Raw genomic sequence first — 56,443 nt, 5'->3', positions numbered from 1 at the left:
CTATGCCAAGGTGATTCAAAAACTGCGTCCCGGTGCTGCCGAGCCAGGCAATATTGTTCATGCGGACGGACGTATTTTGGGCACCCATGAAGGGGTCATCCACTACACCATTGGTCAGCGACGCGGCCTTGGAATTGGGGGGCTATCAGAGCCGCTTTACGTGGTGAAACTGGATGTGGATACAAAGGAAGTCGTGGTCGGTCCAAAGGACATGCTGGCGACGCGCAACATTCCAATCAAAGAGATCAACTGGCTTGGCGATAATGCGTTTGAGGCCGTTGCGGAACGCGAAATTTTGGTAAAAGTGCGATCAACTCGCCCGCCAGGGCCCGCAATTTTGCGCGCAAAACCGGGGGGATTCGCGGAAGTTGAACTGCTGAGCGCGGAAGAAGGTGTCTCACCCGGACAGGCTTGCGTATTTTATGAAGAAGGCAGCACCCGCATTTTGGGCGGCGGTTGGATTTGGCGCGGAGCCTGAGAGATTAACAGATCTTGAACAGCCCTAGCCTACCGGCTTGTTGATACCGCCCAAAATGGCACGTGCGGCGCGCAGCCCTGCCCGCTCTTTCCCGCGCCCCAGACGATCCATCGTGATGTCTAAGGCAGCCGATTGTGTCACCGGTTTCGCAAGAAGTGTAGATAGACCCTGCGACACGGCCTCGGCTGTGCAGTTTTCCATCAAAAATTCGGGCACATTTCGCGTTTCAGACACCAGATTAACCAGCGTGACTGTATCGACCCGCATCAACCGGCGCATAATGGCCGCTGTGAGCCAGTTCATTTTGTAAGCAATGACCATCGGCGTTTGTGCGGCGGCAAGCTCTAACGAAACAGTCCCTGACGCAGCCAGCGCAATATCAGCCGCGCCAAACGCGGACAGCTTCTCGGGATGATTAGCGCTGTCGATCAGGATCGGTTTGACCGACCAATTCGCAGTTAACTCACCTACAAGGCCCCTCACAGAGGGCGCTACGGGCAACACAAACCGCGCATTGCTGTGTGTTTGCTGAAAACGGGCAAGCGCTTGCCCAAACACATCTGACAGGCGGCGCACTTCCCCGCCGCGAGATCCCGGAAGGACCAAAACCAAAGGCACGTCTTCTGCAATTTGATGGCGCATACGAAATGCCGCGCAGTCTTGTCTGCTCGCCTGAGCAGTGTTGGCCACGGGATGGCCTACAAAATCGCATTGCATCCCTGCTGCCTGCATAAAGGGCGGCTCAAACGGTAACAGAGCCAAGACCTGATCTACGTGGCGGGCCATCTTCTGTGCGCGTTTCGGACGCCAAGCCCACACACTGGGCGCGACGTAATGAACGACGCGAATATCGCGCCGCGCTTTGACAAGTTTTGCAACCCTAAGACAAAAATCAGGGCTATCAATTGTCAAGATTACATCAGGTGCCGCGGCGATGGCGGCTTGGGCAGTTTGTGAAATGCGCTGTTTCAAATGGCGGTATTTCGGCAGTATCTCGGCCAAGCCCATCACGGACAGCTCTGACATATCGAACAGGCTTTCCAGACCTTGTTGCTGCATATTTGGACCACCAACGCCCTCAAATGTGATGTTTGGACAAAGCTCTTTCAGCCCCGCCATAACATCACCACCAAGTGCGTCGCCCGAAGGCTCACCCGCGATGATGAACACTTTCAAAGGATCAGACATCGCCACACGGCCGCCTATGCCAGCACGTGTAAAAACAGCCCACCATTGGATGCGGCGGCGATGGTTTTATCAAGTTCCAGAACTTGCGTGTTGGGGCCGATCGCGATGCCGTTCAGACCAAGCGCGATGGCACCACGAATGGTTTCCGGCCCAATTGTAGGCAGGTCAATTCGTAAATCCTGCCCCGCCTTCGGTGCCTTATAAAGCACGCCGCCTTCTGGCAACCGAGGGTTCCGGCGAGGGGCATCTTGGATTGGTCCGGCCAAAACATCCGTAGCAAAACCCAACGGATCAGAAAACACATCTGCCACGTCTTGCGCAGGTGCTGCTTGTAACAAAGACTGCATCATCCAATCGGTGCCCAAAAGCGCCTCAACCGCCAAAACCTGACCATGGCCGACGATCACCGCTTGCCCAACGTCTGCAGCGGCCAGAGCACCATGCACGTCACGGGCGCGTGCAATATCTTTTAAATCGCGCTCAGATGGCTTTTGCGCTGTCAAATCTCCTTGGGGAGGCAGCAGGCCGTCGACAAGTTGCGGGGCAGCTATGACTTGAAAACCGGCGCCCTCAAAGAGCGAAATCGCCACGCGCAAAGTGCTATCATCACCCCCTGCCATTGCTGCCGCAATTTTTGGCACCAACGGCAAAGTGGCCGCGTCTATTTTCGATGGGTCAATCTGTGGGCGAGTGGTAGCGCCGGCAAAACACACCAGGCTCACCCCAAGGTCCGTAAGTGCGGCAAAAAACGTGCCTAATTGTTCCACCCGAAACGGCCGCACATCCGGCAAACAGGGATCGACATCGCCCATTGCCGCAATGACGTGGGCGCGGCCCGCTGTTTTGAGCGCACGATGCACCGCAACAGGCAATTGGCCCTGCCCTGCAATCAGTGCAATCATTTTGGGGTAAGGAAGTGGCGATCCGTGGTGCCCGTAACAAAGCGCACCAAATCCGCCACATAATCACTGTCGCTGTCTTGAACCAAGCGCGCGGCGCGTTCGGCAAAACTGCCCTCGCCTTGCTTCAGCGTTTGAAAAGCCACTCTTAATGCGGTGATATCCGCACGTGCGACGCCTTTGCGTTTCAACCCAACAAGGTTGAGACCGTCCAACTCGCCCCGTGGGCCTTGGACCAATCCATGTGGGATCACATCATTTGTCACCATTGAAAGCGCCCCAACGATAGCGCCCGTACCGATGCGCACAAACTGGTGGATGCCGCACAGCCCGCCGATGATAACGTCGTCCTCGATCACACAGTGACCGGCGATTGCTGTTTGGTTCACGATTACCACACGGTCGCCAATGACTGCGTCATGGGCAACATGACAGCCCGCCATAAACAACCCGTCATCCCCAACGCGTGTCACGCCACCGCCGCCGGACGTGCCGGTGTTCATCGTAACGTGCTCACGAATGCGGTTCCGCGCACCAATGATGAGCTTTGTCTGTTCGCCGGCAAATTTTAGGTCTTGCGGGATTTCACCAATGCTTGAGAACGGAAAAATAACCGTCTCAGGGCCAATCTCGGTATCCCCTGCCACGACCACGTGTGATTTGAGAATGACGCCATCCGCCAGTTTAACGTGCGGCCCAACATGGCAGAATGGCCCAATCTCAACACCATCGCCAATGACAGCACCGTCTTCGATAACCGCTGAGGGGTGAATATTTCCACTCATGCTTTGGACAAATCCATCATTGCTGTGAAATCACATTCAGCGGCCATCTCACCGTCCACTGTTGCAACGCCGCGGAATTTCCAGACTTTTCCGCCGACTTTGCCCCGGGTGGTTTCCACGGCCAAACGCACCACGTCACCGGGCACAACCATGCGCCGGAACTTCGCGTTGTCGATCCCCATAAAGTAAACCAGCAAATCCTTATCAACCATGTCCATCGCAACGCCCACCATCACAGCAGATGTCTGAGCCAGTGCCTCAATGATGGTCACGCCGGGCATGATAGGTTTGGATGGGAAGTGCCCCTGAAAATGTGGCTCATTCATGGTGACGTTTTTGATGCCAACAGCGGATTGATACCCGTCAATATCGATAACTTTATCAACAAGTAGAAACGGATAGCGGTGCGGTATGATCCGTTGGATCAAGCCAATATCTGCTGATTTTAGATCGGTCTGGGCTGCGTCGCTCATGAAAGTCACCTGCGTTATATCTTGTTCCCCTGCCTAGCAAAGCGCAGCGATGGCGGCAAGTTTCATAGGCTGCGGTCGAAGCCACACTGATAACGTCTACCCTATTCAGATTTTGATCCGTCCCCGATGGCAGCATCAGCCAAACGAATAGCCTCATCCGTGATGTCGATCGCATCCGCCGACAAAAAGACGCTGCCACGCTCAAGTACCGCTACTGCGCGACGCTCGGCCAAAATGTTGGCCAGAATCGGAAGCGCCTCATTGATGAACTCGGCCCGTGCGCGTTCATATCGTTGCGACAGCACGCGCCCTGTTTCATCTTGGGACTGTCGCGCACGTTGAACGCGGATATCAAACACATCAACCATCGCCGAAAATTCATCTGCCGGCGTGACATCACGCAACTCAAGCAACCGCTGTTCTTCGGCTTCAAGCTCTGTCTCTAACTCACGTTTGGTTTGCACAAGGCGCATCCGCTCTGCTTCAAGATCGGTTGCGACGCGCTTGCCGTATTCGCTGTTGGTGAAGAAGCGGTCACTATCGATCACAAGGATCGCGCTCATCACCACACCTGTATCAAATCCCGGCCCACGCGTTGTTTGTGCCTGTGCAGCACCCGCGGTGATGCAAAGCACAGCGCAGAAGGCAAAAACGCCCCTAAGCATTAGAAGCTTGTCGAAACGGAAAGATCAAAGGTTTCCGTTTTATCGAAGTCTTCTTTAAATTCGAGCGGTTTTGAGAAGTTGAACCGTAGCGGACCAATCGCGGTGTTCCAAAAGATTGAAAAACCAATGGCAGAACGAAGTGAGAAGCTGTCATCAATCAGATCGTTATCCAAGCCCCAAACAGATCCCGCATCAAAGTACACTCCCCCTGAAATGCCGTACTCTTCAGGCAGCCCGATTGGGAAATCTGCCTCAAGTCGCACAACAGCATAGTAGTTACCGCCAACTGCAAAATCGCCCTCGCGAGGGCCAAAACCATTGGGTTCAAAGCCTCGCAAACGGCCACTTGATGCGAAGCGATCAGTTACTGAGCTATTACTGTCTTTTAGCGAGTTTAATGCCCCACCTTCTAGTACCGCACGAAGCGTAACCTCATCACTCAGGACCTTTGTAGTTGTTCCAGCAAACAAAGTACTACGAAGATATTCTTTATCTCCACCTACACCAGCGAAGTCTTGGGAAAACCTGAAAACGAGTCCTGCATCAGGGTTTAACCCCGTAGTACGCGTGTCAAAACTGTATGTGTAACCTACAGAGCTGACAATTTGCCGCCCTGCATCGTCATCATCGCTAAGCAGCTGTGAACCTACAGCTGCATCAAGCACCTCCTCGAATCCCAGTGAATACCGCAGACTCAACCGGCCGTTTTCACTCACAGGGAAGTTGATGGATGGAGACAGACGTGCGCGTTCTGTGTTGTAGGCCGCGAAATCACTATCGGTGGTGCCATAGCTGCCGGACAGACCGAAGCCCAACTCACGGTCCAGAAACGCAGGCTCGTTGAAACTAAAGCTGAGGGATTCACTACCATCGGTGGTGTTGAAACCAAGCGAAACTGACTGCCCACGGCCCAAGAAGTTACGCTCACTCAGCTCAGCTGTCAGGCCAAAACCGTTTGCGGTGCCAAAGCTAGCCCCGAACGATAGGCTACCGGTAGGTTGTTCTTCCACATCCACGTCAATCACAACTTGGTTGGGGCTTGAACCTTCGCGTGCCTGCACGCCCGCATTACCGAAGTAACCCAAAGCGCGGATACGCTCGGCTGAATTGCGGATTTCACGGGGATTGAACGGATCACCTTCGACCACTTTGAATTGACGGCGAATGACCCGATCAAGCGTTGTTAAGTTGCCTTCAATATCAATGCGCTCAACAAAAATGCGATCACCACGTGTCAGCTCGAACGTCACATCAAAGGTCAGATCGCGATCGTTGCGCGTCGCCCGCGGATCGGCGCGCACAAAGTTCAAACCCAACTCAAGCGCGCGGCGCTCAAGGCGGGCAATGTTGATGTCGATCAGGTTCGGGGAATAGACCGGTGAGCGACCAACTTTTAGCGCATCTTCGAATTCAGCGGCGTCCACATCATCCAAAAGGCTTACAACATTGACCTCTCCAAGGCGGAACTGCTGGCCTTCTTCGACATCAAATGTGATCAGGAACGCGTCGCGCTCGCGGGTCAGCTCGGATGAGACACCTTGGATATTGAAATCCACATAACCGCGAGAGGCGTAAAAGTCGCTTAGAACTTGGCGGTCAAAATTCACGCGGTCTTCGATAAACGTGTCACGGCTAACGACTTGGCGAAAGATACCCGCTTGTTTGGTTTGCAGAACACCGCGCAAACGGCGGTCCGAATAAGCGCGGTTGCCCGTAAACGACAAGCGCTCAACTTCGACAACGCGGCCTTCGGTTACTTCGAACACAAGATCGACGCGGTTGTCAGAACGGCGAATGATGCTTGGCTTAACAGTTGCGGCCAAACGCCCCTGCTCCGCGTAGGCTTGCGCGATCAGTTCGGCATCCTGTTCGGCCACGCTTGGGCTGTAGACGCGGCGCGGTTGCGAGGCGATTAGGCTTTGTACAACCTCATCTTTGAGCCGGCGGTTACCTTCAACGTTGATCTGGTTAATTGTGGGGAATTCAGCGACTTCAATCACAAGTGTGCTCCCGCGTGGCGTCAGAACTACGTCCTCAAAAAGGCCCGAACTTAGCACCCGTTGAAATGCGTCGTTCAATTGCCCTGCACTGATCGTCTCACCCCGGCTAATGCCCGCAAACGACAGGATGGTAGCCGCTTCAACGCGGGCGTTCCCTTCAATTTCAACGTTATCAAATGTAAAAGACTGCGCGTGGACAGCGCCGGACATAAAGCCGGCAGTCACTGCTGCTAGGCCCGCTCGTTTTATCGTACCTGTTCCGGCACGACATACACCCAAAAGCAAACCCATTAGCTATCCCCAGCAAACCTAAAATCTGATGCCAGAAATATCCTTTCTAAAGCATGATGTCAAAACGATCTGACAGCCCGCAAAAGGTGATCATGTGGGCCGTGATCACTACTGTGAAACGCTTCCAATCACACTGCCTGCCCAAAGGGCAGCAGCGATTGTTGCAAGATAGAGCGCACGGTCCCAATGCAGGTCCAAAACCAGGCGCATGCTGCAATATGATTGATGAATTGTTTGCATAGATGCCCCCTGAAATCATGAACATACACACGCGCGCTCTTGATGTTATTATAAGCTAAATAAGGCCGAAATTAAGCGAGATGAACCAAGAGCCATCTTCGCCTATGTCAAATATCCGTCCACGCAATGCCGAACGGCGCGCATCAAACGGCAAGCATCAGGTGCAAAAAATATCATGCCCCAAGGCAAACACCATCAGACCCAACAACAACGTCAGTCCTGCGGCCATGAATATCTCGAGCGCCCGCGCTGACGGCTGCCGTCCAGTGATCGCCTCATACGCGTGGAATACCAAATGCCCGCCATCCAGAACTGGGATCGGAAACAGGTTCAAAAGCCCGACGGCCGTAGATAGAAATGCGATAAACCAAATAAAGCTCTGCCCCCCTTGGCTGGCCATCGCGCCGGATGTTTGGGCAATACCAACGGGGCCGTTCAAGTTACACGTGCTGATCGCACCAGTGATAACTTGTTTAAGTCCGTTCAAACTGCCGGTGATCACACCCCATGTTAGCCGCACGCCATCAGTCACCGCTTCCCCTATTCCTACGGGTTCTGTTTTTGGCTCAAAAAACCAGCCCATCCCGATGCCAATCATCCAACGGCGCTCGAACGTTCCGTCTGCAAGCGGCGTGTCGCGCGGCCGTGGGACCAGCGTAAATTGCATTGACTGGCCATCACGCCAGACGTCCAACAGCAATGGCGCGCCTTCGGACGCCACAACAGCCGCCATCACCTGATCCGAGGCAAAAACAGGAGACCCGTTTATCGCCGTGATCACGTCATCGATTTTCATGTTCACAGACAGCGCCGCTGACTTCGGCGCCAGACTGGTCACGATTGGGACCGATGGATATGGCCCTGAAACCTCAATTTGGACGCCGTCCCGCTCAACCACATAGTCGAGGGTCGGCTCGTTGGGGAGCGAGCGGAATGTAGCCGCGAACTTTTCTGTTGTCGTCACATCAGAGCCGTTTATTTCAATCAACGCATCACCGTCCTGAAGCCCCTGCTGCATTTTGGGCGGCAACGAGGGCAGTTCAGCGATGGTCAACGGATCCGCAGCTTTGCCATCCCATAAAATCACACCAGCAAAAATCAGGATCGACAGCGCAAAGTTGAAAAACGGCCCTGCGGCGACGGTGGCAGAGCGTGCCCACAAAGGCGCGCCCGCCATTGTGTTGCGCGCAGGGGCTGCCTCACCATCAGCGCTTCCAACGGAAGCAGCGTTTGCATCACCAAGAAACTTGACGTACCCGCCAAACGGCAGTGCCGCGATCTGCCATTTAGTGCCGCGCCGATCCACCCGTGAATAGAGCACCGGCCCAAAGCCAAGGCTAAATACCTCTGCATGAATGCCTGACCAACGGCCCACAATATAATGGCCGTACTCGTGGATCGCGACAATCACGGAAAGCGCCACAACAAATGCCAATAGCGTATAGGCGATGCCGCCAAACTCACTGATAAGACTTGCTAAATCCATGATGTTATTCGCCCGATCTGCACGCTTTTTATTGGTGCGTTAGATAAATTACGCGGCTGCAGCTTTGCTTTTGATATCCGCGATCTGCCTTGCCATTTGGTCTGCGGACTGCACCGTATCAAGGGTGATATCGGCATTTCTGAGGCGATTGTCTGCGTCCATTTGGCTCAGCACTTGTTCAACGACCTGCGCCATATCCAAAAAGCCGATGTTACCAGCAATAAAATGATCAAGTGCGCGCTCTTTGGCGCCGTTGAACACGGCGCCTGACAGCCCACCAAGCTCCATCACCTCGCGGGCAAGCCTTAGGGCGGGATATCGTGCTTCGTCTGGGGCGCGAAATGTGAATGATCCAATCTTGGCCAGATCGAGCCGCTCAACAGGCAGCTTGCGCCGTTCAGGCCAGTGAAGCGCAAACCCGATCGCATGACGCATATCAGGCGGACCCACATGGGCCATCAGCGCCCCATCATTAAAACCAACGAGCGCATGGATCATGCTCTCAGGGTGGACAAGTGTCTCAATTTGCGACGGCGAAACGCCAAAAAACTCTTTGGCTTCAATAAGTTCTAAAGACTTATTAAACATTGAAGCGCTATCAATGGTGATCCGCTGCCCCATGTCCCAATTTGGATGACTTGACGCATCTACAACAGTCGCTGTCCTAATTTTATCGATAGGCCAATCGCGAAAAGCGCCCCCGCTAGCAGTGATTATAACACGCTCAACAGCAGACACCTCCTCACCAATCAACGCCTGAAAAACACCTGAGTGTTCGCTATCAACAGGCAGAATGATCGCATTATTTTCGCGCGCCAATCGCATCAGTAACGGGCCCGCAGCGACAAGGGATTCTTTGTTTGCCAACGCCAGCGTAGCGCCTTGTTTTACGGCCTCAAGGCTTGGAACAAGGCCAGCAACACCAACAATTGCCGACATAATCCAATCTGCAGGGCGCGCTGCCGCCTCTTTGATCGCGTTTGAGCCTGCCTGCGCCTCAACGCCGCTTCCGGCAAGCGCGCTGCGCAATTCATCAAGGCGCGCGTCATAACATGTGACTGCTACCTCTGCCCCAAGCTCAATAGCATCTTGAGCCAGCTGCTTTATGTTTGCGCCACCCGACAGCGCAACAACCTGATATTCGTCATGAGCGCGGCGGATCAAATCAATCGTGTTTTGGCCGATACTTCCGGTCGCACCGAAGATGCTCACCCGTTTCAAAATGCAACTCCCGGCACATCAAGCACCATCGCGACCAATAGCATTACAAGGGATGCACCCAACAGCGCATCGAACCGGTCAAACAGACCCCCATGGCCGGGAATAAGCGTGGAACTGTCTTTTACATCCATCCGCCGTTTAAGTGCACTTTCGGCGACATCACCCATCTGGCCTGCAAAACTAAGCGCTACAGAAATGATGGGAAGAGCCGCACCTGCGTCGGTATTAACCGCAAAAACATAGCCCATCAGCGCCGACAGGCCCCAGCCCGCAACAGTTCCTGACCATGTCTTTTTCGGACTAACGCTTGGCCAAAATTTAGGCCCGCCAAACGTGCGGCCAGCAAAATATCCACCAATGTCTGTGACGATCACAACACTGACCAACCAAAGGGTCCACACGGTGCCATAAGTCTCGCGGAAATGAACAAGGCCCCATCCTGCAAGCAGAATTCCCAAAGCAAAACAAAAACCAGCGAGCCGCTCGGTTTTCAGCGACAACGCCAAAAAGACCGGTGGGATCAGCAAAAGCGGTAAAAACACGTGGTAGTCACTGGCAAGCAACCCCGACAAAACGGATGCCGTTAAAGCCGCCGCTAACATGCCAGAGGTTGGCCGGTCAGGTTGGATCATCATTGCAACTTCCCAAACCATCACGGCCGTCACAAACACCGTGAGCATCTGATACCAGACGCCACCTGCAACAATTCCCGCCACACCAACAACGGCCATTCCAATGCCAGAAAGTGTACGGGTCTTTAAATCATCCCATTTGGCGGCATCAGTTTTGGTCGGCATCATTGCAGGCTAGGTCTCGGTTAGGGCTTTGGTCAGGGGTGTTGATGCCTTATTTGGTTCCGAAACACCGCCAAATCGGCGAGACCGGCCACCATACGAGGCCACCACATCCGCAAAGATATTTTTGGTGAAGTCCGGCCACAAGGTATCGATAAATTCGTATTCCGAGTATGCGGACTGCCACAACAGAAAATTAGAAATGCGGGCTTCACCACTTGTGCGGATCACAAGATCAGGGTCCGGCAAGAAACGTGTATCAAGGTAGCGCGGCAGCGTTTCTTCATCCACATCACCGGGCAGCAAAGCACCAGCCTGCACATCTGCAGCCAGCCGCTTCGTCGCGCGTGCAACCTCATCGCGACCACCATAGTTCAACGCAATCGTGAGGTGCACTTTGCTGTTGGCGCTTGTTAACAGCTCAAGCTGATCCATCATCTTTACAAGTTTTGTGTCAAGACGTGCTCGATCACCGATAAAGCGAACACGGACACCTTCTGCTAACAAATCATTCGCTTCGCGCAAAATATAGCGCCGAAAAAGCTTCATCAGCCCCGAAACTTCAGTCTGCGTACGCTTCCAATTCTCCGTGGAGAACGCAAAAATGGTAAGGTATTTCACGCCAACATCTGGACATGCCCGCACAATTTCCTTGACCCGTTTTGCGCCTGCATGATGACCAAAAAGCCGCGGACGACCACGCATGGTCGCCCATCTACCGTTACCGTCCATAATGACGGCAACGTGCTTGGGCCCTTGTTGTGCGTTTTCAGACATCCCTGAAATCTCCTCAGATATTCGCTACGTAGCGCAACCCATTGATAATACTAAACTTGCATGATCTCTGCTTGTTTTACTTCAAGCGCTTCATCGACCGCCTTGATAAACTTATCGGTCATTTCCTGCACCTCGGATTCCCAAAGCTTTTGATCATCTTCAGACATGCCGTCGTTCTTGGCCTTTTTGATTTGGTCCATACCGTCACGTCGAATGTTGCGTACACTGACACGGGCGTTCTCGGCGTAAGAGCCCGCAACTTTGGTAAGCTCGCGGCGTCGCTCTTCGTTCAGCTCGGGGATCGGCAGCATGATGATCGTGCCGTTCAGCTGAGGGTTGATCCCAAGGCCACTTTCACGGATCGCCTTTTCGACTTTACCTACAAGGCCTTTGTCCCAAACGTTAATCGTAACCATGCGCGGCTCGGGCACATTGACCGTTCCCACTTGGTTAATCGGCGTCATGGAGCCGTAGGCGTCTACCATGACCGGCTCAAGCATTGAGCCAGAGGCACGGCCCGTGCGCAAAGATGCAAATTCAACCCGCAAATTTGCGATTGCACCGTCCATCCGGCGCTCAAGGTCATCAGTATCAAGAAGAAAATCGTCGGACATGTGTTTGCTCGTTTATTAACGGTTTGTTTTCTAAGCTATACCTTGGAAGGGCATTGCAATCCAGTGTTGTGATTAAGGCGCCTGCAGCGCGTCACGATCCAGCGCGCAATTAGTCCCAGTGAGACGTTATTGATGGACCCGCGTATAAGTCCCCTCACCCGCCAGAATGCCGCGGAAGCCACCGGGTTCATCAAGGCTGAAGACAATAATGGGCAGGCTGTTGTCGCGCGCCAAAGCAATCGCACTGGCGTCCATAACATTCAGGCGTTTGGCGAGAACATCATCATATGTGACATTGTCGTAGCGCACTGCATCATCGTGTTTTGCGGGATCTTTGTCATAGACGCCATCAACTTTGGTGCCCTTAAAGATCGCCTCGCAAGACATCTCGTTTGCGCGCAAAGTCGCAGCCGTATCTGTTGTGAAATAGGGGTTGCCCGTGCCGGCTGCAAAAATACAAACGCGCTTTTTCTCGAGGTGGCGAACGGCGCGGCGGCGGATGTAAGGCTCCGCCACTTCGTTCATCGTGATCGCCGAAATAACCCGAGTATGGATGCCGTGCCCCTCAAGAGCAGATTGCATCGCAAGAGCATTCATTACAGTCGCCAGCATCCCCATATAGTCGGCCGTTGTCCGCTCCATCCCTTGGGCAGAGCCTTGTAGACCGCGAAAAATATTGCCCCCACCGATCACCATGCAAATCTCGACGCCCATCTCATGAACGGTCTGCACCTCGCGAGCGATACGCTCCACCGTCGGCGGATGCAGCCCAAATCCCTGGTCGCCCATCAGCGCCTCGCCTGAGATTTTTAGCATAACCCGCTTAAACGTGGTTCCATCGGCCATGTGCTTTCTCCCGCGATCGCTTGCACTTTGTCTTTGCGCCAAAATGGAGTAAACCGCCCGCCGGTTCAATGACCAAAAGGCGCGCATTTTCATGTTTGACACGATCAAGACACTTTCAACGGAACTGCCTGTTTTGATCGCAGGGGCAACAGCATCTGGAAAGTCCGCCTTAGCAATGGAAATTGCGGCGCAAAAAGGCGGGATCATTGTTAACGCAGATGCACTACAAGTGTTCGAAAACTGGCGTGTGTTAACCGCCCGCCCCAGCGTTAAGGATGAGGCACAAACATCGCACGCTCTATATGGGCATGTAGCGGGGAATGGCACGTATTCGGTGGGTAAATGGCTACGTGATGTGAAGGCGTTGATGGGGGATGAACGTCTGATAATTGTCGGCGGCACCGGTTTAAACTTTCGCGCGCTGACAGAAGGCTTGGCCGAAATTCCACCGACACCACCGGCAGTTCGTGCGCTTGCGAATGAACGCCTTGAAACTGATGGGATTGACGCGCTTTTGGCTGAACTCGACGATAGAACCAGAAGCCGCATTGATCCTGCGAACCCGATGCGCGTGACGCGAGCGTGGGAAGTTGCTCAAAGCACAGGCCGCCCACTAAGCGACTGGCAAGACAGCACCCCACCGCCGATTGTTCCGCTGACCAACTGCCATCCAATGTTGATCGATGTCCCAAAAGACTGGGTCAACGAACGGATTGAACGGCGTTTTGACATCATGCTTGCGCAAGGGGCACTGGACGAGGCACAGCGAAATCTCGCCACTTGGAACCCCGCCGATCAGTCCGCCAGAGCCATCGGTGCACCGGAGTTAATAGGCCATTTGCAAGGTGGGTTAAGCTTAGAGGAAGCGCGCACGTTGGCGGTTACCGCTTCGCGGCAATACGCAAAACGTCAGCGGACTTGGTTTCGCGCACGTATGGGGAAATGGATACCGCTCGACCCTACTGGTTAAGGTGGGATAGTCACAAATCGAACGACTGTTGATTATTATTGGATCAAAAGCCTTGCTAGAAATATAGTTTTCGAACATCGTAGCAGTGTAGTTAGTTTTTAGTTCTCGGTTGTTTATGTCACTGACATCCCTCGCACAGACCGTCCCCGACCCCGCCATGACACCTGCATTTCACGTAGGGCCACGGACGTTTGCCCAGATTACGCAGGGCGGACAATGGCGGTTGTCACTTCCTCACTCAGTTCCTTGGCCGCAATTCATTCGGATCACGAAAGGTGCAGGGTCATTCATGATCGGAGGGCGTAAACGCCTAATTTCAGGCGCGGCTATGGCATTCGTGCCTGCAAACACCCTCATTGCTCTCGATCTTGGCGCCGCCACATTCGGCTCAATCATGGCCCTGCCAAGTGCCGTTGAGGCAAACCTGGCAACTCTCAGTGCATATGTCCGCGTCTCGGACGTCAAACTACAATCAGTGCTAAACGGCTTGTGGGATAATCTTGTGAATGAAGTTGAGCGGCCAACAAAGTACGTCTTGGATCAAACCTTATACGCCGCCAACGAAGCTGCATTAGCGGCCCAAGCAGCGTTACTTGGCGTTTGGTTGGTGCGCAACAAAATGCCAAACGACCAAGTAAAGCCGACCGCCGCCGCAACACTGTTGGCAGGTTTCACTACGCAGCTCGCAGACAAATTTTGCACATCGGACACGGTCAGTAATTATGCCAAGGCCCTTGGTGTGACCGCCACACATCTATCTCGCGTTTGCAATTCAGAATTCGGTGTCCCCGCAACGCGCCTTTTGCAACTAACAAAACTATACGAAGCGCACCGTTTGTTTGCTGACACAAACATCAGCATACAAGAGGCCGCAGGACGCGTGGGCTTTGAAAGCGCGGCTTACTTCACACGCGTTTTCCCACAACAAACGGGTCAAAACCCAACAAGTTTTCGCGCTCAAACACGCGCTGCACCCAAACCGCCACGCTCTGCCGCGACAGGCCCGGCATTAACTGTGAAATTTGGCCGCGCATTGCCAAAGCCCATACACCAACGTGGTTAACTTCCGTAGATTTTACGAACGTAGTTTTGTGTTTCACGAAAGGGAGGCACGCCGCCATGTTTGCGCACGGCACCCGGCCCTGCGTTGTAAGCCGCAAGCGCCAGACGCCACGACCGAAACGCGCGGTACTGCTCTGCGAGATAGCGCGCACCACCTTCAAGGTTTTGTTTTGGGTCCTTTGGATCAACCCGCAAATCGCGCGCCGTTGCAGGCATGAGTTGAGCCAGACCAATTGCACCTTTGCTCGACCGCGCCTTGCTGTTCCAAGCAGATTCCTGCTGAATAAGCCGCAAAAATAGCCCCTCTGGGATCCGATGCTTGCGCGCAGCTGCCTTGGCAAGCTTCAAATACGGACCGTCATAAGTTCCGAAATAACGCAAATCACGTGCTGTCCGCGCTGGAATACTGGCTGATTTGGGCTGTAGCCTGACTGAGTTAGCGTATTGTTTCGATGACCGCCCATCCAGAACATCCGTCTGCGAAGCAAAAAGTGAAGCACGTGATTTAGACGAAAAACCTTTATCAGACGCCGTACTTGCCAATGCAGAGCTGGCAATAAACAAAGTACTTAACAAAGATGCCTTCAATAAACTCATGATGATGCTGTGGCCATCCGCGTCGGTTCGACTGACATTAAATATAGTTAATTTAGATATGATGACCACCCACAGCCCAAATGGGAACCACAGGGGCACCCAATTGGGTGTTTCTGAAGCCCGCGATAAAGCCTAAAGTGGCGCGAAATGCAGGAATCAATAAGGACATCGACATGGCAGGATCAGTGAACAAGGTCATTCTGATTGGCAACTTGGGGCGCGACCCCGAAGTACGCACGTTTCAGAACGGCGGCAAGGTCTGCAACTTGCGGATTGCGACTTCTGAAACATGGAAAGACCGCAACACAGGTGAGCGCAAAGAACGCACCGAATGGCACTCAGTAGCGATCTTCAGCGAGCCGCTGGCAAAAGTAGCCGAGCAATATCTGCGCAAAGGATCAAAAGTATACCTTGAGGGTCAGCTTGAAACACGCAAATGGCAGGATCAAAGCGGCCAAGACAAGTATTCCACAGAAGTAGTTCTTCGTCCTTATACAAGCACCCTGACAATGCTTGACGGACGCGGTGACAACAACGGCGGTGGCAGCATGGGCGGCGGAGGTGGCGGCGATTATATGGCCGACGATCGCAGCGGTGGTGGATACGATAGCGGTCCATCATACGGCGGCGGAATGGGTGGCGGTGCACCTAGCCCCTCAAATGATCTAGATGATGAAATTCCATTCTAATCAAATGTTTGTAGATTAAAATTCATGTAAGGCGCTCAGTAATTTGGGCGCCTTCTTTATTAGACCACTTTACTTATCGGGCATCCTCAAGAACACCCCGCACCACATCCACAGGCACGTCAGTCGTAACAAACGCGTCGCCGATACCCCGCGCCATAATAAACCGTAACTGTCCATCGATGACCTTTTTGTCTTGTGACATCAGTTCAATGAGAGCGTCAGTTGACGGAAGTTCCCCATCTATATCACGCAGATCGACTTTCATGCCCATTGCCCGCAAATGAGCGCGCACACGGCTTGGCGCTTCTTGAGCGCACAGCCCCAACCGCATTGAAGCCTCAAAAGCCAACGCGCAGCCAATCGCGACACCTTCACCGTGCAAAAGGCGACTAGACGCATAATCTGTCGCGGTTTCAAGCGCATGGCAAAACGTGTGCCCAAGGTTTAGCAGAGCACGATCCCCCTGCTCTGTCTCGTCCCGCACCACAATATCAGCTTTCATCTGAACAGAGCGGCGAACGGCCTCAATGCGTAAATCAACATCTCCTGCAGCCATTGCCGGTGCATTTTCTTCAAGCCATTCAAAAAACGCGGCACTCCCCAGAAGCCCATATTTCACAACTTCACCGTAACCTGCCAAAAAATCACGGGTTTGTAATGTTGCAAGTACGTCCACATCGGCCAGTACCAAACTCGGTTGATGAAATGCGCCAATCAGATTTTTACCATGGGGCGCGTTAATGCCTGTTTTACCACCAACGGAGCTGTCGACCTGCGCCAAAAGTGACGTTGGGATCTGCACAAACCGAACACCGCGCCGTAAAATCGCAGCGGCAAAGCCTACCAAGTCACCAATCACGCCGCCGCCAAAAGCAACAACGACGTCACCGCGTTCAACTTTTTGGTCCAAAAGCCACTCAACAGTTTTGCTTAAATGTGGCCAACTTTTTGTACTCTCACCTGCAGGTAGTTTAAGTGATGTCATTTCGACACCATCTGCAGCAAGACCCGCGCGCAGTGCATCCAAGTGCAGCGAGGCCACGTTTTCATCGGTGACCACAGCAACTTTTGGCCGCCGCAGCAAAGGTAAAATTTGCGCTCCGGCTGATGCGATTAGACCAGTGCCAATCTGCACGTCATAAGCTCTGGTATCAAGCGGAACGTGAACCGTCGCCTGAGTTGCGCCACCATTGGGAGAGGTTTTTGTCATCGAAATTAGTCCTTCAAAAACGCAAATAAGGCGCGTTGCACGGCCGTGGTCGTCTCAGCGATGCTTCCCTGCCCACATTCCACCTGAATGTTAGCACAGCGGTAGTGAGCTACCCGCGCATCGAAAAGCGCATTCAGGGTAGCGCGTGGGTTTTCAGTCCGTAAAAGCGGCCGAGTATCTTTATGACGGACCCGCTCCCAAAGCACATCAAGAGGTACGTCAAGCCATACGGAAACGCCTTTGCTCGCAATTAGATCACGATTGATAGGCGCCAAAAAAGCGCCACCGCCAGTACTCAAAATACACGGTGGGCCAGACAGCAAACGGTCTATCACCTCGGTCTCGCGCTGGCGGAAAAAGTCTTCGCCGTCCCGTTCGAAAATCTCTGCGATGGTACGTCGGGCGGCGGCTTCAATCTCAGCATCACTATCAACAAACGGCACGTCGAGAGAGTGGGCCAATGCACGACCAATCGCCGTTTTACCAGCCCCCATCATGCCAACCATCACAACCGTTTTTGAAAGGTTCTGCGCCATGGTGTACGTCACCCCGAACATTGTTTGTAGCGCTTGTAGCTTACCTATTTGATAAGCGCCCGCCCGCCGTTTTCCGTCTCACCCCGCGTGAATGCCGTGAGTTTTGCAAAAAGACCATATACAACTGCAATAATTCGCTCAATTATGGGGCAAAATCACGGCAATGTACCGCCGCATCAGCTTGAGTACAGCGTGGAAACCTGTAGCTAAGCTGAGGAATCGAGGCAGAAAAGGAAGGTCGACGCTATGATAGGACGACTTTTTAAATTTATTGGGTATCTCGCAGTTTTGGCGATCATCGGGCTGGTGGCCTTTGCGTATCTTGGGCCGATGGTGATGCCTGATGCGTTCGCGGCACCTCAAACTTCAGTCACAAAACCCATCACTTTGAGTGTTGAGTGATGCCAGCCAAGCACGTGGGTCTAGCGGGTTTTGCGTGCTGCCTATGGGCCTGTATGGCAGCGGCGCAAGAAGAGCCGCTATCTACGATTGATTGGCTTAGCGAGACTCTACGCGGCCCACAAACAGTGCCTCCAGCAAGTGCGCTACCACCGATCGACCTTGATGCAACTGTGCGCAGTTTGACCCTTCGCCCTGGCGTTAATTTACCCGAGAAAATCACAATACCAAACGTCACCGTCGAGCCACTTGGTGCGCCAAAAACACGTGCTGTTGGTCTCAGCCCGCCAAGTGCTACTGGCCTGCCCCATACCCTTTGGACAGCGAGCGATCCTGAAACTCTTGCGCCTTTACTTAGAGCAATCGGCGCGCCCACAATTCCTGCAATGCAGCAGCTTTTACGCCGACTGCTGATTGCGGAGGCAAACACGCCAGTTACACGTGACCCAGAGGCTGATATCTTAGTCGCACGCGTCGACGCTTTGTTGGCAATGGGGGACGTAGAGACCAGTCTTGCACTTCTCGATCAGGCAGGTGCGATGACCCCACAACTGTTTGCGCGTTGGTTTGATCTGTCACTGCTGACGGGTACGGAGGATGCCGCATGCACAGCGCTTATGGCAAACGCAGCCCTACGTGCAGCACTACCAACCCGTGTCTTTTGCCTGTCACGAACAGGGGACTGGAACGCGGCAGCTTTGACGCTTAGAACAGGCGAGGCCTTGGGAGAAATTCCAGCGGATAAAGCAGCCCTTTTAGCACAGTTTCTTGATCCAGAGCTTGCGGAAGAAAGTATTGATCTGGCACCACCGCGCGTAATTACACCGCTGGAATTTACCTTGCGCCGTGCGATTGGAACGCCACTGCCTACCACCATGCTTCCCCTTGCTTATGCCACCACAGCGCTGACACCAGACAATGGCTGGAAAACACAAATTGACGCTGCCATCCGCCTTGCGCGTGCGGGAAGTTTGTCATCAAACCGACTGCTCGATGTGATGACAGCCAACATTCCGTCCGCATCAGGGGGCGTTTGGGAATTGGCCGAAACATGGCAACGCCTTGATATCTGGGTGACCGGTAGAAACCCTTCGGCCATCAGCCGTGCACTCCCTGCAGCTTGGGTCGAGGCGCGAAAGGCTGGTGTGCAAACGGCAATGGCCGACCTGTATAGTGAGCCTCTAAAGGACTTGCCGCTAACCGGTCCAGCACAAATTACGCGCGCTGAAACGATGTTTTTATCGCCCCTTTATGAAAGCGTCTTGGCCGAAGACACCGCCACCACTGACCTAGCTTTTGCACACTCGGTCGCCGTAGGGACCCCAATTGCATCCCTTGCGGGCAGCTTGATTGAAAGGATTATTGTAGACGGATTTGCGACAAACACCCTGCCCCCACAAAATGCAGAGTTGCTCCGCCAAGGAAAATTGGGCGAGACACTTGTCCGCGCGATCGTGACCGCAGAACAGGCGGCAATGGGCGATTTGCGTGACATCGCACAGGTCATCACGCTTCTGCGCCAAACGGGTCTGGAAAGCACTGCCCGCCAATTGGCCCTGAACTTGCTTTTGATCGATAGGCTACGCACATGACTGCGGTTAATTCTGACGCTCATCTGATCAAAGCGTTTCTTGAGGCACAAGCCGCTGAGCTGAATGCCGCCACGAATACACAGCTAGCCTATGCCCGCGATCTGACCGATGTGAGTGGCTATTTGAACCACAACGATGAAAACTTCGCCTCTGCCACACGCCAGCACGTGGAGGATTATCTAGTGCATTGCGACGCCCAAGGTTTCGCAAAATCGACCCGCGCGCGGCGATTATCGGCCATGAAACAGCTTTTTCGATTTATGTTTGAAGAAGGATTGCGAGCCGATAACCCCGCCATCCAGATCAAAGGCCCCGGCCGCAGCAAAGCACTGCCAAAAACGCTATCCATGGATGAAGTTGAACAGCTGCTTCAGATGGCGCGTACGATCGGCAGGACTGAAACTGACAAATTGCGAAACGCCTGCCTGATGGAGCTTTTATACGCTACGGGAATGCGTGTGACAGAACTTGTCAGTCTTCCCGTAAGTGCTGCACGCGGTGATCCGCGTATGCTGTTGGTTCGCGGCAAAGGCGGTAAAGAACGGATGGTTCCCCTGTCTGCTCCTGCTCGTGACGCGCTTTCGGCGTGGCTTACTGCATGGGACACCAAAGATACCACAAGCAGAGCCAATGGGGTACCAAGCTCGAAGTATCTGTTTCCATCGTCATCCAAAGACGGACATCTGACGCGCCATGGATTTTACATTTTTATCAAGGATTTATCGATAAAAGCTGAAGTTGATCCCGCAAAAGTAACACCGCACACAATGCGCCATGCTTTTGCCACGCATCTTCTTGAGAACGGCGCTGATCTGAGGTCCATTCAGGTGCTTCTTGGGCATGCTGATGTCGCCACAACAGAGATTTACACACATGTTTTGGACGAGCGTCTCAAAGCACTTGTGCTTGAACATCATCCCCTGTCCACCGCTCCCGATCGCAACAGCTAAGGGCAAAACGCCTGCCAAGCTCTTGATTTTCACGGCAAACACCCTTCATATCTAGTACGGGGTTATTTAAGGACTTAAAACCAGTGGACACAGCCTTTTGGGTTACGTCGGGCGGAATTGTACTTTTGCTTGTCCTATCGGGCTTCTTTTCAGGCTCGGAAACTGCACTAACAGCAGCATCACGTGGCAAACTGCGCGCACAGGCTGACAAAGGGAGCAAAGGGGCCGAGCGCGCACTGGCCATCACCGAAGACAACGAACGGCTGATCGGTTCAGTCCTTCTAGGCAACAACCTCGTCAACATTCTAGCAACCTCGCTCGCGACAGCCTTGCTAACGCGCGTGTTTGGCGAAAGCGGTGTTGCGCTTGCCACCCTGATCATGACGCTGCTTGTTTTGATCTTTGCAGAGGTGCTGCCCAAAACATACGCCATCACAAATGCCGAGACCGCCGCCGCCGCAGTTTCAGGCCCCATTTCCGTTGTCGTCAAAGTGTTCTCGCCAATTGTGGCCACCATACGGGTTTTGGTCCGTGCCGTGCTTAGCGTTTTTGGTGTTCAGACCGATCCCGACGACCATATTTTGGCCGTGCGCGAAGAAATTGCCGGTGCGCTTAATCTTGGGCACTCAGAAGGTGTTGTGGAGAAAGAAGACCGCGACCGCATTCTTGGCGCACTTGATCTGAGCGACCGGACGGTAGAGGAAATCATGCTTCACCGTTCGGGCATTGAAATGATCAATGCCGACGATGATCCCGAAACTGTATTGTCGCAATGTCTTGCCTCAAGCCACACCCGCCTACCCGTTTACCGTGATGAACCGGAGAATATCATCGGCGTTGTGCACGCAAAGGACTTGCTGCGCGCCATTGATAAATTGGTCCGTGGCCCAGATGCGGATCCTGCGGGTCTGTCGCGGTTCCAGGTAGGCGATGTGGCAATGGCTCCCTATTTTGTGCCTGAAACCACGACGCTTGATGATCAAATGCGTGAGTTTTTGCGTCGCCATACGCACTTTGCGCTGGTGGTTGATGAATACGGTGCCCTGCAAGGGTTGATCACGCTTGAGGATATTCTGGAAGAAATCGTTGGCGAAATCGCGGACGAATTTGACGAGGCAAAAGAGCCAGAGTTTATCGCTGACATCGATGGAACGTACACACTGGATGGTGCCATGACGATCCGCGATGTGAACCGCGCACTTGATTGGTCGTTGCCAGATGACGAAGCCGTAACCCTTGCGGGCCTTGTCATTCACGAAGCGCAAACGATCCCTGCCGAGGGACAGGTCTTCTCATTTCACGGCTTCCGATTTGAAGTAGCAAGCCGCGAAGCAAACCGTTTAGCAGAGTTGAAAGTGCGCAAAATCGTCTGAGCGCAAAGAAACTAAATTAAGGGGGCGATCTAACGCCCCCGAAATAGCCCACCCAAAATACCGCGCACAATACGCCGCCCAGTTGTGCCTTTCAGCTCTTTCAGAACAACCTTGCCAATCTCAGCACCAAGTGAGGTGCTGCTGCGCCGCGATGCACGCGCTGTTGAGCGGCCAACTTTCGTACCACTGTACCGCCTGTTCGACAGGTACTCGCGCTCTGCCACTTGCAGTTCTTCTTCTTTCTGCTCAGCGGCAAGCGCAGCATCGGCCGCCTGCTCTGCCCGCTTGCTAAGCGTTTCAAAAGCTGACTGCCGATCGATAAGCGTCTCGTACTTCCCTGCAATAGCGGAGTTCGCGATACATGTCGCCCGCTCGCTGACCGAGATCGGACCAAGTTGTGAGGAAGGTGGTCTGATCAACATCTGCTCGGCCACCCCCGGCAAACCTTTGTCCTCTAGAAAAGATGTCACCGCTTCTCCGACACCGACTTCGATGATGGCTCGTTCAATATTAAACGCAGGATTTTCGCGGTATGTCTCGGCTGCCAATCTAAGGGCCTTTTTATCCCGTGCCATAAACGCACGCACAGCATGCTGCACACGGTTACCAAGCTGGCCCGGAATGTCTTCTGGCACATCTGCTGGGTTTTGCGTGATGAAGTACACACCAACACCTTTGGACCGTATTCAGCGGGCAACCTGCTCGACCTTGTCGACCAACACTTTGGGTGCATCGTCGAAAAGCAAATGCGCCTCATCAAAGAAAAAGACGAGTTTCGGCTTTTCCGGATTACCCACCTCGGGCAGCTCCTCAAACAGCTCAGAGAGGAGCCACAACAAAAAAGTCGCATAAAGCTTTGGCGCATTCATCAACTTATCAGAAGCTAAAATGTTGACACGCCCACGGGGGCCATTGGGGGTGACGTCAACGGCCATCAAGTCACTGAGTGCGAGTGCCGATTCACCAAAAAGATGCGCCGCACCTTGGTTTTCCAGCACCAGCAACCGCCGCTGGATCGCACCAACGGACTGGCTGCTTACGTGACCATATCGTAGGCCAAGTTCTTTGCCGTTTTGCCCCACCCAAACCAAAAGCGCTTGAAGATCTTTGAGGTCCAACAGGGCCAGTCCTTGTTCATCGGCGACGCGAAATGCGATGTTAAGAACGCCTTCCTGCGCCTCTGATAGCTCAAGAATACGCGACAACAACAGCGGGCCCATTTCAGCAACGGTCGTTCGCACAGGATGGCCTTGCTCACCGTAAAGGTCCCAAAAACACACAGGGAAAGCCTCATGCAACTTGTGATTGGCATCACCGGCTTTGGCCAAGCCAGACAAATCCCCTTTCACATCGGACATAAAGACAGGGACACCTGCGCGGCTAAAACCTTCTGCCAAAATCTGAAGTGTCACAGTTTTGCCTGTTCCCGTTGCTCCCGCAATCAACCCGTGACCGTTGGCATACTCAAGCTTCAAATGCTGCTGCTGTGCATAGTCCGGCCCACCGCCGCCAACTATCAATGTTTTTTGCGCCAATGTTCGTGACCCCACCTAACTCGTAAACAAAATTGCCTTAATTCAAAAATATAGCGTTAACGATTGTATGTCACACTAAACCTATGCGTCGTAGTCGTTTTTCAGCGGTGCATTCCTCCCTGAAGGACTGGCCGCGGCGCTTGTTTAGTCGCGGTCCTTTTTTGTGCACTTTATACTGATCGTGCCCAATTGCTGTGCTTTGAGAAAACCCACCAACCTTTTCACTATTAAATGTTGACGAAGGCGTCGGCTTTTCCTAGCGTCAACTTATAAGTCGGCTAGTCTGACAGGGAAAAATAAAATAGGGGTTGCTAGTATTAGCAGCTCCTTTTTTCTTGGCATACCTATTGGGGCGAAATTAGCCTTAGATTATTCCATACTAAATAATTAAATAAATGGGCCGGAGCCGGCAAAATTCCGCTTTGCGCAATGACACGTCAAATCAGGCATGATAAGTCGCTGGCAGCTTTAAAAATACGGGAAAAGCCATGACCAACCTCTTAAAATTCTGTGCAATTCTCGCAGTTTGTGCCGCACCAGCTTGGGCGCAAAGCACAGCATCAGACACGGATCAGACCGCCCCCGCGGGAACTGTTAGTACCGATGGAGATGCAGGCATCCCGTTGCAACTGGGCGAAGAAGAAGCGCCTAGCGGACCACAGCCAGGCCAGACTTATGTTCTCGAAGAAGCGGGCGCGTGGGAAATTCGCTGTGTTAAACGCCCCGAAGGAGCAGCGCAGCCGGATCCGTGCCAGCTGTATCAGCTGCTGAAAGATCAAGAAGGCAATTCTGTTGCTGAAATTAACATGCTCGCCCTGCCCACCGGAAGTGTTGCAGCGGCGGGTGCCAATGTTGTTGTACCCCTTGAAACATTGCTTACCGAGCGGCTGACGATGGCGGTTGATGGCGGACCTGCTCGCAAATACCCATTTGCTTTTTGCAGCCAAGTGGGTTGTTTGGCCCGTCTCGGATTTGCAGACGCTGATGTGGCCAATTTCAAGCGCGGTAACGTGGCTAAGCTAACAATTGTACCAGCTGTTGCACCGGATCAAAAAGTTGAACTGGATGTATCACTAACCGGTTTCACCGCCGGTTTTGCGCGCCTTCAGAAACTATCGGCCCAGTAAATCGGCCTGATGAAAGACAAAAAGGTCGCTCGGCTTATCAAGCTTGGCGGTCTTTTTTATGGAGCACTCCGCAACGCGATAACTGCGTTCAAACCACCAAATGCAAATGCATTCGACAGTGCCACATCAATTTTTACGCCGCGCGCAACATTCGGCACCACATCAAAAGCGCACTCTGGATCGGTCTCTTGGTAATTGATCGTCGGGGCAATAATCCCTTCTCTAAGGGCCATCAAACAGGCCAGTAGTTCTACTGCCCCAGTCCCGCCGATTAAATGTCCATGCATCGACTTGGTTGAACTCATCATCAATTGGTCAGCATGGGGTCCAAACACTTCGGCTACCGCGGCGCATTCTGTCTTGTCATTAGCCGCTGTTCCCGTGCCATGGGCGTTGATATAGCCAACTTCAGATCTATCAATTTGTGCATCCCGCAAGGCACCCGCAATGGCACGCGCGGCCCCTGCCTTAGACGGCATAACGATATCAGAGGCATCAGAACTCATCGAAAACCCAATCACCTCCGCCAGAATGTCCGCGCCACGTGCTTTGGCATGCTCAAACTCTTCGAACACAAACACGCCAGCACCCTCGCCCTGCACCATACCGTTACGGGTTGCACAAAATGGGCGACAGCCGTCTTTCGACATAACCCGCAGCCCTTCCCAGGCTTTGATGCCGCCAAAACAGAGCATGGCTTCTGACCCCCCTGTGATCATAGCCATCGCGCTTCCGCTGCGGATCATGGTAAATGCCTGCCCCATCGCGTGATTTGATGACGCGCAGGCTGTGGCAACCGTAAAGGATGGACCGCGCAAATTATGTTCCATGCTGACATGAGCCGTTGCGGCGTTGTTCATCAGTTTGGGCACAATAAACGGATGAACACGGTTCTTGCCGTCCTCATAAACCGTACGATAATTGTCGTCTTGGGTGGTCAACCCGCCCCCAGAAGTGCCCAGAATAACACCCGCCTGATCCGCTAATTCGCCAGTAAAGACCAATCCGGATTGGGCAATCGCCTCGCGGGTAGCAAGTAGGGTAAATTGCGTAAACCGGTCATAAAGCGCGATCTGCTGACGGTTAAAGTGATCCGCTTCGTTATAGCTGTGAATTTGCCCCCCAATGGTGACAGAAAGCCGCTCAACGTCACGCATATTCAGCGGGGAAATACCACAGGCGCCTTCCGCCATAGCGGCTTGCGTAGAAGCGACATCGCGACCAAGCGCATTGATTGTGCCAGCCCCCGTAATGACAACGCGGGCCATTAGGCCGCCTCGTTCACAAGCTTTTCGATCGCTTTTGTGATGGAGCCAACGGTCGATATATCAAAGTCGCTTTGAGACGGCTCATTGGCATTGAAGGGTACGGAAATGTCGAAGGTTTCCTCGATCGCAAAAATACACTCAACCACGCCCATACTGTCTACGCCCAACTCGGCCAAGCTGCTTTCAAGTGTAATCTCAGCCGGATCAAGCATAGCTTGATCTGCTATTATATCAATGACTTGCGATGCAATGCTCATGGGGCTTTTGGTCCTGTATGATCGCTGACGTTTAGCTGTTGTCGATATCAGAAGTAGGTGTTTTTTTCAGGGCTGCAACATCTTTGGCAAGACGCGGCAGACGGCGCAGCGCCTTGTACTGCTCAATCCCCGACTTCATTGGAATTGCGGGGTCTCCCATTAGAACCCTGCCCGCTGGTTGGTTGGTCCTGATCTTGCCACTACCGCTAAGAATAACGTCATCACCAACAGTGACATTATCAACCACGCCAGACTGCCCCGCCAACACGACGCGGTCGCCAAGCGTACTGCTGCCCGCCACGCCGGACGCACCGCAGAGCAAGCAGTCCTCACCCACGGCAGCGTTATGTGCCAGTTGCACAAAGTTATCGATTTTCGTGCGATTGCCAATTTTCGTGTCACGGATTGTGCCGCGATCAATACAAGTGTTCGCGCCAATATCGACTTGATCGCCAATCGTCACACTGCCCAACGAATGGATGCGAGTCCAATGTTGGCCCGCTGTCTCGCCGCGTTCACCCAAAGTTTCGCGAATTTGCTCTGTTGGGGCCTTATCTGGTGTTACAAAGCTAAATCCGTCCGACCCGATTACAGTCCCAGACTGGCACGTAAAGTCATCGCCAATGGTAACGTTATGCCCGATGTTCACGCCTGGGTGGATCAACGCCTGTGCGCCGATTTTCGTACCGTATCCAATCGTGGTGTGTGCGCCGATTTGCGTGTTATCGCCAATAACCACATCTGCACTGATCACAACAAACGGGCCGACGGATGCGGCTTTCCCGATTACGGCAGACGGATCAATGACCGCCGAAGGGTGAACACCCGCACCAATCTTAGGGCCTTCATCGAACATCTTGGAAAGCGGTCCAAGGCTAAACCGTGGTCGCGGCACACAGATAGCACCTTTCAGACCAAGCGCCTTCCAATCCGCATCAGACCAGAGCAAAGCAGCCTCTGCCGCAGCGCTTAAACCTGCCGCAGCAGCTTCTGAATACGCCAATGCAAGTTGATCGTGCGCTGCATCCTGAGGCTCGGACAGTCCACGCAAGACAAGTGTCTCATCCCCAAGCGCCTCAGCGCCCAAAGCCTGTGCAATTTCAGCCAATGTATAGGTTGTCATGTCCACGCCCCTTTACGCATGTGGGTGTTGGCGCAATACTTAGCCGCTGACGCTGCGCAGGGCCACCCCTTCCCGTGCCAAGGCGCGCCAAATCCGCGCATCGCGGCCGTAAACGTCGCGTCGGAACTGAAGTGGCCCATCAGGCGAAGTGATCGCTGTGCGGTACATGATATGCACGGGCACCGGCTGTTTTAGGTTCACGGTCGCTTCTTCGCCCGTTGCCAGCAATGCCTGGAAGAACGCCTTTGGGTTGCTCTCTTGCTTTGCCAAAAGCGCGTAGGCAAAATCAAATGGGTCGTTCAAACGGATGCACCCGTGACTGAACGCGCGAACATTACGGCTGAACAAGCTTTTGGCGGGCGTGTCGTGAAGATAGATGTTGTAGCGGTTGGGAAACATAAACTTAACCAACCCCAAGGCGTTCCCCTTTGACGGGGGCTGGCGCATGTTAAATGGGAAGGTCTGTTCATCAAACTGACTGAAATCGACTGCGCCGCGGTTAATCTTGCGGCCGGAGCTGTCAGTGATTTCAAGTTGGCTCACCGCGTTGCGGTTTTCCTTCAAAAGCGGCAGGTACTCCTTCGTGGCGATCGAGCGCGGCACATACCAGCTTGGATTGATAACCATAAATTCCATCACATCTGAAAACTCAGGGCTGCGCTGGTCCAAGACGTTCTTGCCCACCACACTGCGGGTTTGGAATGTCACAGTACTGCCATCCATAATTTTGGCGGTAAAATCTGCCAGATTGACCTCGATATGACGTTTTCCGCGTGGACGGTTCATCCAACGCTCGCGCTCCATTGCAACGATCACGTTGCGCAGGCGCCGCTCCATCGGCACGTTGATTTCCTTCAGCGTCACGGCTCCGGCAACACCGTCTGCTGGCAGCCCGTTACCAAGCTGAAATTGCTGCACCGTTTTTTGCAGATCGGCATCATATGTTGCTGACGCGCTGCGGCTCATGTAGCCCATCGCCACCAACCGGTCGCGCAGCTCAACAACACCTTTACCGCTTTGACCGGGCTTTAGCGATTTACTAGATACCGTCGGCCCCCAACCGCCTTTTGCGATTTGACGTTCCATATCCAGCTTGGCTTTCATTAGGCGCGTATATTCGGGGTTCTTTGGCGGTAGGCTTTTCATAAAGCCAACGGGATTTGAGTTTGCAAACGCATCAAGGGTGGCCAACCGGTTGCGGTACGGGACTTTGCGTACGATTTCCTCGTCCACCCGTGACGGCGTTAAAATACCGGTCTGAATATCGCGTGCATACGACAGAAACTGACGAGACAACTCAACTTCCAGCTTTCCGCGTGCTGTGGCGCCCTTCGCTGCCCCGATCAATTTCCGTAGCTTGGCATCGTCGTATTTGGCTGATGGCAATCCATGATCTGCTGCACCTGCAAACGCCGCAACCAATGCACGGCGGCGCGCGCGATCTTTGCTGCCCGATCCAACCCACAAGGGTTCATAGCCCGTTGCTTTGTAATACGAAGCAATGTCGCGATCTTTGGCTGCTGCGGTGGCAATTGCTTGTTTTAATTGCGCATCTTGAGCGAAAGACGGCGACGCAAAAGCCAACATCAAAACAACAAAACTCAACCCAAAAAACGCCAGCGCGTTGCGCCGTACAATCAGGCCACGATCAACCGCTGCAGCGCTGACACGACGCTCAGCGCACGCATTCAGGTGGTTGTTGAATTGGCGTCCGGAAATAGCTTGTTTACGCAACATGTCTTTTGTCCCCCACACATTTAACTGTGTTTACTACTTGGCGAATACGCGCCGCACGCCTGCAAGATCGATGATCCACGATGCCGCTTTGAGTGTCTATTCACAAATTCCTCATCTATTCGTTCTAAGACCCATTTGTGGCATAGCAGCCAGCTTTCAGCGCGCACATCTGTGCGCTGCACTACTGTAACGATTAACGAAGACCCAGATACGCAAAAATATGCCCAAATTCTCGGTAAATCGTGGGTCTGACAAATCTATACTTGGTTGCTGATTCCCTTTGTGCCATAAGTTCCGCACATCTGGGGAGATGTAATAGCGGTGAGCTTGTCTGAGGGCTCTACGCAAAAAAGCAGGACGACGAGGCACGATGAGCACGGTATCTTCCACTTGCATCACACGGCGTGGGCTTTTGACGGCGTTTGCCGCAAGCGCGATCACGGCCGCCCCAACCTATTCAAACGCCGCAGGTTTTCTGCGCGGCGCTGGCGACATTCGCAAACTCAAAGCTTACTCCGGACGGACCGGTGAGAGCATTGAGATGATCTACTGGGTTGAGGGCGAATACCTGCGTGACAGCCTAAAAGAGATTAATTGGTTCATGCGCGACTGGCGTCAGGACAAAGCAATCAAAATTGACACACGCACGATCGATGTGATGGCCGCGGCCCATAACTTGATGGATACACCCAAGCCCTATTTGCTGCTTTCTGGCTACCGGACACCCCAAACAAACTCGATGCTGCGGTCGCGGACCGGTGGTGTTGCGAAGAAGTCTCTACATATGAAGGGTCAGGCAGCGGATCTTAGGGTCAGTGGCCGGTCCGTAAACCAAATGGCCCGCGCAGCGCAGGCTTGCGGCGGCGGCGGCGTTGGCCGCTACACCAAGTCAAACTTCGTGCATATGGATTGCGGCATCGTAAGAACTTGGGGCCGTTAATTCGGCTCAGCCGACCACTCCACGTTTCTGTAAAGATTTCACGGGCATTTGAACAAAATGGCCCAAGGGATCTTATTCAATGTACAAAATCAGGCTAACATTTTGGTATGTCTGATTTGCAAACGATCAAAAATATCGGCCCCGCCTTTGAAGAGCAGCTTATTGCGGCAGGTATCGCTGATGCCCAAACTCTGCGGAGCCTAGGGCCGGACGCGGCTTACGCCATGTTATTAGCAGCAGGCAACAAACCCCATTTCATCGGGTACTACGTTCTGGTCATGGCACTGCAAGGGCGTCCTTGGAATGATTGTAAACGCGCAGAGAAAGAAGCGCTGCGGATCAAATTTGATGCCCTAAAGGCAAACCGCACACAAAACGACACTGGCATCGAACGCGAACTAGATGCCATTGGGACGGGCCTGATCAGATAAGCTCAACAGTCGGGCAACAAAAAAGGGCGCAAAGGTTTCCCTCCACGCCCTTTCAAATTCAAGTCACAAGTGACTTAGCCAACAAGCTCAAGGCCAGCGAAGAAATACGCGATTTCTTCGGCAGCAGTTTCTGGAGCGTCAGAACCGTGAACAGAGTTTTCGCCAACTGACTCAGCAAACTCAGCGCGGATTGTGCCTGCAGCCGCATCGCTTGGGTTTGTAGCGCCCATAACTTCGCGGTTTTTCGCAATCGCATCTTCGCCTTCCAGAACCTGCGCAACGATTGGCGCAGACGCCATGAATTCACACAGCTCACCGTAGAAAGGACGCTCTGCGTGCACTTTGTAGAACTCGCCTGCTTGTGCAGCTGTCAGGTGAATGCGCTTTTGTGCAACGATGCGCAGACCAGCAGCTTCAAATTTTGCGTTGATCGCGCCAGTCAAGTTGCGGCGTGTTGCGTCTGGTTTGATGATTGAGAATGTACGTTGGATAGCCATGATAGACCCCTTACAGGTTTTGAGTTGCGGTAATGATTTGGCGGCCACTTAGCACCCTTTCCCGCCTATGAAAAGCCTGCGTTGACGGGGGCCACGTAAACGGGCATGGACCGTGCATGTTACGCATTTCAGACATCTCATTCGCCATCGAAGGCCGTCCGCTTTTTGAAGGCGCATCCGCCACCATTCCTACAGGGCATAAGGTCGGTTTGGTTGGGCCAAACGGCGCCGGCAAAACCACATTGTTCCGCATCATCCGTGGCGAATTTGCCCTTGAAGGCGGGTCAATTTCGGTGCAGGAACGAGCCAAGATTGGCGGCGTAGCCCAAGAGGTCCCCTCCTCCGAGACCTCATTGCTTGACACAGTTTTGGCCGCTGACACCGAGCGCAGCGCATTATTAGCCGAGGCTGAAACCGCAACAGATCCCGCCCGCATTGCCGATGTTCAGATGCGTTTGGCCGATATCGATGCATGGTCTGCCGAAGGCCGTGCATCGTCTATTCTCAAGGGTTTGGGTTTCGATGCGGCCGAGCAATTGATGCCCTGCTCTGCGTTCTCTGGCGGCTGGCGAATGCGTGTGGCTCTTGCTGGAGTGCTCTTTGCACAGCCCGATATTTTGTTGCTAGACGAGCCGACAAACTATTTGGACCTTGAAGGCGCGCTTTGGCTCGAAACCTATCTGGCCAAATACCCCCACACCGTTGTCATCATCAGCCACGATCGCGGCCTTTTGAACCGCGCCGTCGGGCACATCCTGCACCTTGAGGGACGCAAACTAACGCTCTGGGCCGGTGGTTATGATCAATTCGCCAAGGCCCGCGCCGAGCAGCGCGCCATTCAAACTGCCGCTGCGAAAAAGCAAGATCTGCGCCGCGCGCACCTGCAAAGCTTTGTGGACCGTTTCAAGGCAAAAGCATCAAAAGCTAAGCAAGCCCAATCGCGGGTGAAAATGCTGGAGAAAATGGAGACAATCACGCCGCCCGAAGAAGCTGCCAAGCGCGTTTTCACCTTCCCCGAACCCGAGGAAATGTCCCCGCCCATCGTTAATGTTGAAGGTGCGGACGTCGGATATGACGGCACGCCGGTTCTTCGAAAGCTGAACCTGCGCATTGATCAAGACGACCGCATCGCGCTTTTGGGTAAGAATGGTCAGGGTAAGTCGACGTTGTCGAAACTGCTATCAGGCCGCCTTGATGCGATGGCTGGCCGTGTGGTCATGTCATCCAAGTTACGCATTGGGTATTTTGCACAGCACCAAGTGGATGAACTGTTTATCGACGAGACCCCGCTTGATCACATCAAACGGCTTCGTCCCGACGAAGGACAGGCGCGTTTGCGGGCGCGTCTGGCTGGCTTTGGCCTTGGCGCAGATCAGGCCGACACGCTTGTGGCAAAACTCTCTGGGGGGCAAAAGGCACGCCTGTCGCTACTACTTGCCACCCTTGATGCGCCGCATATGCTGATCCTTGATGAGCCGACCAACCACCTTGATATTGAAAGCCGCGAAGCCCTTGTTGAGGCCCTAACGGCCTACTCAGGCGCGGTCATTCTGGTCAGTCACGATATGCACCTGCTCTCAATGGTTTCTGACCGCCTTTGGTTGGTCAAAGACGGCGGCGTTTCGCCGTACAACGATGACCTTGACGCCTACCGCAAACTGCTTTTGACCAATGACGCACCGCTGAAAAACAAAGATAAAGCCGCTGCCAAGCCCGCCAAGCCGAAAGTCACGAAAGACCAGCTCACGGCCATGAAAACAGAGGTCCGCAAATGCGAAGAGCGCCTAGAAAAGCTAAACGTCATGGGCGACAAGCTAGCCAAGAAACTGGCGGACTCAACTCTTTACGAAGACGGCAAAGCAGGCGAAGCTGAAGTATGGCAGAAAAAATACGCCGAAGTACGCACGGCGCTTGACCGTGCTGAGGCGCTTTGGGTCGCCGCGTCAGAAAAACTCGAGGCTGCAAGCAAACGGGTTTAAGGCCCCGAATAGGAGACCGGAATGGATATCGCGTTTCTCATAACTGCATTCGCAACGCTTTTCGTGATCATCGACCCGATTGGCCTTACCCCCATTTTCGTGGCCCTTACGACGGGAATGTCCCCGCAGCAGCGCCGCCAAGTTGCGCTGCGGTGTTGTCTCATTGCGGTTGGTATTTTATTGGCATTCGGCCTTTTTGGAGAGGCGCTGTTGGGCTTTGTGGGCATTGGAATGCCCGCATTCCGCATTTCAGGCGGTGTGTTGTTGTTCATCACCGCTCTCGACATGCTTTTTGAACGGCGCCAATCGCGGCGTGAAGATCAAGCTGAAGAAGAGCCTGTAGACGACCCCTCTGTCTTTCCTATGGCTATTCCGCTTATTGCGGGCCCCGGCTCTATCGCGACGATCATTCTGTTGACGGGCGATCAAGACTGGATGGGATTTGTCGCAGTCACACTGGTCATGATCAGCGTTATCATCTGTGCGTTTTGCCTGTTCCTGTTCGCCGGCGTCATTGAGCGCGGGTTGGGCAAAACGGGCGTCAACATCGTCACACGCCTTCTTGGGATGCTTCTTGCGGCCCTATCGGTTCAATTCATCCTTGATGGATTGCGCGACTTTGGCATCGGTTTGATCTAATGGACAGCGGCGACACCGCGCAACTGCTCTACATGGGTTTGCTCATTGTTGCGATCGGCGGCAGCTATTTGGTGAGCCAGCGGCGTAATCTGGGCAAAACACTGCAACAAGCCGCGCTTTGGGTCCTTATCATACTTGGTTCGATCGCCGGTGTCGGGCTTTGGGAAAACATAAGCGGCACAGTTACTCAGGCCCAAAACACCAACGCCGCCGGTCAAATTGAGGTGCCGCGACGGGCCGACGGGCATTTTCATCTAACGCTACGGGTGAACGGTGTGGGCGTGCCTTTCTTGGTGGATACTGGTGCAAGCGAGATTGTTTTAACCCAGAACGACGCACGCCGTGTTGGTTTTGACACGGCGACTTTGGATTACTTCGGGCGTGCAAACACGGCCAATGGCACAGTCAGCATTGCATTTGTGCGTCTTGAAACTGTGCAGCTTGGCGAGATTATCGACAGTGGCGTGCGCGCGACGGTTAACAGCGCACCGATGGAAGGCAGCCTTCTGGGGATGAGCTATTTGCAGCGCTTTGCTGAAGTTTCAATCCGCGGGAACACTTTGATCCTGACGCGGTGAAATCTTTAGCCAAATCCCGTCTTTGGCACGTACGGTCAGGTGCGCCACTGGCACCGGAACCCGATCTTGGACCAACTCAAACCGGGGCGCGCGCACCAGATCCGCCAACATCAAGACCCCTTCCAGCATTGCAAGACCCGCCCCTGTGCAAACCCGTGGGCCACTACTGAACGGCATGTACGCATGTCTGACGGCTTGCTTAGCCTCAGGATTTTGAAAACGGGTTGGATCAAACTGATCTGGATCATCCCACAGGCGAGTATGGCGATGTAGATGCCAAGGGCTCATCACAATTTGCGCACCCCGCTTCACATCGCGGCGCCGAAGTTCAACATTTTCTGTGGCCTCGCGCACCATCATGGGAACTGGCGGATAAAGCCGCAGCCCCTCGCGAAACACATCGCGCGTCACGCGCAGTTTCGATAAATCAGAAAACTCCAGTTCACCGTCTGGCACTTCCTCGGCAATCTTGTCCTGCCATTCAGGGTACAGCGCCAGCAAATAAAACGTCCACGCCAAAGCAGAGGCGGACGTTTCATGACCCGCCAAAAAGAAGATCGCGACCTGATCGACCATTTCATCAGCGCTAAAAATCTTGCCCGTTTCGGGATCAGGGGTCGTCATAATTTTTGTAGCTAAATCATCGGGCGCGCGTCCCTGCGATATCTCTTCCAACCGCGTCTCAGTGATCTCTGTAATCAAGTCGCGAATGGTTCTCACCGTTTCAGATGTTTGGCGCCGAAAGACACGGGGCATCCATTTCGGGAGCCGAACAAACGCAGCTAAGTTCAAAAGCGGCTGACTGCGTTGGTAATCTCTGAACTGTGAAAAAACCGATTGCGCGATTGGCATATCAATCGGTATCGAAAACAGGGTCCGAAAAATTACGTCAGCCGCCGCATGGCTGGTCATCGGCTCAATATCACGCGCGGTTCCATCAGCCAAAGGTGCGATGCGGGAGACAGTTGCAGCGCTTGCTGCTTTCATCGATGGAAACACCTCGCGCAGCCGTCCGCCTTCGAACGCGGGATCAATGATGCGGCGCTGTCTATTCCATGCCTCGCCGTTCGTCAAAAATACGCTGTCTCCCAACAAAGGGCGCAGGCCTTCGCTGATCCAGTTTGATTTGGGAAAACTATCTGGCTCAGTTTTCAGGACACGCTCAATCACCTGAGGATCATTCACCAGGTAGCTGCGGAAAAGCGGCGTCCGAAATTCGGCCATCCAAGCGCCGTAAAGTTTGGCAGGTTGCGCGGAAAAAATATCTGCCCGAAAAAAACTTCATATACCGTCAGAGCGATACACGCTCGGGCCGCGATGCGGGTTTGGGGGGGCGTATGTCGTTACTACTCATGGGGCGGTCTTTGTGAATTTTGAAACCGCCCTGACGATCCGTGACTTTGACGGTGCACGTCCTTTGAACCGCTCTGCGAGAGACACAGGGCCGGCACTGATCTGAAAATAATCGTAGTCGGCTGGACGATCGAATGCCCAGAGGTACTGAAAATGAAGGCGGAAAAACCGCCAACGCAGTGCCTTCCAACGCGCTGCACTTAGTGTTTGGGAAAACGCTGCAGAAATTACCAAAGGCCACCGTTGTGTGGACCGCGCAACGCCAGACACAGCAACAGGATCACAAAGCGCAAAAGCACAGCCATCACGAGGCGCAGTCACATCCACCCAGGTCAGCGGCACAGCCTCACTGAGGTAGTGCAGATCACGGCGCAACTCATCTGCGTCGGGAAGAAAACTGACCATTGGCACAACTTGTCCGACTGATAAAAATGCCAGCGCAGGTTGATGTGTGCGCAGATTGCCATCACGCAGAACATCGACCAACGCCGACACTGCCAGATGCGCACCAGAGGAGTGCCCAACAACCAAAACCTCATCCACATCGCCGTGTAGCGCGTCAAAAATTGCACCAGAAAACTCCGCAATTCGCTGTTTTAATGCAGGGGAATAGGCGCCGTAGGTCGCAGCCGAGTAGCTATAATCATGGATCAAATAATAGGCGAAAGACTTGTTATCGTTGGTTTTGAACCAGCGCAGCACACACCATGAAGCGACAACAGCGGCCGTCATTGATATTGGCCAAATACTAAGCCCCACGCCCGCTTGCATTGCCCAATTCAACAACCGATAGACCACCGTCCCCAGCCAAAATGCAAAGCCCGGCTGCCCCAGCAAAAACACCACTGGATAAAGCGCCGCAATCACAGGGCCTTTTCGCAGCTTCATCAGCCGCCACAAAACGCCTATTGATATGTGAATCCATGCGGTCTTGATCAATTGCGCGTAGGTCGCCGCACTCGTATTCGACATGCTGTCACGTACAATGTCGGACCAAACCAGAACTTCAAAATCGCTTTCCGTTACATGCCCGTCGATATCTGCGTTCACATGCCAGCCGTACCGCGCGCCTGTGTGTTTGGCAGATAATTCAATATCATAGCCACTGATCCGCCCCTGATCCTTACTTTCGGTTCGGTAAAGCTCGCGATATCTGCGCGGGTGGATCGGATCATATCCGGGAATATAAAAAACCTTTCGGCGCTTAACGCGCAACGCTGTCGCTTCTTCCGAATGTGAATGGATAGATTTCATACCCAAGCGTTAGACGCATTTTTGGGCAAAATGAGGGCAAAAAGGTTAACCGAAATTTGCTAAAGCAGGAAAAGTCTGAAGCAGCCAAAAGCTGAATTCCGTGAATTGCCCTGTCAGCATCATCAAACCAACTGTCCAGAGCAGAAGACCCATCATCCGCTCAATCTGCTGCATGTGCCGTTTCATCCATGCCATCACGCCACTCAAAGAAGGAAAAAACGCCGCAACAAGCAAGAACGGAATACCTAATCCGATTGCATAGACCGCCAACAGCGCGGTACCCCGAACAGCACTTGCCTCAGATGCGGCAAGCGACAAAATCGCCCCCAATTGTGGCCCAATGCACGGCGTCCAGCCAAAGGCAAACGCTAGCCCGAGAACATAGGCACCAAACGCAGAGCCGCCCTGATCACCTGCATCCATGCGTATCTCACGGTCCATAAACCCGATGCGGTACACACCAACAAAATGCGCGCCAAAGACCATGATAACCAAGCCCGAAGCCACGACTAACCATTGCTGATTTTGTAGAAAAAACGCCCCCATCAAAGAGGTCGTAAAGCCCAAGATCAAGAACACCGTCGAAAGCCCCAAAACGAAAAACAGTGCGGTCCCTAACGCTTTAGCCCGCGCAGATTTTTCGTTGTTCATATCACTAACGCTCACACCGCTCATATAGGCTAAATAAGGTGGCACGATCGGCAGTACGCAGGGGCTCAGGAAAGAGATAATGCCTGCGACAAGGGCGATCCCCATTGCAGGCAGCAGCGTTACGTCAAGGACGGAAAAATCTAACATGCTTCCCTGATACGGGTTTTTTCGCGGGTGGGCAAATAGCAAGGGCGTTACAAAATGTGGACAAAATGTAACATCGCGGCTAGCTCATCAGACATGGAACACGATGATACCCTTGATGCGGTTGGTCTGCTTTGCCCGCTGCCTGTTTTGAAAGCGCGCAAACGGCTTCAAAGCCTGCAAACTGGCCAGGTTCTTCGCATGATTGCCAGCGATCCTGCGGCACAAATTGATGTTCCACATTTTTGTACCGAGGCTGGTCATACGTTTTTGGGTACGGATGAAAGCGGTGAAAACACCGCTTATTACATCCAAAAGAAGTAGCCTGATCCTAGAACTTTTACCGACCAAAAAAGCCGCGCAACTTATGCTACGTGGCTTAATTTTAAAGTTTCTTGAACCCAAGAGCTATTTCGAACCAAGGCTCCACCAGCCGCGGCGTTTGGGCTTTGGTGCAGCTTCTTCCACCACCGGTTCGGCAGCAGGTTCTGCTGCTGGCGCAGGTGTTGGTGCCGGTTCTGGCTTCTCAATAGGGGCTTCTGCCGCTTTAGCAGCCTCTGCTTCTGCTGCTTTTTGAGCTGCGGTTTTACGTGGCTTTCGAACGCGCTTGGGCTTGTCAGCAGGTACTTCTTCAGCCGTTTCTGCCTTTGTATCTGCCGATGCCTCAGCAGAGCTTGCTGCTTTGGCAGCCTCTGCCTCTGCCTCCGCCGCTTCCGCAGCTTTTTGAGCCGCAGTTTTGCGTGGCTTACGAACCCGCTTCGGCTTTTCAGCAGGCGCGTCTGCAACAAGCTCTACAGCCGCTTCAGTTGTTTCAGGTCCAGTTTGTGTTTCCACTTCCCCAGCAGACGCAGTGTCTGCTAACGTCTCAGTAGGCGCTTCTGAACTTTCAGCAGATTTACGACCACGGCCACGACCACCACGGCTGCGGGTCCGGCGTGGCTTTTCTTTCGGTTCAGCCTCATCAGAAGGGGCATCAGCAGCAGTTGTCTCAGTCGCCTCTACTGCCTCACCTTCGCCGCCTTCAGACGTTTGTGGCGCTGTATTTTCTTCTGAACGCGCCTCATCCGAATTACTACTCCGGCGGCGGCGACGGCGACGACGGCGTTTTTTGGGCTGCGCTTCACCATCTACTTCTGCTTCTGGCGCGGTGCCCGCCTCAGACGCATCATCAGAAATCTCTGCTTCGTCTTCAGCGTCGTCAATATCAGCCATGATCGAGGCATCCACAGACACGACAGCCGGTGCAATTTTCGTCACAACACGCGACGCTGTCTTGAATTTCTCAATGCTAAAATCGGGGCTTACCAAAGTTGGATCGCCCTCGATGCGCACGGACATGCCGTAACGCGCTTCGATCTGTGCAATATGTTCGCGCTTCATATTCATTAAGAAGTTGGCAATGCCAACGGGACACTTCACCAGCACTTCTTTTGTACGGCCGCGAACACCCTCTTCCTCGAGCTGGCGCAAGATCGACAGACCCGTGCTGTCATCAGAACGGATCAGGCCGGTGCCGTGGCATGACGCACATGGCTGCGTGGTGGCTTCAAGCATTCCGGGGCGCAGACGCTGACGGGACATTTCCATCAAGCCAAAGCCAGAAATGCGGCCCACTTGAATGCGCGCACGATCCGTTTTCAGCTTGTCTTTCATCCGTTTTTCAACGGCGATGTTATTGCGGCGCTCGTCCATATCGATGAAATCAATAACGATAAGGCCCGCAAGGTCGCGCAACCGAAGTTGACGGGCAACTTCATCAGCCGCTTCAAGGTTGGTTTTGAGCGCGGTTTGCTCAATGCTGCTTTCTTTGGTCGCGCGGCCAGAGTTTACGTCTACCGCAACAAGCGCCTCGGTCACACCGATCACGATATACCCACCCGACGGCAGCTGAACTGTCGGATTAAACATGCCTGCCAGATAGGTCTCAACCTGATGGCGCGCAAACAGCGGAAGGCTGTCTTCGTAGCGCTTCACGTTCTTGGCGTGGCTCGGCATAATCATTTTCATGAAGTCTTTGGCCGTGCGGTAACCGCCCTCACCCTCAACAAGTACTTCATCGATGTCGCGGTTATAGAGATCGCGGATCGAACGTTTGATCAGGTTGCCTTCCTCATAAATCGCGGCGGGCGCCATAGATTTTAGAGTGAGCGCGCGAATTTGTTCCCACAGGCGCTGCAAATATTCATAATCGCGCTTGATCTCGGATTTGGTCCGCTTGGCACCCGCAGTGCGCACGATCAGACCAGCACCCTCTGGTACCAGAATCTCGTTCGCAATCTCTTTGAGTTTCTTGCGATCAGGCGCGTTGGTAATTTTGCGGCTGATCCCACCCCCGCGAGCCGTGTTTGGCATCAAGACGCAATAGCGACCCGCAAGCGACAAATACGTGGTCAGAGCAGCACCCTTGTTGCCGCGCTCTTCTTTTACAACCTGCACCAAAAGAATTTGGCGAACATTCACAACTTCTTGGATTTTGTACCGGCGCGGGCGAGGTTTGCGCACGGGACGTACATCTTCGCTGTCGTCTTCTTCTGCAACAGATTCGATGCCATCATCTTTGGCCGTTGCATCAACTTCCGCATCGTCGCTGTCGTCAGCCGCTTCAGCTTCTTCGGAAGCATGAACCGCGTCGCTGGCATCATCTTCAGCAGCAGACGCGTCATCGGCGTTGTTTTCTGCGTCGGTAGCAACTTCTGCATCACCCGCGGCTTGCGCGGGCATTTCAACCTGCTCGGCCTCTGGCGTTGCTGTATCTGTAGCGACTGCATCTGTTTCTATTGGCGCATCAGACGACACTGCATCATCGACTTCACTAGCTAATTCAGCCGTAACGACTGCATCATCGGACTTCACATCAGCTGCCCTTGACCGGCCACGGCCGCCGCGCCTGCGGCCCCGTTTGGGCTTGCTCTCTTCTTCCTCTTCCTGTGCTTTCAGGCTGTCTGTGTATGCTTTTTCTTCAGCAATCAGCGCTTCGCGGTCAGCGACAGGAATTTGGTAGTAATCTGGGTGAATTTCGCTGAACGCGAGGAAGCCGTGACGGTTCCCGCCGTAATCAACGAACGCCGCCTGCAAGGACGGCTCAACGCGTGTTACTTTTGCAAGGTAGATGTTGCCAGCGAGCTGGCGTTTGTTTTCAGATTCAAAGTCGAATTCCTCAACTTTGTTTCCATCAACCACAACAACACGGGTTTCTTCCGCGTGGGTGGCGTCAATAAGCATTTTCTTAGGCATTTTATCCGTTCGCACCGTCCCAAACGCCGATCGCGCCTGTCAGGCGGAGACCTGAGGCGAGATGAAGTGGAAGGGGTTGGGTGTCTATCTATGGCGAAACGCGGCCGATCAAGCGGGAGAGCAGATGCACGAACAGGCAAACCGTAATGGTCTGTCAACTGCTGTGCTCGGCCTTTTTGCCCGTCTCTGGCGCGCGTCATCGCGTTTCTTCTCCGACACGTAACGTCGCCACAAATCGCAGGGAACGCGGTGCCAATTATCTCACGCGGCGCTGCTTTTGGCGGCAATCGCGTGCGTTCTAGTGGATCAATGACCCGCAATCAGTCTGTCAGGTTGGTCGCGAGATTTCTCAGGGACAAGTCAGACAGCGAAACTCATATCGCAGCACCCGAGCTGTCTGCTTTGGCCTGCGTATCTTAATAGTAGGTATGAAGCGCCATAATTACAATGCTAAACCGACGCACCGCCCTGCAGTTTAGGTGTCAGCCCAAATATTCAGACCTTTGCAGTCCGTATTTGGCCATTTTTTCATTCAAAGTTCGGCGCGGCAGACACAACTCATCCATTACGGACACGATGCTCCCCTTATGGCGGCGCATGGTGTTGTCGATCAACATACGCTCAAACGCCTCTACGTATTCCTTAAGCGGCTTTCCTTCGATGGTCATCACTGGCGCCATTTCCTCGGCATCGCTCATCAGAAGTGACGTAATGCTACTGTTTTCACGCCGATTTTGCAGCACTGCGCGTTCAGCCACGTTGATCAACTGACGTACGTTCCCGGGCCATGGGGCTTGCAGCAATTGTGCGGCCTCTTGCGCGCTGACTTTGGGCGCGTCACAGCCGTATTCATCAGCATATTCTTCCGCCAAACGCGTGAATAGCGTCAGGATGTCTTCACCACGTTTACGCAGTGGTGGAACGGTAATACGCAAAGCGGTGAGCCTGTAAAACAAATCTGGCCTCAGAGCGTCCTCGACAGTTCGCCCCTGCTCTTGAAGATTACAAATGGCTACGATCCGTGTCTCCGCGGGTGTGCCTTGCTCGTTGATAACACTCAACAAACGGGCCTGTGCCGCATCACTAAGGGCCTCAATATCCTCAAGCACCAGCGTGCCACCGCGGGCCTCTTCAACCGCGCAAATACGGCCGTCCTCGGAGGCATCAAAAAGGCGCTTCATCAACGCATCTTCATCAACACCGCCGCAGCTGACCAACACAAACTTTTTCGACGCGCGCGCACCAACCGCATGAAGCGCATGGGCCACAAGCGTTTTACCAGTACCCGTTTCACCGTCGATCAGCACATGACCGTCCGCCTGGCCCAGATCTAAAATATCTTCTTTCAGCCGCGCCATCACCGGCGATGCACCGATCAACTTTTTCATCAGCGCGCCACCGTCAGACAGCTCGCGACGCAATGCGCGGTTATCAAGCGTTAAGCGCCGCGCCCGCGCAGCGCGCTTGGCTAAGTCGGACATCGTTTCAGGATTGAACGGCTTTTCAAGGAAATCAAACGCCCCTACCCGCATCGCCTCAACGGCCATGGGCACATCCCCGTGGCCCGTGATCATGATGACAGGAAGCGCACTATCGGTGCCCATCAAGCGCTTAAGAAACTGCATACCGTCCATGCCGGGCATCCGAATGTCGCTGACCACAATACCGGGATAATCAGGCGCAATGCCTTTCAACGCGTCTTCTGCACTGGCGAATGTTTCAGTTTCATATCCCGATAATGCCAACCATTGGCTTATGGACTGACGCATGTCCTTTTCATCATCAACAATCGCGATCTTCATCGGCTTAGCCATGGGGCATCCTTATTGGGTCTGACGCGCGCCCTACTCGGCGGCGTTCTCTTTTTCGCCCTCTGTGCGGTAAATGGGAAGGACCACCTCGAAAACAGCCCCCCCATTGGCGGCATTCCGCGCGGTCAGCCGCCCGCCAAGGTCTGTGACAATCCCCGAACTAATCGCTAGTCCCAAACCAACACCATCGCCCGGCTGTTTTGTGGTGTAAAACGGCTCAAAAACATCATCGAGGTTTTCAATCCCCTGACCGTTATCACGCACAGCCAAAAGTACCTGTTCCCCCGATGTAAGCAGAATATCCACGGCCGCCGTGTCAGACGCGTTTGTTGCATCAAACGCGTTACGAAGCAGGTTGATGATGACTTGCTCAAGGCGCAGCCGATCCCCAAGCACAATGGCGGGCGACTGGGGCAATGTCTTCGTGATACGAATTTTGCGTGCTTTAAGTTGTGGCTCCATGATCGCCAAAGCAGACGTTACCGCGTCGCGCATATCAACGGGCGCAAGACTGTCCCCTGCTTTGCGGGCATAGGATTTCAGCTGGCGCGTGATCGCGCCCATCCGTTCGATCAAGTCATCGATACGCCGAAAACTGACAATCGCCTCCTCGGCGCGTTTACGTTCAAGCAATAGCTTGGCACCTGCCAGATATGTTTTCATGGCAGCCAACGGCTGGTTCAACTCGTGGCTCACGGCGGCAGACATCTCACCCAAAGCCGCCAATTTTGAGGACTGGGCCAAGGTCTGCTCTGCACTTTTTAGGTCAGCTTGCACGCGCTGACGCTCTGCGATCTCTTGCTGAAGTCGTGTGTTCAAGCTCCGCAGTTCAGCCGATTCTTGCTGAAACCCCCGGGCCTGAGCCACAGAGCGGCGGTTCAACAAATAGAACGCCAGCGCTAGCAGCATGGCGAATCCCATAATCTCAAGGGCCAAGACGCCGTTCACTTGTTCACGGACAGAAGTGTAGCCCGTAAAGCTGATCAAGCGCCAACCGCGAAACGGAATGCGCGCCTCTTGGCGCATAACACCCTGCCCACTTAATAATGCCCGTGATGCAGGCCCCCACTGGCTGGTCCCTTCAATGGCCCGTTCGATCGCAGAAGTTGCAGGCACAAGTTCAAGCGCCGATTGCTCAGATTTACCCCGCCACCGCGGCTCAGTCGACAAAATGACCTGCCCCGTGCTGTCTGCCAAAAATACCGCGTCAAAAATGCCAGCCCATGAACGTTCAAATTTACTGAGATCAACCTCAACCGAGATCACCCCAAGCCGCTCATTTCCGACAGTCACACTGCGGGTGTAGCGAAACTCAAACCCAACACCGTCTTGGGGCGTAACGGTAAAGACTGTTTCCGTTGACCGCAGGGCATCCACAAAATACGGCTCGGATCGGTGATTTGAGCCAAGTTTGACCCGTTCTGTCGTCGCAACAGTGCGGCCTTCACGGTCCAAAAGGCTGAGCGACGCCGCACCGATTTCATCCACGAACGACAACAGTCGCTGCGTTGTTTGCGTATAATCCGCAGAATTCAGCGCCGAAATAAGCGTGGGATCGCGCGCCAAAAGCTGTGGCACGATCGAATTGCGCTGCAGTTCTGACAGAATATTGGCAGAATAAAGCGCCAGCCGAAGTTCCGCGCGGTTGCGCGTGGTTTCGGTAAACCGTTGTGTCAGCGTAACATTTGTAAACCAGATCGTAGCGCCCGCAAAAACAAAAAGTGCCAACAGCAACAGCCGCACACGCCACCCTACAGAGCCGGCCGCAGCCGCCGCCCGGGCAGCCGCAATACCGCGCTGCGGTCTGATTTCAGAGGTCGGAGTACTCACCATGACCGTAACTTACCAAAGCCACGGGCCCTGCCAAGTCATGCAGCGACTGTGGCCTCAACCAACGCACGGAACATCGCCTGCCCGTCTGTACCGCCATGCAATGCATCAATGGCCCGCTCAGGATGCGGCATCATGCCCAAAACACGGCGATTTTCAGACAGAACGCCCGCGATGTTATCAACACTGCCATTCAGAGGCGCACTGTAGCGAAACGCGACGCGATCTTCATCAACCAGACGCGCTGCAAGCGATGCATCCGCCACATAGTTGCCGTCATGATGAGCCACTGGGATGCGCAATGTATCACCCAAACGGTAGCCGCTTGTGAATACTGAATTTTCAGTTTCCACTGTTAAATCAATGGTTTTCGATACGAACTTAAGGCCCGAGTTACGCATCAACGCGCCCGGCAGCAGACCCGTTTCAGTAAGCACCTGAAAACCGTTGCACACGCCCAAAACGTAACCACCGACCTCGGCGTGGCGCACCACAGCTTGGCAAATGGGTGACTGCGCCGCGATTGCACCGCACCGCAAATAGTCACCAAACGAGAAACCGCCCGGCACAGCAACCAGATCAACCCCTTTGGGCAGATCGGCGTCTTTGTGCCAAACCATGTGAACATCGGCGCCCGCCTGCTCAAGCGCGACTTTCATGTCGCGGTCACAGTTGGACCCGGGGAAAACAATGACAGCCGCCCGCATAACTTACAGAACCTCGATGGTGTAGGATTCGATAACCGTGTTCGCCAACAGCTTTTCACACATCTGGCCGATAGTTGCCTCGTCTGTACCATCCGCCAGATCCAGCTCAATCACTTTACCCTGACGCACACCGTCAACACCCGCAAAACCAATCGCTCCAAGCGCATGCTTTACGGCCTCACCCTGTGGGTCAAGAACGCCGTTCTTCAACATAACATGAACACGTGCTTTCATTTTCGAGGTCTCTTTTCTTGTAAATCAGGTTCTTGAGTTTGACAGGGCCACCAAGGGCCCCGCTTGAATAGCAGATCAGTTAACCAATGTTGGCTTTGATGCAGGGCTTACATTTGCCGGCAACACACCAAGGCGACGGGCCACTTCGGTATAGGCATCAGCCAAGTTACCAAGGTCACGACGGAAAACGTCTTTGTCGAGTTTTTGACCTGTCTTTTGGTCCCACAGACGACAGCTGTCAGGACTGATCTCATCAGCGACTACAAGACGTTGGAATTCATTATCCCAAACGCGGCCAATCTCGATCTTGAAGTCCACAAGCGTGATACCAACGCCGTGCATCAGACCTGACATAAAGTCGTTCACGCGCAATGCCAAAGCAACCATATCGTCCAAGTCCTGCTGGCTCGCCCAGCCAAAGGCGATGATGTGCTCTTCAGCCACAAGCGGGTCACCAAGCGAGTCGTCTTTGTAGCAAAACTCAATAATCGGGCGCGGCAGTGTTGCCCCCTCTTCCAGACCGAGGCGCTTGCAAATCGATCCCGCAGCACGGTTGCGCACAATCACTTCAAGCGGGATAATCTCGCATTGTCGAATGAGCTGTTCGCGCATATTAAGGCGTTTCAAAAAGTGGGTGGGCACACCGACGCTGGCAAGGCCTACCATGAAGTATTCGGATAGGCGGTTATTCAACACACCCTTCCCTTCAATCACGTCTTTTTTCTCGGCGTTGAACGCAGTTGCGTCATCTTTGAAGTACTGCACAAATGTGCCCGGCTCGGGGCCTTCATAAAGAATTTTGGCTTTGCCTTCGTAGATCAGTTTGCGACGCGCCATCGTGCGGGGTCTCCGTTCCGATCGGGTCTTTTGGGACATCATCGCCCATACCCCGATATTTGCGCTCCTCATACGCCAACTGCTGCGTCCTCGCAAGCACCACGAAACATGGCCAAATGGCAAACGGGACAATTTGAGGCATTTTATCTTCTGGGCGATTGAAGTCTTTATCATGTTGTTTAGACAAGACGCCCTAAGGTCGGCCGGATGCAGCCGACACCGGTTACGCCTGTGGCCAAAATACTTTGGAGAAATATGTGAGCACGACCCTGCCCAACACCCAACCAGCGCCGCAACGCTGGCGGCTGCAAGCCATTGCCCGCCGAATTGCGCCGCTCGGGGTTACGGGGCTTTGTATTTGGTGGATCAGTCAATCTGCGGGCCTTCCCACGTGGGATGAACTTACGCGAGCCTTCTCGGAAATCGGCCTGCTCAAATGGATTATTGCGTACGCTTTGACGGCTTTAAGTCTGTCCGCGGTGGCGGGCTATGATGCGGTCTGGCACCGTGTTTTACGCACGGGCACCAGCCGGCAACTTGCGCGGCGAAGCGGGTTCATGGCCGTTGCACTTGGTCAAGCCTTGGGCGCCAGCGCGTTCATCGGTGCGTTTATACGTTGGCAAGCCGTAGCGCCAATGACTGTGCGCACAACGGGCATGCTTACGGCATGCGTCGCACTTAGCTTCATTATGATGTGGGGCATTCTTACTGCGATTGCCTCTGCTATTTTTGCGCATAACGCATATGTTTTGGTGGCAGGATTAGGCGCCATTGCCGTTATGGCCGGCGCTTGGGCGCTTTGGCGGATGGACGTTATTCCAGCGCGGTTAACCGATAAGCTATCAGATTTAGCCGTGCCCCAAAACCGTGACTGGGCATGGTTGATGATCTGCGCAGCCGTTGACACACTAGCGGCCGCGGTCGCTTTGTGGGTGTTTTTGCCAGACAGCGTTACGATTGGGCTTTGGCACCTTTACCCGCTCTATATGGCCGCACTTGGCGCGGCACTTTTGTCAAACACCCCATCGGGTTTGGGGCCGTTTGATCTTACGATTTTGGCCGCTTTTGCAACAGCCAATGCGCCAGAAATCATGGTCAGTCTTATAGCATTCCGCGTGGTCTATTACGCAACCCCAGCCACAATCGCCGCAGTGCTGTTCGGAATTATTAAGGGCTTTGCGCCCACCAACAGCTTTTACGCCAAACGTCCAAACAACGACGCCTTGCACGCGGCCCATGCTGCGAAACGCAGCGAAAGCCTGTTAATGCGCCACCCTGAAAGCGAAGCCGTTTATACAACAGCGAACCACCGCCCCAAATGGCTGGTGCGCCGTCTTACATCCGCGTTGGTCGCTCTGTTTGATCCCCTGTCAGGTCCAGCACGGCCCATCGACTTTGAGGCGCTGCGAAAAGCGGCGCTGCAAACAGGCCACCACGCAGTAATCTACAAATGTAACGCGCAGACCGCGCAGCGGGCACGCAACAATGGCTGGCAAGTCCTGCATATGTCCGATGATGCGGTTGTGGACACCCGTACCCCGTTCAACACGGCTGGTTCCAATTTCCGTCAATTGCGCCGCAAGCTGAAGTCCGCCACCCAAGAAAACGTGGTCATTACCAAAGTCAATTCCGCCCTGCCAGCCGAGCAAATGGAGGCTCTCAACGCAGCGTGGGTCGCCCAAAATGCCCGTGAATACGGCTTTTCTATGGGGACCTTTTGCACCGAATGGATGGCCGAACAGATCGTGTTTCTGGCCCATCACAATGATAAACTTGTCGGATTCATCAGCTTTCACGCCGGTGATATTGACCCAAATAGCGGCAAAAGCCGTCACTGGACCCTAGACCTTCTTCGGGCACATCCAAACGCACCAACCGGTACGGCCCATGCAATGATCACCCAAGCACTGCGCAACGCCCATGAAAGCGGCGTTTATGCAGTTTCACTTGCCTCAGCGCCCCCTCCTAAGGCCGAGCAAACATGGCTGCACCGCATCCTGAGACCTTTAAAAAACCAAGGCCTGCGGCAATTCAAATCATGTTTTGGCCCCTCGTGGAAACCGCTCTATCTCTGTGCGCCATCCAGACGTGCACTCGCCATAGGTGGGGCCGAAGTTTTGCGAGCCATTCGGTCTGCCAGTTAAGCGCGCACCTCATAATCAACATGAGAATTATGAACTTCATTAAAGCAGGGTAACGTGGCACTAGCAGGAGACACCCAGTCACGAGGCGCATCTTGATGAGCAATCCCTTAACAACCCTTCTTCAAAATCGCGATTGGCTGCTTGCCGATGGCGCAACGGGAACAAACCTTTTCAACATGGGGCTCAGCGCTGGTGATCCGCCAGAACTGTGGAACGTCGAACACCCCGACCGCATCAGGGCGCTCTATGCCAGTGCGGTCAACGCAGGGAGCGATCTATTTTTAACCAATACGTTCGGTGGCAACGCCAGCAGGCTCAAATTGCACAACTCCCAATCGCGGGTATTCGAGCTCAATAAACTCGGCGCAGAACTTGGTCGCGAGGTTGCTGATAAAGTGACGGATCGAAAAGTCATCGTAGCTGGCTCGGTCGGTCCTACCGGCGACATCATGGCGCCCATGGGCACGTTGACCTTTGACCTAGCTGTGGAGATGTTTCATGAGCAAGCGGAAGGGCTGAAAGCTGGCGGCGCAGACGTAGCTTGGGTCGAAACCATTAGTGCATTTGAAGAATTTGCCGCGGCCTCAAAAGCCTTTGCTTTGGCAGAGCTGCCGTGGTGCGGCACGATGAGCTTTGACACCGCCGGTCGCACAATGATGGGGATCACGACCAAAGACATGGTCCGCAAAACGCTTAAACTTGAAAACCCGCCTGTTGCCTTCGGGGCGAACTGCGGCGTGGGGGCGTCGGATTTGTTGCGCACAGTCCAAGGCTTGTCAGCAGAACAGCCGCAGCATCCCCTTATCGCCAAAGGCAATGCAGGTATTCCAAAGTATCACGATGGACATATCCACTATGACGGCACGCCTGAACTTATGGCCGACTACGCCTGTCTTGCACGCGATAGCGGCGCCAAAATCGTTGGCGGATGTTGCGGCACAACACCTGAGCATCTCAAAGCAATGCGGGCCGCCCTTGAAGAACGTCCTCGCAGCGATGCGCCGAGCCATGAGGCAATCGCCGCGGCATTGGGCGGGTTTTCATCAGCCTCGGACGGCACAGACGGCAACGCGCCCAAAGCACGCAGCACAAAGCGCCGCAGACGCCCCGCCGCATAGCGCAAGATCGACCCTAGATGACAATCGGTCGCACCGGATGCAACTCATGTCGCAATTGTGCCAACGGTTTTTGAAAGCTTGTTGGAATACTAATGAAAAATCCCCGCTGCGCTTTTTTCGTTTTGCGCCTCAACAAAGGATCACGCGGATGTCCGAAGAAGACGATATCATCCTGTCAGAATTAAATGACGAAGACCTTGTCGCACAAATGTTCGACGATCTTTACGACGGCCTCAAAGAAGAGATCGAGGAAGCCGTCAACATTTTGTTGTCACGCGATTGGCCACCTTACCGCATCCTGACCGAAGCCCTCGTGGGCGGAATGACAATTGTCGGACACGACTTCCGCGATGGCATTTTGTTTGTACCCGAAGTGTTACTGGCTGCGAACGCGATGAAGGGCGGCATGGCCATCTTGAAACCGCTGCTTGCTGAAACAGGCGCGCCGCGGGTCGGCAAAATGGTTATTGGCACTGTGAAGGGCGATATCCACGACATTGGCAAAAACCTTGTATCCATGATGATGGAAGGTGCGGGCTTTGAAGTGGTCGACATCGGTATTAATAACGCGGTCGAAAGCTACCTTGAGGCGCTTGAGACCGAACAACCGGATATCCTTGGGATGTCGGCCCTGCTGACAACCACGATGCCTTACATGAAGGTTGTTATCGATACGATGGTCGAAAAAGGCATTCGCGACGATTACACAGTCCTGGTTGGTGGTGCGCCGCTTAACGAAGAATTTGGCCGTGCTATCGGAGCAGACGCGTATTGCCGTGATGCAGCAGTCGCTGTTGAGACCGCAAAAAATTTCATGGCGCGTAAACATAACCAAATGGCGGCCAGTTAAGCCAGCCTTAAGGAATTGGATATTTTTAAACAAAAGAAGCCCTGCCCGGATTATTCGGGTGGGGCTTTTTGTTTCTGGGAGGAGCAATAATGGATGACACCACTTTACGCGATCATGGTGTTAAGCCAACTGGTGAAGCCCGTGTTTTATTGCTGGCTTGTGGTGCCCTTGCTCGTGAAATCTTAGATATTCTCAATACCGCCGGTTGGGCGCACATGGACCTGAAGTGCCTGCCGGCAATTTTGCACAACTCGCCAGCCGATATTCCGAACGCCGTCCGCAAGGCTGTTGAGCAGCACCGGACAACCTACGAAAAGATCTATGTGGTTTATGCTGACTGCGGCACGGGGGGCTTACTGCAGCAAACATGCGACACGCTCGGGGTAGAGATGATCGCCGGCCCGCATTGTTACAGCTTTTTTGAAGGCAACGTGGTATTTGAAGCACGGGGTGAAATGACATGCTTTTACCTGACGGACTTTTTGGTACGCCAGTTTGATGCTTTCGTCAACGAGCCTCTCGGCCTTGATCGTCACCCTGAGTTGCGGGACATGTATTTCGGGCACTACACAACGCTGGTCTATCAAGCACAGACTGATGATGCAGAGTTGACCGCCAAAGCAAAAGACTGCGCCACCCGCCTTGGACTTGATTTTGAGCGCCGCTTCACAGGCTACGGCGATATGCAGCGGGCAATTACATCATGGGCAAAGGCTTAGCCCGCAGCCGCCTCTGCAGACACCATTCGTATCCGTTCGACCATGGCACGCACACCGTTTGACCGCTGTGCAGACAGGTGATCGTTCAAGCCAAGACGCCCCAACTCAGAAAGTGCATCGACCTTACCCACATCCGCAACCGTGCGTCCCGCATAAAGCGTATGCAGTACCGCAATCAGACCTTTGACGATCATCGCATCGCTGTCACCCTCAAACTCGAACGCTGCATCTGGGCCAGTCCCTTGGATCATTGGGCGCAACCAAACTTGGCTTGCGCATCCGTCAACTTTTGTGGCGTCAACCTGAAATGCGGGGTCCAAAGGTGGCAGGCTTTTCCCCATGTCAATGACGTGGCGATACCGGTCTTCCCAATCATCCAGAAATTCAAACGTTTCCGCCAACTCTTCAAATTCTTGTGCCGCCATGACCGGTTCCTTTGTTTGTCTTGAGAATGAGGTAAGTCGCAGCCCCGCCTCCGTCTAGGGGCAATCAAGCTTTTCGCAGGGTTTTCAAACCCGAACCGATCAGATAGCAAATAAAGGCGCATTTTCGCGCCGCAACGTATAGGGTTTTCATGCGCCGCATCATTAAATCTGCCGTGTTCGTTACAACCACTGTCAGCTTAACCGCCTGTGGAAGTATTCGGGAAAGCCGCGTGAACCCGATGAATTGGTTCAACTACGAACGGCAAGAAGAACGGCTGACGCCCGAAGGTGCATTGGAAACCGCGAAAGATATCCGCCCCCTTGTTTCACAGGTGGCTGATATGCGGATTGAACGCGCGCCAGGCGGCGCCATCGTGCGCGTGACCGGCCTGCCTCAGGCCCAAGGCTTTCACACTGCTGAGTTGATCGAGGTTGAGACCGACACGCGTGGTTTGCTTGCGTTTGAATTAAGAGTTGTACCGCCTCGCCCGGGTGCACCCGTTGGCAGCGCGCCATCACGGGAAATCACTGTGGGCACATTTGTGTCTGACATTGCCCTGCAAGGCATCACGGCGATTGAAGTACGCGGCCAAAATAACGTCCGGCGCACCCGCCGCTAAAGCTTTACCCGCTTACACAGCGTCAAGCTCAATGGTGACAACTTTGTCGCCTTGGGTTGCAAGCGCCACTTTGCCTTCACTCAAACGCAGGGCGTCTTGACCAAATACCTCGGCGCGCCAACCCCGCAATGAGGGTAGATCGCGCTCACCCGCCGCGATTGCATCAAGCTCAGCTGCGTTGGCAACAAGCTTTTGGGCAACACCCGAAGTGTCGCATTTCGCCTTCAACAACACGCGAAGCAGATCCGCTAGCGCAGGGTTCACTTGGATGTTCGAGTTCGCCTTGGCAATCTTGGGCGCTTTATCCGCCGGCATCGCGATGCCTTTTGCAACAGCGGCCAGAATACCATCAGCAATGTCACCACGGCGGGCATCGCGTTGCAGCAAGCGTGCGCCATTCAGCTCTTTGTGCGAGGTCGGCTTCAAAGAGGCCATCTCAAGCAACGCGTCATCTTTCATAATGCGGTTGCGTGGCACATTTTTGCTTTGCGCATAGTCTTCACGAAACTCTGCAAGGGTTTGAACCAGCGCCATAAAGCGACCTGATTGCGTACGCGTTTTGATGCGTGCCCATGCGTTTTGCGGCTCAATAATATATGTTTCGGGCGATGTAAGGACTTCAAGTTCTTCCTCTACCCATTTGGTTCGATTGGACTTTTCAATCTCAACTTTAAGAAACTCATAGATATCACGCAGATGGGTTACATCAGCGAGAGCATAGGTTTTCTGCGCATCACTTAGAGGTCTACGCGACCAATCCGTAAACCGTGACGACTTATCAAGAGCTTGACGTGCGATTTTGCGGACAAGCGTCTCATAGCCCACCTGCTCACCAAAACCGCAAACCATTGCCGCCACTTGTGTATCAAAAAGTGGCTCTGGGAAAACTTTGGCATCAACAAAGAAAATCTCAAGGTCTTGCCGAGCGGCGTGAAACACTTTTACGACAGAAGTGTCCCGGAACAAGTCATAGAGCGGCTCAAGCGACAACTCATCCACAAGCGGGTCAATCAGCACAGCGTCCGCGCCGTTCTCACCGCGATAGGCCATCTGGATCAGGCAAAGCTTTGAGTAATACGTGCGTTCGCGCAAAAACTCAGTGTCGATTGTAACGTAGTCACACTCCCGTGCGCTGGCGCAAAATTCGGATAAAGCTTTGGTGGTGGTCAATGTGCGCATGTGCGGCCGTTCTTTAGTTGTCGGGGACGTCCCGAAGTTCATCTTGTGTAGCCATTTCCGGCCACATCTCCAAGCCGATTTTCATGTCTTAATTCTGAATTATACTTTCACACGCGATCCGTAGCGCTTTGGGATAGAGCAGATGCTCTTGAACCAACACTTTGGCCGCAAGGCTTTCTGGCGTGTCATCTGCTGCGATCCGCACGGTGGCTTGACCAATGATTGGCCCATCATCAAGGGCGGCAGTGACATGATGCACAGTGCACCCGTGCAAATAATCGCCTGCCTCAATGGCGCGCGCATGGGTGTGAAGACCTTTGTATTTCGGCAAAAGAGATGGGTGGATATTCAGAATACGCCCTTCCCACTTTGCCACAAACTCAGCGCTTAGAATGCGCATAAAGCCCGCGAGGCAAATCAGATCAGGACCCGCATCAAGCAGCGCCCTATGCAGCGCATCTTCAAACTCAGAACGGCTGTCGAAGGCTTTGTGATCTATACACTGCGCTGCAACACTGTTCGCGCGCGCCTTTGCAAGCCCGCCTGCGTCGGGACGGTTCGCGATCACGATAACGGGTGTTGCAAGATGATCAACACGCGCCATGTCATCGAGCAGGGTCATCATGTTTGAGCCCCCGCCAGAGATCAAAATCGCCACCCGCAGGCGGTCTACATCCCGTTTCTCTGCGCTCACGCGATGGCGCCGGAGTAGTGAACCTGACCATTGCCTTCGGTAACTTGACCAAGCGGCACAACAATCTCGCCGTGCTCGGCCAGAATACGTACCGCGTCTGGCACATCAGCCTCGCGTACAACGGCCACCATGCCAATGCCGGAGTTAAATGTTTTCAACAGCTCGGCTGCGTGCATCTGGCCTTCCTGGGCGAGCCATTTGAAAACCGGAGGCAAGTCCCACGCATCAAGATCAACTTGCGCGGCACAGCCTTCTGGAAGCACGCGGGGCAAGTTCTCGGTAAGTCCGCCGCCAGTGATATGGGCAAGACCCTGAATTTTACCGGCTTTGAAGGCCGCCAAAGTGCTTTGCACATAGAGCCGCGTTGGCGTCAAAAGCGCAGCACCAAGGGTCTGGCTTGCGTCCCAAGGACATACGTCGTCCCAAGCAAGGCCCGACACTTCGACAATTTTACGCACAAGCGAAAAGCCATTTGAATGTACGCCGTCACTGGCAAGACCCAGTAGAATATCACCCGGCTTGATATCAGCAGGCAGGCTTACGCCACGCTCCATCGCACCAACAGCAAAACCCGCGAGGTCAAAATCACCACCCTCATACATGCCGGGCATTTCAGCAGTTTCACCACCGATCAAGGCACATCCGCTGGCCTTACATCCGGCTGCAATCCCCTCGATGATGCGCGCAGCACTGTCGAGCTCAAGCTTGCCTGTCGCGAAGTAGTCCAGAAAGAAAAGCGGCTCTGACCCTTGGCAAATCAAATCGTTCACGCACATCGCCACCAGATCAATGCCAACACCGTCGACGTTGCCTGTATCAATCGCAATCCGCAGTTTTGTGCCAACACCGTCTGTCGCAGCAACCAGAATTGGGTCGATATAACCCGCAGCCTTAAGATCAAACAAACCACCAAAACCACCCAAGCCTGCCATAACACCAGCACGGTTGGTAGACTTCGCGGCGGGCTTGATCCGTTCGACCAAAGCGTTGCCTGCGTCGATATCAACGCCAGCGTCAGCATAGCTCAATGATTGCGGGGAAGTGGGGATGTCATTGGACATATGCGCGCTCCGGACAATGATGTTGCCGCCACGTAGCAGGTCCGCGCGAAGGGGTCAAAGGGAGATGGGGTTTAAGCCGCTTTCACAGTGCATAACGCCTGAAATCTGAATTGTAGATTACACCAAGCTCGAGCACAAAATCAGTCATGCCACCTTGACCCTACTGAATGCCAAGGATAGCACCATGACTGCGTGGGCCTGTAGCTCAGCTGGTTAGAGCAGGCCGCTCATAACGGCTTGGTCGCGGGTTCAAGTCCTGCCGGGCCTACCACACGCGTCGCCTGATTAGTCAGGTGCCGGACGTGACATCACTACATCAACACGTAATCCCCCAAACGCATCGCTGACACCAAGGCGCAAAGACCCGCCGTGGCTGCGCACGATGTCGTTGGCGATTGCCAAACCCAGCCCGACGCCCGCGACTTTGTTCTGATTACGCCCCCCTTCAAGCCGTGTGAACGGGCGTAATGCGGTGTGATAAAATTCAGGCTCAATACCCGGGCCATCGTCCTCAATGGTGATGCACACACTTCGCTCACTCACCGCAAGTGACACCCCAACACGGGTGCCATATTTTGCACCATTCGAGATGAGGTTATCCAGCAACCTTCCGATGGCCATGGAGCGCAAAGGCATCGATACCGTGGAAATTTCGCCTACCGCTGTGACGTCAAATCCTGCACGCTGGCTTTGTTGGATTGCATCCGTAATCAGCGGCCTAAGATCAGCGATTTCCGTTTCTTCCGTGCCTTCATCACGCGCGAAATTCAAAAACGCATCAAGCATCTGCTGCATGGCGTCCACATCACCCTCTAGCTCGCTGGTGTCTTCGTCCATCAGCGACAGCCCAAGCCGCATGCGGGTCAGTGGCGTGCGCAGGTCATGACTAATACCCGACAACATCAGGCGCCGTTGCTGAGCTTGCCGTTCAATCCGTGCCCGCATATCCAAAAAGGCCGTCCCCGCCGCGCGCATTTCCATGGCCCCCGTGGGCGTCAGAGAAACCACCTGCCCCCGCCCGAACGCGGCCGCCGCAACCGCCAACCGCTTTACCGGCCGCAATTGGTTGCGCAAAAACATATACGAGATGACCAACATCACAGCACCGATAGCGACCATCCAAACAAAAAGCTGGTGTGGGTTTTTTGGCGACAGGCGGCGGCGATCAAGCGTTACAGTAAATGGGCCGTGGTCCGTCGAAAGCGTGACCCCAACAAGCGAGGGCTCAAGTGCCAAGTTAATCCCCGAAAGCTTTGGCACTTCGTCATTCAAAACCCGCGCGATCGTGATGCCTGAGATATCGCTCCGCCCTTTGATGACCCCATCAATGGG

At 53.9% G+C, this 56,443-nt stretch carries 55 protein-coding genes, 1 tRNA gene and 1 pseudogene (1 of these 57 cut by a window edge); 22 read left to right on the top strand and 35 right to left on the bottom strand.

Annotated elements, in window-relative coordinates:
• A protein-coding gene (gene mnmA, locus ACTF5M_RS03340; RefSeq protein WP_438959670.1) for a tRNA 2-thiouridine(34) synthase MnmA crosses the window boundary here: on the top strand, positions 1–478 show its end. The gene continues 668 nt to the left of window position 1, outside the view; the window shows 478 of its 1,146 coding nt (coding positions 669–1,146); the start codon falls outside the window, past its left edge; it ends in the stop codon at positions 476–478.
• Between the two features lie 24 nt (positions 479–502).
• On the opposite strand, the gene lpxB is transcribed toward mnmA, so the two are convergent.
• The 12 genes from lpxB to pyrH all read right to left on the bottom strand — a co-directional run bounded on the left by lpxB (position 503) and on the right by pyrH (position 12,757).
• Positions 503–1,666 carry a lipid-A-disaccharide synthase gene (gene lpxB, locus ACTF5M_RS03335; RefSeq protein ID WP_438959669.1) on the bottom strand — a complete coding sequence of 388 codons (1,164 nt, stop codon included), beginning with the start codon at positions 1,664–1,666 and terminating at the stop codon, positions 503–505.
• A 14-nt stretch (positions 1,667–1,680) separates the two neighbouring features.
• Positions 1,681–2,568: an LpxI family protein gene (locus ACTF5M_RS03330; protein WP_438959668.1), complete on the bottom strand. Its 888-nt coding sequence runs from the start codon at positions 2,566–2,568 to the stop codon at positions 1,681–1,683.
• Positions 2,565–3,350, bottom strand: coding sequence for an acyl-ACP--UDP-N-acetylglucosamine O-acyltransferase (lpxA, locus tag ACTF5M_RS03325; protein ID WP_438959667.1), 786 nt, complete (start codon positions 3,348–3,350; stop codon positions 2,565–2,567). The genes ACTF5M_RS03330 and lpxA overlap by 4 nt, the downstream gene beginning before the upstream one ends.
• The gene (gene fabZ, locus ACTF5M_RS03320; RefSeq protein ID WP_438959666.1) at positions 3,347–3,823 is read right to left on the bottom strand and encodes a 3-hydroxyacyl-ACP dehydratase FabZ; all 477 of its coding nucleotides are present in this window, start codon (positions 3,821–3,823) and stop codon (positions 3,347–3,349) included. The genes lpxA and fabZ overlap by 4 nt, the downstream gene beginning before the upstream one ends.
• Positions 3,824–3,924: 101 nt before the next feature.
• Entirely contained in the window at positions 3,925–4,458 is a 534-nt protein-coding gene (locus tag ACTF5M_RS03315) for an OmpH family outer membrane protein (protein ID WP_438959665.1), read from the bottom strand.
• 29 nt (positions 4,459–4,487) lie between these two features.
• Positions 4,488–6,779 (bottom strand): outer membrane protein assembly factor BamA, encoded by a 2,292-nt coding sequence (gene bamA, locus ACTF5M_RS03310; protein WP_438959664.1) that lies wholly within the window; start codon positions 6,777–6,779, stop codon positions 4,488–4,490.
• A gap of 397 nt (positions 6,780–7,176) precedes the next feature.
• Positions 7,177–8,505 (bottom strand): RIP metalloprotease RseP, encoded by a 1,329-nt coding sequence (gene rseP / locus ACTF5M_RS03305; RefSeq protein WP_438959663.1) that lies wholly within the window; start codon positions 8,503–8,505, stop codon positions 7,177–7,179.
• A gap of 48 nt (positions 8,506–8,553) precedes the next feature.
• Positions 8,554–9,726, bottom strand: coding sequence for a 1-deoxy-D-xylulose-5-phosphate reductoisomerase (dxr, locus tag ACTF5M_RS03300; RefSeq protein ID WP_438959662.1), 1,173 nt, complete (start codon positions 9,724–9,726; stop codon positions 8,554–8,556).
• Positions 9,723–10,523 carry a phosphatidate cytidylyltransferase gene (locus ACTF5M_RS03295; RefSeq protein ID WP_438959661.1) on the bottom strand — a complete coding sequence of 267 codons (801 nt, stop codon included), beginning with the start codon at positions 10,521–10,523 and terminating at the stop codon, positions 9,723–9,725. Before ACTF5M_RS03295 ends, dxr begins: the two co-directional genes overlap by 4 nt.
• A 9-nt stretch (positions 10,524–10,532) precedes the next feature.
• Positions 10,533–11,297: a polyprenyl diphosphate synthase gene (uppS, locus tag ACTF5M_RS03290; protein WP_438959660.1), complete on the bottom strand. Its 765-nt coding sequence runs from the start codon at positions 11,295–11,297 to the stop codon at positions 10,533–10,535.
• 50 nt (positions 11,298–11,347) lie between these two features.
• Positions 11,348–11,911: a ribosome recycling factor gene (gene frr / locus ACTF5M_RS03285; protein WP_438959659.1), complete on the bottom strand. Its 564-nt coding sequence runs from the start codon at positions 11,909–11,911 to the stop codon at positions 11,348–11,350.
• 126 nt (positions 11,912–12,037) lie between these two features.
• A complete protein-coding gene (pyrH, locus tag ACTF5M_RS03280) occupies positions 12,038–12,757 on the bottom strand; it encodes a UMP kinase (protein WP_048597724.1) in 720 nt (239 codons plus the stop codon).
• Positions 12,758–12,848: 91 nt separating this feature from the next.
• Here pyrH and miaA point away from each other — a divergent pair, with 91 nt between their 5' ends.
• Positions 12,849–13,727 (top strand): tRNA (adenosine(37)-N6)-dimethylallyltransferase MiaA, encoded by an 879-nt coding sequence (gene miaA, locus ACTF5M_RS03275; protein ID WP_438959658.1) that lies wholly within the window; start codon positions 12,849–12,851, stop codon positions 13,725–13,727.
• Between the two features lie 115 nt (positions 13,728–13,842).
• Positions 13,843–14,790, top strand: coding sequence for an AraC family transcriptional regulator (locus ACTF5M_RS03270; protein ID WP_438959657.1), 948 nt, complete (start codon positions 13,843–13,845; stop codon positions 14,788–14,790).
• Here ACTF5M_RS03270 and ACTF5M_RS03265 read toward each other — a convergent pair.
• Complete coding sequence (locus ACTF5M_RS03265) at positions 14,787–15,386, bottom strand: lytic transglycosylase domain-containing protein (RefSeq protein WP_438959656.1); 600 nt, start codon at positions 15,384–15,386, stop codon at positions 14,787–14,789. The two genes, ACTF5M_RS03270 and ACTF5M_RS03265, sit on opposite strands and share 4 nt — an antisense overlap.
• A 173-nt stretch (positions 15,387–15,559) precedes the next feature.
• On the opposite strand from ACTF5M_RS03265, the gene ssb reads away from it, so the two are divergent.
• The gene (ssb, locus tag ACTF5M_RS03260) at positions 15,560–16,075 is read left to right on the top strand and encodes a single-stranded DNA-binding protein (RefSeq protein ID WP_438959655.1); all 516 of its coding nucleotides are present in this window, start codon (positions 15,560–15,562) and stop codon (positions 16,073–16,075) included.
• Positions 16,076–16,148: 73 nt separating this feature from the next.
• On the opposite strand, the gene aroB is transcribed toward ssb, so the two are convergent.
• Both aroB and ACTF5M_RS03250 read right to left on the bottom strand, forming a co-directional pair.
• Complete coding sequence (gene aroB / locus ACTF5M_RS03255; protein WP_438959654.1) at positions 16,149–17,285, bottom strand: 3-dehydroquinate synthase; 1,137 nt, start codon at positions 17,283–17,285, stop codon at positions 16,149–16,151.
• 5 nt (positions 17,286–17,290) lie between these two features.
• Complete coding sequence (locus tag ACTF5M_RS03250; RefSeq protein WP_438959653.1) at positions 17,291–17,821, bottom strand: shikimate kinase; 531 nt, start codon at positions 17,819–17,821, stop codon at positions 17,291–17,293.
• Positions 17,822–18,067: 246 nt separating this feature from the next.
• Between ACTF5M_RS03250 and ACTF5M_RS03245 the strand changes: the two genes are divergently transcribed.
• The 4 genes from ACTF5M_RS03245 (at position 18,068) to ACTF5M_RS03230 (ending at position 22,135) form a co-directional block, all read left to right on the top strand.
• Positions 18,068–18,223 carry a hypothetical protein gene (locus ACTF5M_RS03245; protein ID WP_438959652.1) on the top strand — a complete coding sequence of 52 codons (156 nt, stop codon included), beginning with the start codon at positions 18,068–18,070 and terminating at the stop codon, positions 18,221–18,223.
• A 53-nt stretch (positions 18,224–18,276) separates the two neighbouring features.
• Positions 18,277–19,812: a hypothetical protein gene (locus tag ACTF5M_RS03240; protein WP_438959651.1), complete on the top strand. Its 1,536-nt coding sequence runs from the start codon at positions 18,277–18,279 to the stop codon at positions 19,810–19,812.
• The gene (locus ACTF5M_RS03235; protein WP_438959650.1) at positions 19,809–20,762 is read left to right on the top strand and encodes a site-specific tyrosine recombinase XerD; all 954 of its coding nucleotides are present in this window, start codon (positions 19,809–19,811) and stop codon (positions 20,760–20,762) included. The genes ACTF5M_RS03240 and ACTF5M_RS03235 overlap by 4 nt, the downstream gene beginning before the upstream one ends.
• A gap of 83 nt (positions 20,763–20,845) precedes the next feature.
• The gene (locus ACTF5M_RS03230; RefSeq protein WP_438959649.1) at positions 20,846–22,135 is read left to right on the top strand and encodes an HlyC/CorC family transporter; all 1,290 of its coding nucleotides are present in this window, start codon (positions 20,846–20,848) and stop codon (positions 22,133–22,135) included.
• 29 nt (positions 22,136–22,164) lie between these two features.
• Here the strand turns inward: ACTF5M_RS03230 and ACTF5M_RS03225 are convergent.
• A pseudogene (locus tag ACTF5M_RS03225) lies at positions 22,165–23,685 on the bottom strand (helicase HerA-like domain-containing protein).
• 473 nt (positions 23,686–24,158) lie between these two features.
• Here ACTF5M_RS03225 and ACTF5M_RS03220 point away from each other — a divergent pair.
• A complete protein-coding gene (locus ACTF5M_RS03220) occupies positions 24,159–24,797 on the top strand; it encodes an invasion associated locus B family protein (RefSeq protein WP_438959648.1) in 639 nt (212 codons plus the stop codon).
• A gap of 56 nt (positions 24,798–24,853) precedes the next feature.
• On the opposite strand, the gene ACTF5M_RS03215 is transcribed toward ACTF5M_RS03220, so the two are convergent.
• The 4 genes from ACTF5M_RS03215 to ACTF5M_RS03200 are packed head-to-tail and all read right to left on the bottom strand — an operon-like array spanning position 24,854 to position 29,182.
• Positions 24,854–26,065, bottom strand: a complete 1,212-nt coding sequence (locus ACTF5M_RS03215) for a beta-ketoacyl-[acyl-carrier-protein] synthase family protein (protein ID WP_438959647.1) — start codon at positions 26,063–26,065, stop codon at positions 24,854–24,856.
• The gene (locus ACTF5M_RS03210) at positions 26,065–26,322 is read right to left on the bottom strand and encodes an acyl carrier protein (protein ID WP_438959646.1); all 258 of its coding nucleotides are present in this window, start codon (positions 26,320–26,322) and stop codon (positions 26,065–26,067) included. The genes ACTF5M_RS03215 and ACTF5M_RS03210 overlap by 1 nt, the downstream gene beginning before the upstream one ends.
• Positions 26,323–26,353: 31 nt before the next feature.
• Positions 26,354–27,445, bottom strand: coding sequence for a UDP-3-O-(3-hydroxymyristoyl)glucosamine N-acyltransferase (gene lpxD / locus ACTF5M_RS03205; RefSeq protein WP_438959645.1), 1,092 nt, complete (start codon positions 27,443–27,445; stop codon positions 26,354–26,356).
• A 39-nt stretch (positions 27,446–27,484) separates the two neighbouring features.
• Positions 27,485–29,182, bottom strand: a complete 1,698-nt coding sequence (locus ACTF5M_RS03200; RefSeq protein WP_438959644.1) for a L,D-transpeptidase family protein — start codon at positions 29,180–29,182, stop codon at positions 27,485–27,487.
• A gap of 370 nt (positions 29,183–29,552) precedes the next feature.
• Between ACTF5M_RS03200 and ACTF5M_RS03195 the strand changes: the two genes are divergently transcribed.
• Both ACTF5M_RS03195 and ACTF5M_RS03190 read left to right on the top strand, forming a co-directional pair.
• Positions 29,553–30,122: a YcbK family protein gene (locus tag ACTF5M_RS03195; protein WP_438959643.1), complete on the top strand. Its 570-nt coding sequence runs from the start codon at positions 29,553–29,555 to the stop codon at positions 30,120–30,122.
• Positions 30,123–30,229: 107 nt separating this feature from the next.
• Positions 30,230–30,553, top strand: coding sequence for a TfoX/Sxy family DNA transformation protein (locus ACTF5M_RS03190; protein WP_438959642.1), 324 nt, complete (start codon positions 30,230–30,232; stop codon positions 30,551–30,553).
• Between the two features lie 74 nt (positions 30,554–30,627).
• Here ACTF5M_RS03190 and ndk read toward each other — a convergent pair whose 3' ends face one another.
• Positions 30,628–31,050 carry a nucleoside-diphosphate kinase gene (gene ndk, locus ACTF5M_RS03185; RefSeq protein WP_438959641.1) on the bottom strand — a complete coding sequence of 141 codons (423 nt, stop codon included), beginning with the start codon at positions 31,048–31,050 and terminating at the stop codon, positions 30,628–30,630.
• Between the two features lie 116 nt (positions 31,051–31,166).
• Here ndk and ACTF5M_RS03180 point away from each other — a divergent pair, with 116 nt between their 5' ends.
• Genes ACTF5M_RS03180 through ACTF5M_RS03170 form a run of 3 tightly spaced genes read left to right on the top strand, consistent with a single transcriptional unit; the run spans position 31,167 to position 34,246 of the window.
• The gene (locus ACTF5M_RS03180; RefSeq protein ID WP_438959640.1) at positions 31,167–33,029 is read left to right on the top strand and encodes an ABC-F family ATP-binding cassette domain-containing protein; all 1,863 of its coding nucleotides are present in this window, start codon (positions 31,167–31,169) and stop codon (positions 33,027–33,029) included.
• A gap of 21 nt (positions 33,030–33,050) precedes the next feature.
• Positions 33,051–33,668: a MarC family protein gene (locus ACTF5M_RS03175; protein WP_048597624.1), complete on the top strand. Its 618-nt coding sequence runs from the start codon at positions 33,051–33,053 to the stop codon at positions 33,666–33,668.
• A complete protein-coding gene (locus ACTF5M_RS03170; RefSeq protein ID WP_438959639.1) occupies positions 33,668–34,246 on the top strand; it encodes a retropepsin-like aspartic protease family protein in 579 nt (192 codons plus the stop codon). The genes ACTF5M_RS03175 and ACTF5M_RS03170 overlap by 1 nt, the downstream gene beginning before the upstream one ends.
• Here the strand turns inward: ACTF5M_RS03170 and ACTF5M_RS03165 are convergent.
• From ACTF5M_RS03165 to ACTF5M_RS03155, 3 genes are all read right to left on the bottom strand, one after another.
• Entirely contained in the window at positions 34,211–35,470 is a 1,260-nt protein-coding gene (locus tag ACTF5M_RS03165) for a cytochrome P450 (protein WP_438959638.1), read from the bottom strand. The genes ACTF5M_RS03170 and ACTF5M_RS03165 overlap by 36 nt on opposite strands.
• 126 nt (positions 35,471–35,596) lie before the next feature.
• Positions 35,597–36,853, bottom strand: coding sequence for a hypothetical protein (locus tag ACTF5M_RS03160; RefSeq protein WP_438959637.1), 1,257 nt, complete (start codon positions 36,851–36,853; stop codon positions 35,597–35,599).
• 45 nt (positions 36,854–36,898) lie between these two features.
• Positions 36,899–37,651: a cytochrome c biogenesis CcdA family protein gene (locus tag ACTF5M_RS03155; protein WP_438959636.1), complete on the bottom strand. Its 753-nt coding sequence runs from the start codon at positions 37,649–37,651 to the stop codon at positions 36,899–36,901.
• Between the two features lie 93 nt (positions 37,652–37,744).
• On the opposite strand from ACTF5M_RS03155, the gene ACTF5M_RS03150 reads away from it, so the two are divergent.
• A complete protein-coding gene (locus tag ACTF5M_RS03150; protein WP_438959635.1) occupies positions 37,745–37,972 on the top strand; it encodes a sulfurtransferase TusA family protein in 228 nt (75 codons plus the stop codon).
• 84 nt (positions 37,973–38,056) lie between these two features.
• Here ACTF5M_RS03150 and ACTF5M_RS03145 read toward each other — a convergent pair whose 3' ends face one another.
• A complete protein-coding gene (locus ACTF5M_RS03145) occupies positions 38,057–40,882 on the bottom strand; it encodes an Rne/Rng family ribonuclease (protein WP_438959634.1) in 2,826 nt (941 codons plus the stop codon).
• Between the two features lie 61 nt (positions 40,883–40,943).
• On the opposite strand from ACTF5M_RS03145, the gene ACTF5M_RS03140 reads away from it, so the two are divergent.
• Positions 40,944–41,105: a hypothetical protein gene (locus ACTF5M_RS03140; protein ID WP_438959633.1), complete on the top strand. Its 162-nt coding sequence runs from the start codon at positions 40,944–40,946 to the stop codon at positions 41,103–41,105.
• Positions 41,106–41,364: 259 nt separating this feature from the next.
• On the opposite strand, the gene ACTF5M_RS03135 is transcribed toward ACTF5M_RS03140, so the two are convergent.
• The 5 genes from ACTF5M_RS03135 to purC all read right to left on the bottom strand — a co-directional run bounded on the left by ACTF5M_RS03135 (position 41,365) and on the right by purC (position 46,301).
• Positions 41,365–42,696 (bottom strand): sigma-54-dependent transcriptional regulator, encoded by a 1,332-nt coding sequence (locus ACTF5M_RS03135; RefSeq protein WP_438959632.1) that lies wholly within the window; start codon positions 42,694–42,696, stop codon positions 41,365–41,367.
• 30 nt (positions 42,697–42,726) lie between these two features.
• The gene (locus tag ACTF5M_RS03130; protein WP_438959631.1) at positions 42,727–44,526 is read right to left on the bottom strand and encodes a sensor histidine kinase; all 1,800 of its coding nucleotides are present in this window, start codon (positions 44,524–44,526) and stop codon (positions 42,727–42,729) included.
• A 35-nt stretch (positions 44,527–44,561) separates the two neighbouring features.
• Positions 44,562–45,230, bottom strand: a complete 669-nt coding sequence (gene purQ / locus ACTF5M_RS03125; protein ID WP_438959630.1) for a phosphoribosylformylglycinamidine synthase subunit PurQ — start codon at positions 45,228–45,230, stop codon at positions 44,562–44,564.
• 3 nt (positions 45,231–45,233) lie between these two features.
• Entirely contained in the window at positions 45,234–45,464 is a 231-nt protein-coding gene (gene purS / locus ACTF5M_RS03120; RefSeq protein WP_048597633.1) for a phosphoribosylformylglycinamidine synthase subunit PurS, read from the bottom strand.
• Between the two features lie 75 nt (positions 45,465–45,539).
• Positions 45,540–46,301 (bottom strand): phosphoribosylaminoimidazolesuccinocarboxamide synthase, encoded by a 762-nt coding sequence (purC, locus tag ACTF5M_RS03115; protein ID WP_438959629.1) that lies wholly within the window; start codon positions 46,299–46,301, stop codon positions 45,540–45,542.
• Between the two features lie 257 nt (positions 46,302–46,558).
• On the opposite strand from purC, the gene ACTF5M_RS03110 reads away from it, so the two are divergent.
• The 4 genes from ACTF5M_RS03110 to ACTF5M_RS03095 all read left to right on the top strand — a co-directional run bounded on the left by ACTF5M_RS03110 (position 46,559) and on the right by ACTF5M_RS03095 (position 51,132).
• Entirely contained in the window at positions 46,559–48,445 is a 1,887-nt protein-coding gene (locus ACTF5M_RS03110) for a phosphatidylglycerol lysyltransferase domain-containing protein (protein ID WP_438959628.1), read from the top strand.
• A gap of 95 nt (positions 48,446–48,540) precedes the next feature.
• The gene (gene bmt, locus ACTF5M_RS03105) at positions 48,541–49,563 is read left to right on the top strand and encodes a betaine--homocysteine S-methyltransferase (protein WP_438959627.1); all 1,023 of its coding nucleotides are present in this window, start codon (positions 48,541–48,543) and stop codon (positions 49,561–49,563) included.
• A gap of 148 nt (positions 49,564–49,711) precedes the next feature.
• Positions 49,712–50,413, top strand: coding sequence for a corrinoid protein (locus ACTF5M_RS03100; protein WP_438959626.1), 702 nt, complete (start codon positions 49,712–49,714; stop codon positions 50,411–50,413).
• Between the two features lie 89 nt (positions 50,414–50,502).
• Complete coding sequence (locus ACTF5M_RS03095; RefSeq protein ID WP_438959625.1) at positions 50,503–51,132, top strand: DUF1638 domain-containing protein; 630 nt, start codon at positions 50,503–50,505, stop codon at positions 51,130–51,132.
• On the opposite strand, the gene ACTF5M_RS03090 is transcribed toward ACTF5M_RS03095, so the two are convergent.
• On the bottom strand, positions 51,129–51,557 hold the full coding sequence (locus tag ACTF5M_RS03090; protein ID WP_438959624.1) for a SufE family protein: 429 nt from the start codon (positions 51,555–51,557) through the stop codon (positions 51,129–51,131). The genes ACTF5M_RS03095 and ACTF5M_RS03090 overlap by 4 nt on opposite strands.
• Before the next feature lie 149 nt (positions 51,558–51,706).
• Between ACTF5M_RS03090 and ACTF5M_RS03085 the strand changes: the two genes are divergently transcribed.
• Positions 51,707–52,177 (top strand): hypothetical protein, encoded by a 471-nt coding sequence (locus tag ACTF5M_RS03085; protein WP_438959623.1) that lies wholly within the window; start codon positions 51,707–51,709, stop codon positions 52,175–52,177.
• 12 nt (positions 52,178–52,189) lie between these two features.
• On the opposite strand, the gene rnd is transcribed toward ACTF5M_RS03085, so the two are convergent.
• The 3 genes from rnd to purM form a co-directional block, all read right to left on the bottom strand.
• Complete coding sequence (gene rnd, locus ACTF5M_RS03080; protein ID WP_438959622.1) at positions 52,190–53,356, bottom strand: ribonuclease D; 1,167 nt, start codon at positions 53,354–53,356, stop codon at positions 52,190–52,192.
• An 88-nt stretch (positions 53,357–53,444) separates the two neighbouring features.
• Positions 53,445–53,981 (bottom strand): phosphoribosylglycinamide formyltransferase, encoded by a 537-nt coding sequence (purN, locus tag ACTF5M_RS03075; protein ID WP_438959710.1) that lies wholly within the window; start codon positions 53,979–53,981, stop codon positions 53,445–53,447.
• A 65-nt stretch (positions 53,982–54,046) separates the two neighbouring features.
• Positions 54,047–55,111 (bottom strand): phosphoribosylformylglycinamidine cyclo-ligase, encoded by a 1,065-nt coding sequence (gene purM / locus ACTF5M_RS03070; protein ID WP_438959621.1) that lies wholly within the window; start codon positions 55,109–55,111, stop codon positions 54,047–54,049.
• A 194-nt stretch (positions 55,112–55,305) separates the two neighbouring features.
• Between purM and ACTF5M_RS03065 the strand changes: the two genes are divergently transcribed.
• Positions 55,306–55,382 (top strand) — tRNA-Ile (locus tag ACTF5M_RS03065).
• A 14-nt stretch (positions 55,383–55,396) separates the two neighbouring features.
• Here ACTF5M_RS03065 and ACTF5M_RS03060 read toward each other — a convergent pair.
• A partial coding sequence (locus ACTF5M_RS03060; protein ID WP_438959620.1) for an ATP-binding protein occupies positions 55,397–56,443 on the bottom strand: 1,047 nt, incomplete at its 5' end.

Source organism: Nereida sp. (assembly GCF_965655635.1).
Taxonomy (GTDB): Bacteria; Pseudomonadota; Alphaproteobacteria; order Rhodobacterales; family Rhodobacteraceae; genus Nereida.
Note: the sequence above shows the minus strand (reverse complement) of the source record. Positions and strands in the feature narration are given on the sequence as shown.

Excerpts from the sequence above, each read along its gene's own strand:
- ACTF5M_RS03170 (WP_438959639.1), top strand. The coding sequence starts at position 33,668 with ATGGACAGCGGCGACACCGCGCAACTGCTCTACATGGGTTTGCTCATT.
- lpxB (WP_438959669.1), bottom strand. The coding sequence starts at position 1,666 with ATGTCTGATCCTTTGAAAGTGTTCATCATCGCGGGTGAGCCTTCGGGC.
- pyrH (WP_048597724.1), bottom strand. The coding sequence starts at position 12,757 with ATGGCCGATGGAACCACGTTTAAGCGGGTTATGCTAAAAATCTCAGGC.
- ACTF5M_RS03240 (WP_438959651.1), top strand. The coding sequence starts at position 18,277 with ATGGCAGCGGCGCAAGAAGAGCCGCTATCTACGATTGATTGGCTTAGC.
- uppS (WP_438959660.1), bottom strand. The coding sequence starts at position 11,297 with ATGTCTGAAAACGCACAACAAGGGCCCAAGCACGTTGCCGTCATTATG.
- lpxA (WP_438959667.1), bottom strand. The coding sequence starts at position 3,350 with ATGAGTGGAAATATTCACCCCTCAGCGGTTATCGAAGACGGTGCTGTC.
- ACTF5M_RS03165 (WP_438959638.1), bottom strand. The coding sequence starts at position 35,470 with ATGGCCGAATTTCGGACGCCGCTTTTCCGCAGCTACCTGGTGAATGAT.
- bamA (WP_438959664.1), bottom strand. The coding sequence starts at position 6,779 with ATGGGTTTGCTTTTGGGTGTATGTCGTGCCGGAACAGGTACGATAAAA.
- purM (WP_438959621.1), bottom strand. The coding sequence starts at position 55,111 with ATGTCCAATGACATCCCCACTTCCCCGCAATCATTGAGCTATGCTGAC.
- ACTF5M_RS03095 (WP_438959625.1), top strand. The coding sequence starts at position 50,503 with ATGGATGACACCACTTTACGCGATCATGGTGTTAAGCCAACTGGTGAA.
- ACTF5M_RS03220 (WP_438959648.1), top strand. The coding sequence starts at position 24,159 with ATGACCAACCTCTTAAAATTCTGTGCAATTCTCGCAGTTTGTGCCGCA.
- ACTF5M_RS03265 (WP_438959656.1), bottom strand. The coding sequence starts at position 15,386 with ATGAGTTTATTGAAGGCATCTTTGTTAAGTACTTTGTTTATTGCCAGC.
- ACTF5M_RS03245 (WP_438959652.1), top strand. The coding sequence starts at position 18,068 with ATGATAGGACGACTTTTTAAATTTATTGGGTATCTCGCAGTTTTGGCG.
- miaA (WP_438959658.1), top strand. The coding sequence starts at position 12,849 with ATGTTTGACACGATCAAGACACTTTCAACGGAACTGCCTGTTTTGATC.
- ACTF5M_RS03210 (WP_438959646.1), bottom strand. The coding sequence starts at position 26,322 with ATGAGCATTGCATCGCAAGTCATTGATATAATAGCAGATCAAGCTATG.
- ssb (WP_438959655.1), top strand. The coding sequence starts at position 15,560 with ATGGCAGGATCAGTGAACAAGGTCATTCTGATTGGCAACTTGGGGCGC.
- ndk (WP_438959641.1), bottom strand. The coding sequence starts at position 31,050 with ATGGCTATCCAACGTACATTCTCAATCATCAAACCAGACGCAACACGC.
- ACTF5M_RS03085 (WP_438959623.1), top strand. The coding sequence starts at position 51,707 with ATGCGCCGCATCATTAAATCTGCCGTGTTCGTTACAACCACTGTCAGC.
- bmt (WP_438959627.1), top strand. The coding sequence starts at position 48,541 with ATGAGCAATCCCTTAACAACCCTTCTTCAAAATCGCGATTGGCTGCTT.
- ACTF5M_RS03130 (WP_438959631.1), bottom strand. The coding sequence starts at position 44,526 with ATGGTGAGTACTCCGACCTCTGAAATCAGACCGCAGCGCGGTATTGCG.
- purQ (WP_438959630.1), bottom strand. The coding sequence starts at position 45,230 with ATGCGGGCGGCTGTCATTGTTTTCCCCGGGTCCAACTGTGACCGCGAC.
- ACTF5M_RS03195 (WP_438959643.1), top strand. The coding sequence starts at position 29,553 with ATGAGCACGGTATCTTCCACTTGCATCACACGGCGTGGGCTTTTGACG.
- purS (WP_048597633.1), bottom strand. The coding sequence starts at position 45,464 with ATGAAAGCACGTGTTCATGTTATGTTGAAGAACGGCGTTCTTGACCCA.
- ACTF5M_RS03100 (WP_438959626.1), top strand. The coding sequence starts at position 49,712 with ATGTCCGAAGAAGACGATATCATCCTGTCAGAATTAAATGACGAAGAC.
- ACTF5M_RS03160 (WP_438959637.1), bottom strand. The coding sequence starts at position 36,853 with ATGAAATCTATCCATTCACATTCGGAAGAAGCGACAGCGTTGCGCGTT.
- rseP (WP_438959663.1), bottom strand. The coding sequence starts at position 8,505 with ATGGATTTAGCAAGTCTTATCAGTGAGTTTGGCGGCATCGCCTATACG.
- aroB (WP_438959654.1), bottom strand. The coding sequence starts at position 17,285 with ATGACAAAAACCTCTCCCAATGGTGGCGCAACTCAGGCGACGGTTCAC.
- ACTF5M_RS03135 (WP_438959632.1), bottom strand. The coding sequence starts at position 42,696 with ATGGCTAAGCCGATGAAGATCGCGATTGTTGATGATGAAAAGGACATG.
- ACTF5M_RS03145 (WP_438959634.1), bottom strand. The coding sequence starts at position 40,882 with ATGCCTAAGAAAATGCTTATTGACGCCACCCACGCGGAAGAAACCCGT.
- ACTF5M_RS03190 (WP_438959642.1), top strand. The coding sequence starts at position 30,230 with ATGTCTGATTTGCAAACGATCAAAAATATCGGCCCCGCCTTTGAAGAG.
- purC (WP_438959629.1), bottom strand. The coding sequence starts at position 46,301 with ATGGCGCGTCGCAAACTGATCTACGAAGGCAAAGCCAAAATTCTTTAT.
- ACTF5M_RS03155 (WP_438959636.1), bottom strand. The coding sequence starts at position 37,651 with ATGTTAGATTTTTCCGTCCTTGACGTAACGCTGCTGCCTGCAATGGGG.
- ACTF5M_RS03175 (WP_048597624.1), top strand. The coding sequence starts at position 33,051 with ATGGATATCGCGTTTCTCATAACTGCATTCGCAACGCTTTTCGTGATC.
- frr (WP_438959659.1), bottom strand. The coding sequence starts at position 11,911 with ATGTCCGACGATTTTCTTCTTGATACTGATGACCTTGAGCGCCGGATG.
- purN (WP_438959710.1), bottom strand. The coding sequence starts at position 53,981 with ATGATGACCCTGCTCGATGACATGGCGCGTGTTGATCATCTTGCAACA.
- ACTF5M_RS03235 (WP_438959650.1), top strand. The coding sequence starts at position 19,809 with ATGACTGCGGTTAATTCTGACGCTCATCTGATCAAAGCGTTTCTTGAG.
- ACTF5M_RS03330 (WP_438959668.1), bottom strand. The coding sequence starts at position 2,568 with ATGATTGCACTGATTGCAGGGCAGGGCCAATTGCCTGTTGCGGTGCAT.
- fabZ (WP_438959666.1), bottom strand. The coding sequence starts at position 3,823 with ATGAGCGACGCAGCCCAGACCGATCTAAAATCAGCAGATATTGGCTTG.
- ACTF5M_RS03150 (WP_438959635.1), top strand. The coding sequence starts at position 37,745 with ATGGAACACGATGATACCCTTGATGCGGTTGGTCTGCTTTGCCCGCTG.
- ACTF5M_RS03250 (WP_438959653.1), bottom strand. The coding sequence starts at position 17,821 with ATGGCGCAGAACCTTTCAAAAACGGTTGTGATGGTTGGCATGATGGGG.
- ACTF5M_RS03215 (WP_438959647.1), bottom strand. The coding sequence starts at position 26,065 with ATGGCCCGCGTTGTCATTACGGGGGCTGGCACAATCAATGCGCTTGGT.
- lpxD (WP_438959645.1), bottom strand. The coding sequence starts at position 27,445 with ATGACAACCTATACATTGGCTGAAATTGCACAGGCTTTGGGCGCTGAG.
- ACTF5M_RS03090 (WP_438959624.1), bottom strand. The coding sequence starts at position 51,557 with ATGGCGGCACAAGAATTTGAAGAGTTGGCGGAAACGTTTGAATTTCTG.
- ACTF5M_RS03140 (WP_438959633.1), top strand. The coding sequence starts at position 40,944 with ATGAAGTGGAAGGGGTTGGGTGTCTATCTATGGCGAAACGCGGCCGAT.
- rnd (WP_438959622.1), bottom strand. The coding sequence starts at position 53,356 with ATGCGCACATTGACCACCACCAAAGCTTTATCCGAATTTTGCGCCAGC.
- ACTF5M_RS03180 (WP_438959640.1), top strand. The coding sequence starts at position 31,167 with ATGTTACGCATTTCAGACATCTCATTCGCCATCGAAGGCCGTCCGCTT.
- ACTF5M_RS03200 (WP_438959644.1), bottom strand. The coding sequence starts at position 29,182 with ATGTTGCGTAAACAAGCTATTTCCGGACGCCAATTCAACAACCACCTG.
- ACTF5M_RS03295 (WP_438959661.1), bottom strand. The coding sequence starts at position 10,523 with ATGCCGACCAAAACTGATGCCGCCAAATGGGATGATTTAAAGACCCGT.
- ACTF5M_RS03270 (WP_438959657.1), top strand. The coding sequence starts at position 13,843 with ATGTCACTGACATCCCTCGCACAGACCGTCCCCGACCCCGCCATGACA.